This is a genomic window from Natronospirillum sp., from assembly GCF_022565775.1.
Taxonomy (GTDB): Bacteria; Pseudomonadota; Gammaproteobacteria; order Pseudomonadales; family Natronospirillaceae; genus Natronospirillum.
Genome location: NZ_JAIUMC010000015.1, coordinates 1 through 50,236, shown reverse-complemented (window position 1 = coordinate 50,236; position 50,236 = coordinate 1). Strand labels below are relative to the sequence as shown.

The 50,236-nt window shown below is 59.4% G+C and carries 46 protein-coding genes and 1 other RNA gene; 16 read left to right on the top strand and 31 right to left on the bottom strand.

Going from position 1 to position 50,236, the window contains the following annotated elements; all coding sequences use genetic code 11:
• Nucleotides 1-52 precede the first annotated feature (52 nt).
• From LAT62_RS05430 to LAT62_RS05410, 5 genes are all read right to left on the bottom strand, one after another.
• Nucleotides 53-520 (bottom strand): pilin, encoded by a 468-nt coding sequence (locus tag LAT62_RS05430; protein ID WP_293380123.1) that lies wholly within the window; start codon nt 518-520, stop codon nt 53-55.
• 55 nt (nt 521-575) lie between these two features.
• Nucleotides 576-1,430 carry a hypothetical protein gene (locus LAT62_RS05425; protein ID WP_293380120.1) on the bottom strand — a complete coding sequence of 285 codons (855 nt, stop codon included), beginning with the start codon at nt 1,428-1,430 and terminating at the stop codon, nt 576-578.
• A gap of 72 nt (nt 1,431-1,502) precedes the next feature.
• Entirely contained in the window at nt 1,503-1,943 is a 441-nt protein-coding gene (locus LAT62_RS05420; protein ID WP_293380117.1) for a pilin, read from the bottom strand.
• A 357-nt stretch (nt 1,944-2,300) separates the two neighbouring features.
• Complete coding sequence (locus LAT62_RS05415) at nt 2,301-3,722, bottom strand: sigma-54 dependent transcriptional regulator (protein ID WP_293380113.1); 1,422 nt, start codon at nt 3,720-3,722, stop codon at nt 2,301-2,303.
• Complete coding sequence (locus tag LAT62_RS05410; RefSeq protein WP_293380110.1) at nt 3,719-5,527, bottom strand: ATP-binding protein; 1,809 nt, start codon at nt 5,525-5,527, stop codon at nt 3,719-3,721. Before LAT62_RS05410 ends, LAT62_RS05415 begins: the two co-directional genes overlap by 4 nt.
• 141 nt (nt 5,528-5,668) lie before the next feature.
• Here LAT62_RS05410 and pilB point away from each other — a divergent pair, with 141 nt between their 5' ends.
• From pilB to yacG, 5 genes are read left to right on the top strand one after another with little or no spacing between them, the layout of a single operon-like run.
• On the top strand, nt 5,669-7,369 hold the full coding sequence (gene pilB, locus LAT62_RS05405; protein WP_293380107.1) for a type IV-A pilus assembly ATPase PilB: 1,701 nt from the start codon (nt 5,669-5,671) through the stop codon (nt 7,367-7,369).
• Nucleotide 7,370: 1 nt separating this feature from the next.
• Nucleotides 7,371-8,579, top strand: coding sequence for a type II secretion system F family protein (locus LAT62_RS05400; RefSeq protein WP_293380104.1), 1,209 nt, complete (start codon nt 7,371-7,373; stop codon nt 8,577-8,579).
• Nucleotides 8,579-9,457, top strand: coding sequence for an A24 family peptidase (locus LAT62_RS05395; protein WP_293380101.1), 879 nt, complete (start codon nt 8,579-8,581; stop codon nt 9,455-9,457). The genes LAT62_RS05400 and LAT62_RS05395 overlap by 1 nt, the downstream gene beginning before the upstream one ends.
• Nucleotides 9,457-10,059, top strand: a complete 603-nt coding sequence (gene coaE, locus LAT62_RS05390; RefSeq protein ID WP_293380098.1) for a dephospho-CoA kinase — start codon at nt 9,457-9,459, stop codon at nt 10,057-10,059. Before LAT62_RS05395 ends, coaE begins: the two co-directional genes overlap by 1 nt.
• The gene (gene yacG, locus LAT62_RS05385) at nt 10,052-10,270 is read left to right on the top strand and encodes a DNA gyrase inhibitor YacG (RefSeq protein ID WP_293380095.1); all 219 of its coding nucleotides are present in this window, start codon (nt 10,052-10,054) and stop codon (nt 10,268-10,270) included. The genes coaE and yacG overlap by 8 nt, the downstream gene beginning before the upstream one ends.
• A gap of 29 nt (nt 10,271-10,299) precedes the next feature.
• On the opposite strand, the gene mutT is transcribed toward yacG, so the two are convergent.
• The 22 genes from mutT to rsmI form a co-directional block, all read right to left on the bottom strand.
• On the bottom strand, nt 10,300-10,731 hold the full coding sequence (mutT, locus tag LAT62_RS05380; RefSeq protein ID WP_293380092.1) for an 8-oxo-dGTP diphosphatase MutT: 432 nt from the start codon (nt 10,729-10,731) through the stop codon (nt 10,300-10,302).
• A complete protein-coding gene (gene argJ / locus LAT62_RS05375) occupies nt 10,728-11,948 on the bottom strand; it encodes a bifunctional glutamate N-acetyltransferase/amino-acid acetyltransferase ArgJ (RefSeq protein WP_293380089.1) in 1,221 nt (406 codons plus the stop codon). The genes mutT and argJ overlap by 4 nt, the downstream gene beginning before the upstream one ends.
• Before the next feature lies 1 nt (nt 11,949).
• On the bottom strand, nt 11,950-14,664 hold the full coding sequence (secA, locus tag LAT62_RS05370) for a preprotein translocase subunit SecA (RefSeq protein ID WP_293380086.1): 2,715 nt from the start codon (nt 14,662-14,664) through the stop codon (nt 11,950-11,952).
• A gap of 155 nt (nt 14,665-14,819) precedes the next feature.
• Nucleotides 14,820-15,758 (bottom strand): M23 family metallopeptidase, encoded by a 939-nt coding sequence (locus LAT62_RS05365; protein WP_293380083.1) that lies wholly within the window; start codon nt 15,756-15,758, stop codon nt 14,820-14,822.
• Between the two features lie 62 nt (nt 15,759-15,820).
• Entirely contained in the window at nt 15,821-16,726 is a 906-nt protein-coding gene (lpxC, locus tag LAT62_RS05360; protein ID WP_293380080.1) for a UDP-3-O-acyl-N-acetylglucosamine deacetylase, read from the bottom strand.
• 94 nt (nt 16,727-16,820) lie between these two features.
• Nucleotides 16,821-17,975 carry a cell division protein FtsZ gene (gene ftsZ, locus LAT62_RS05355; RefSeq protein ID WP_293380132.1) on the bottom strand — a complete coding sequence of 385 codons (1,155 nt, stop codon included), beginning with the start codon at nt 17,973-17,975 and terminating at the stop codon, nt 16,821-16,823.
• 67 nt (nt 17,976-18,042) lie between these two features.
• Entirely contained in the window at nt 18,043-19,293 is a 1,251-nt protein-coding gene (ftsA, locus tag LAT62_RS05350) for a cell division protein FtsA (protein WP_293380077.1), read from the bottom strand.
• Nucleotides 19,290-20,054, bottom strand: coding sequence for a cell division protein FtsQ/DivIB (locus LAT62_RS05345; RefSeq protein WP_293380074.1), 765 nt, complete (start codon nt 20,052-20,054; stop codon nt 19,290-19,292). The genes ftsA and LAT62_RS05345 overlap by 4 nt, the downstream gene beginning before the upstream one ends.
• A complete protein-coding gene (locus LAT62_RS05340; protein WP_293380071.1) occupies nt 20,051-20,986 on the bottom strand; it encodes a D-alanine--D-alanine ligase in 936 nt (311 codons plus the stop codon). Before LAT62_RS05340 ends, LAT62_RS05345 begins: the two co-directional genes overlap by 4 nt.
• Nucleotides 20,983-22,425: a UDP-N-acetylmuramate--L-alanine ligase gene (gene murC, locus LAT62_RS05335; RefSeq protein ID WP_293380068.1), complete on the bottom strand. Its 1,443-nt coding sequence runs from the start codon at nt 22,423-22,425 to the stop codon at nt 20,983-20,985. The genes LAT62_RS05340 and murC overlap by 4 nt, the downstream gene beginning before the upstream one ends.
• Nucleotides 22,422-23,513 carry an undecaprenyldiphospho-muramoylpentapeptide beta-N-acetylglucosaminyltransferase gene (gene murG, locus LAT62_RS05330; protein ID WP_293380065.1) on the bottom strand — a complete coding sequence of 364 codons (1,092 nt, stop codon included), beginning with the start codon at nt 23,511-23,513 and terminating at the stop codon, nt 22,422-22,424. Before murG ends, murC begins: the two co-directional genes overlap by 4 nt.
• A complete protein-coding gene (gene ftsW, locus LAT62_RS05325) occupies nt 23,510-24,703 on the bottom strand; it encodes a putative lipid II flippase FtsW (RefSeq protein WP_293380062.1) in 1,194 nt (397 codons plus the stop codon). The genes murG and ftsW overlap by 4 nt, the downstream gene beginning before the upstream one ends.
• On the bottom strand, nt 24,700-26,070 hold the full coding sequence (murD, locus tag LAT62_RS05320) for a UDP-N-acetylmuramoyl-L-alanine--D-glutamate ligase (RefSeq protein WP_293380059.1): 1,371 nt from the start codon (nt 26,068-26,070) through the stop codon (nt 24,700-24,702). The genes ftsW and murD overlap by 4 nt, the downstream gene beginning before the upstream one ends.
• A 34-nt stretch (nt 26,071-26,104) precedes the next feature.
• Entirely contained in the window at nt 26,105-27,187 is a 1,083-nt protein-coding gene (gene mraY / locus LAT62_RS05315) for a phospho-N-acetylmuramoyl-pentapeptide-transferase (protein WP_293380056.1), read from the bottom strand.
• The gene (gene murF, locus LAT62_RS05310) at nt 27,187-28,551 is read right to left on the bottom strand and encodes a UDP-N-acetylmuramoyl-tripeptide--D-alanyl-D-alanine ligase (protein ID WP_293380053.1); all 1,365 of its coding nucleotides are present in this window, start codon (nt 28,549-28,551) and stop codon (nt 27,187-27,189) included. Before murF ends, mraY begins: the two co-directional genes overlap by 1 nt.
• Entirely contained in the window at nt 28,548-30,014 is a 1,467-nt protein-coding gene (locus LAT62_RS05305; RefSeq protein ID WP_293380050.1) for a UDP-N-acetylmuramoyl-L-alanyl-D-glutamate--2,6-diaminopimelate ligase, read from the bottom strand. The genes murF and LAT62_RS05305 overlap by 4 nt, the downstream gene beginning before the upstream one ends.
• The gene (locus tag LAT62_RS05300) at nt 30,007-31,680 is read right to left on the bottom strand and encodes a penicillin-binding protein 2 (RefSeq protein ID WP_293380047.1); all 1,674 of its coding nucleotides are present in this window, start codon (nt 31,678-31,680) and stop codon (nt 30,007-30,009) included. The genes LAT62_RS05305 and LAT62_RS05300 overlap by 8 nt, the downstream gene beginning before the upstream one ends.
• Complete coding sequence (gene ftsL, locus LAT62_RS05295) at nt 31,677-31,949, bottom strand: cell division protein FtsL (protein WP_293380044.1); 273 nt, start codon at nt 31,947-31,949, stop codon at nt 31,677-31,679. The genes LAT62_RS05300 and ftsL overlap by 4 nt, the downstream gene beginning before the upstream one ends.
• Nucleotides 31,946-32,914 (bottom strand): 16S rRNA (cytosine(1402)-N(4))-methyltransferase RsmH, encoded by a 969-nt coding sequence (gene rsmH / locus LAT62_RS05290; protein WP_293380041.1) that lies wholly within the window; start codon nt 32,912-32,914, stop codon nt 31,946-31,948. Before rsmH ends, ftsL begins: the two co-directional genes overlap by 4 nt.
• Nucleotides 32,911-33,360 carry a division/cell wall cluster transcriptional repressor MraZ gene (gene mraZ / locus LAT62_RS05285; RefSeq protein WP_293380129.1) on the bottom strand — a complete coding sequence of 150 codons (450 nt, stop codon included), beginning with the start codon at nt 33,358-33,360 and terminating at the stop codon, nt 32,911-32,913. Before mraZ ends, rsmH begins: the two co-directional genes overlap by 4 nt.
• 366 nt (nt 33,361-33,726) lie before the next feature.
• Nucleotides 33,727-34,080, bottom strand: an RNA gene (gene rnpB, locus LAT62_RS05280) — RNase P RNA component class A.
• Between the two features lie 51 nt (nt 34,081-34,131).
• On the bottom strand, nt 34,132-34,953 hold the full coding sequence (gene rsmI / locus LAT62_RS05275) for a 16S rRNA (cytidine(1402)-2'-O)-methyltransferase (RefSeq protein WP_367120532.1): 822 nt from the start codon (nt 34,951-34,953) through the stop codon (nt 34,132-34,134).
• A 98-nt stretch (nt 34,954-35,051) separates the two neighbouring features.
• On the opposite strand from rsmI, the gene LAT62_RS05270 reads away from it, so the two are divergent.
• The 9 genes from LAT62_RS05270 to LAT62_RS05230 all read left to right on the top strand — a co-directional run bounded on the left by LAT62_RS05270 (nt 35,052) and on the right by LAT62_RS05230 (nt 44,535).
• Entirely contained in the window at nt 35,052-36,992 is a 1,941-nt protein-coding gene (locus tag LAT62_RS05270; protein ID WP_293380038.1) for a penicillin-binding protein activator, read from the top strand.
• A complete protein-coding gene (locus LAT62_RS05265) occupies nt 36,989-37,330 on the top strand; it encodes a YraN family protein (RefSeq protein WP_293380035.1) in 342 nt (113 codons plus the stop codon). The genes LAT62_RS05270 and LAT62_RS05265 overlap by 4 nt, the downstream gene beginning before the upstream one ends.
• Nucleotides 37,330-37,932 carry an SIS domain-containing protein gene (locus LAT62_RS05260; RefSeq protein WP_293380032.1) on the top strand — a complete coding sequence of 201 codons (603 nt, stop codon included), beginning with the start codon at nt 37,330-37,332 and terminating at the stop codon, nt 37,930-37,932. Before LAT62_RS05265 ends, LAT62_RS05260 begins: the two co-directional genes overlap by 1 nt.
• Nucleotides 37,929-38,492, top strand: coding sequence for a BON domain-containing protein (locus tag LAT62_RS05255; protein WP_293380029.1), 564 nt, complete (start codon nt 37,929-37,931; stop codon nt 38,490-38,492). Before LAT62_RS05260 ends, LAT62_RS05255 begins: the two co-directional genes overlap by 4 nt.
• Before the next feature lie 69 nt (nt 38,493-38,561).
• Nucleotides 38,562-39,476: a universal stress protein gene (locus tag LAT62_RS05250; RefSeq protein WP_293380026.1), complete on the top strand. Its 915-nt coding sequence runs from the start codon at nt 38,562-38,564 to the stop codon at nt 39,474-39,476.
• Between the two features lie 71 nt (nt 39,477-39,547).
• Entirely contained in the window at nt 39,548-40,828 is a 1,281-nt protein-coding gene (gene aroA, locus LAT62_RS05245; protein ID WP_293380023.1) for a 3-phosphoshikimate 1-carboxyvinyltransferase, read from the top strand.
• Between the two features lie 56 nt (nt 40,829-40,884).
• The gene (gene ppa, locus LAT62_RS05240) at nt 40,885-41,412 is read left to right on the top strand and encodes an inorganic diphosphatase (RefSeq protein ID WP_293380020.1); all 528 of its coding nucleotides are present in this window, start codon (nt 40,885-40,887) and stop codon (nt 41,410-41,412) included.
• A gap of 48 nt (nt 41,413-41,460) precedes the next feature.
• Nucleotides 41,461-41,847, top strand: a complete 387-nt coding sequence (gcvH, locus tag LAT62_RS05235; RefSeq protein WP_293380017.1) for a glycine cleavage system protein GcvH — start codon at nt 41,461-41,463, stop codon at nt 41,845-41,847.
• Nucleotides 41,848-41,967: 120 nt separating this feature from the next.
• Complete coding sequence (locus tag LAT62_RS05230) at nt 41,968-44,535, top strand: EAL domain-containing protein (RefSeq protein ID WP_293380014.1); 2,568 nt, start codon at nt 41,968-41,970, stop codon at nt 44,533-44,535.
• On the opposite strand, the gene argE is transcribed toward LAT62_RS05230, so the two are convergent.
• The 3 genes from argE to LAT62_RS05215 form a co-directional block, all read right to left on the bottom strand.
• Nucleotides 44,520-45,680, bottom strand: a complete 1,161-nt coding sequence (gene argE / locus LAT62_RS05225) for an acetylornithine deacetylase (RefSeq protein WP_293380011.1) — start codon at nt 45,678-45,680, stop codon at nt 44,520-44,522. The two genes, LAT62_RS05230 and argE, sit on opposite strands and share 16 nt — an antisense overlap.
• A 63-nt stretch (nt 45,681-45,743) precedes the next feature.
• Nucleotides 45,744-46,235 (bottom strand): ribosomal protein S18-alanine N-acetyltransferase, encoded by a 492-nt coding sequence (rimI, locus tag LAT62_RS05220; RefSeq protein WP_293380008.1) that lies wholly within the window; start codon nt 46,233-46,235, stop codon nt 45,744-45,746.
• Nucleotides 46,232-47,029 (bottom strand): hypothetical protein, encoded by a 798-nt coding sequence (locus tag LAT62_RS05215; RefSeq protein ID WP_293380004.1) that lies wholly within the window; start codon nt 47,027-47,029, stop codon nt 46,232-46,234. Before LAT62_RS05215 ends, rimI begins: the two co-directional genes overlap by 4 nt.
• 144 nt (nt 47,030-47,173) lie before the next feature.
• On the opposite strand from LAT62_RS05215, the gene LAT62_RS05210 reads away from it, so the two are divergent.
• Both LAT62_RS05210 and LAT62_RS05205 read left to right on the top strand, forming a co-directional pair.
• Nucleotides 47,174-47,821, top strand: coding sequence for a hypothetical protein (locus LAT62_RS05210; protein WP_293380001.1), 648 nt, complete (start codon nt 47,174-47,176; stop codon nt 47,819-47,821).
• Between the two features lie 62 nt (nt 47,822-47,883).
• Nucleotides 47,884-49,122 (top strand): hypothetical protein, encoded by a 1,239-nt coding sequence (locus tag LAT62_RS05205; protein WP_293379999.1) that lies wholly within the window; start codon nt 47,884-47,886, stop codon nt 49,120-49,122.
• 2 nt (nt 49,123-49,124) lie between these two features.
• Here the strand turns inward: LAT62_RS05205 and LAT62_RS05200 are convergent, their stop codons facing one another.
• Nucleotides 49,125-49,991 (bottom strand): undecaprenyl-diphosphate phosphatase, encoded by an 867-nt coding sequence (locus LAT62_RS05200; protein WP_293379997.1) that lies wholly within the window; start codon nt 49,989-49,991, stop codon nt 49,125-49,127.
• Nucleotides 49,992-50,236: the final 245 nt, after the last annotated feature.

The window sequence follows — 50,236 nt, the reverse complement described above, 5'->3', positions numbered from 1 at the left end:
GCCAGTAACCGCAGACCGCACGCAGAAGTTGACGAATTAACCACTCGGGACACTAATTGACCCCGGCATCCGCCAGCGCGCCCGGGCAGTTGGTCACCAGGTTCTGCGGCACATTGGTGCCACAGGTCCAGATTTCCGTGTTCACATTGTAGCTATAGGACACAAACCGCCCTGACAGGCCAGGCGCTGCGCTCTGGCCATTGGCGCCAAATTCGTAGCGCACACTGTAGGTATCACCCCCCTCGAGCGCATCACTGAGATCCAGGGCGCCATTGACTTCAATGCTGCCATATTGGCCGGTGGTCTGGACGTCGAGGTCCGCAAACCCGAATACTTGATTTTCATAGGCATATTGCTGGACCGGACCACGAACCGCACCTAACAGACTATGCGATTCAATAAACTGCGTTCGAGCCAGATAGTTTTGATACTGAGGAATGGCTATCGCAGCCAGAATGCCAACAATCGTGGTTACGATCATCAACTCAATAAGCGTTAATCCCTGTTGTTGTTGCATCATTCGCTCGGCTGTTTCAGGTTGGCGTCATGAATAGAATGCACAGGGCATGCCGAAGTTAACGTCGAATTGGTTGAATAGCGTCGCACCTTCCCAATAAGTCACCAGCCAATCTCGTCATTGCAACAAACAGAAGTATCGCGGCAATCAATTCGATAGACTCCTCAAACAGGTGGTCTACAAGCAAATATCCAAGGTAATTCGCGGATGGTGGCGTCCAGATTGGGTGATTAAACAGCAGTTCGTTGGACTGAGACCAAGCCGGTAACTCCAACAGAGAAAACCGGTGGATGATATGCTCACCAAGTCTTTCCTGCCAACTTCCCAAACGGCGCAATGCCGAGCCGAAGCCTACAAGACCGTATACTCCGTATGCAGGTACTAGCCAAACAATCGTGCCAGCGCTCAGAATTCGTGCCTTCCAAAACAACCAGACTGGTACGGCCATACAAATTGCCAGCACTAGATAGAACGTCAATTCCCAAATCATTCGAACTTCAGTTGAGGTGAGGTTGCTTACATCCGTCAGCCACGGGATGAAAACGATAGAAGCCATAACATGCCGAAAATTCATGCTGTCTTCTACAAGCATTAGGGTAAGACCGAAACACAGTATGATCATAGCTATTTGTGTTGTCTGGTCGGCCACTGATCGCAATTGCCGGAATGTAAAAAACATTGCCACAGCAGAACAACCCAGCAATAACCACTGCACCATCTCTACCAGTTGACCTTCTCGAAACAGCCAGTACCACAATAACGGTAAACCAGAATTGGTGATCGCGATCACTTGATGCTGCAACTCGCCAAGGTTCAGAAAGTCCACTACAACGACTGCCACCCACATGGCCAGGAGACAAACTACTGCTATAAATAAGATGAATTTTCTGGCAGTTAGGGCTCGTGAATTCATTTTTATAAATCCCAAAAAAAAGCCCCCGAGTACTCGGGGGCTCCATTATACCGCTAGTCGTTCAAGTTAGTATTAACTTCCAGAGGCTGGCGGAGCTCCATCGCAGTTCGAAGCGAGCTCATTTGCCACTGTCGTATCACAGACCCAAATTCCCTGGCCCGCTGTATATGTGTAGGTTACGGTCTCAGTGTTGAGTCGAGGGTTGGCGCCTGCGAACGTGTATGTCAGCACATAGGTATCGTCAGTTGCCAGTGCTGTACCAACATCACCACCCGTCACATTGCCGTACGAACCGTTTGTCTGGAGTCCCAGGTCAGCAAAATTAAACGTTTGACCAGAATCCACTCGCTCTTGAACGGACACTCTCGCCGCCCCCAGCATTGAGTGAGATTCTGAGAATTGTGAACGCGCAATATAGTTCTGATACTGCGGAATGGCTACCGCAGCCAGGATACCGATGATCGCTACGACGATCATCAGTTCGATCAAACTGAAACCTTTCTGATTTTGCATGTTATGTCTCCATCGGATTAAGACTGCTTTCTTTTAAACCGGCACCGAACACTGGCAGGTGGCCCGGAACCGTGTAGGCGCAAAGCTACCCTAGTTTGGTTGCTATCGCCATACCCGAAGGGTCAACTTGGGGCTCCAGATTCCCGTTTTGTGAACTGGAGCACTGAAAGTCGCTCTATCGGTTGTGTCATAATTACATTGCCAGACTCGTGCCAACCGTCAGATTATTGCACAAAAATGCCAACGGGTGCTCATTTCGGCGGGTGTGCATCGAATGGACAGAGAAAAGCACGGCTTTACGGGGCAACGCTCAAGGGCAGATGTGACACTGAGCGTCACCTCACCTGACGCTGAACGTCACTCGTCGTCAAGATCAAGCTTTTTCAGGCGGTAGCGCAAGGCCCGAAAAGATATCCCCAGTTCCCGCGCCGTGGCGGTTCGGTTGCCGTCATTATCGCGCAGTGCCTGGCGAATCAATACGCGTTCGACGTCCTCTAGGCAGGCCTCCAGACCCAGTTCGCGGGCTGCCGCCAGTAAGTCGTCGTCACTGCCGACGGAAGATTGTCTGGCCCTGTCAGAGCCGGCCGCACCCATGACTGTGGACTGTCCCTGAACCGCAGGCAGCAACTGCAGGTCTTCTGGCTCGATGGCCCCTCCATCGGACAAGGTCAGCGCTCTTTCGAGTATATTTTCCAGTTCGCGCACATTGCCCGGAAAAGAATGTGCACTCAGCGCATCGGCCGCAGATTCTGTCAGCTCGGGTATTCGCATGTCCATATCAGAAGCCAATCGGTTCAGAATGTGTCGACTCAGCACCAGCACATCCTGAGGCCGCTCGCGCAACGGCGGCAGATGCACGCCAATGACATTCAACCGGTAGAACAGATCCTGGCGGAAACGTCCGGCGTCCACCCAGGCAGCAAGGTCGCGGTGCGTCGCACTGAGCAGCCGCACGTCGACACGCTGCTCTTTCGCGGCGCCGACCGGCCGGATGGATTTTTCCTGCAGTACGCGCAACAGCTTGACCTGCATATCCAGCGGCAGTTCGGCGACCTCATCCAGAAACAGGGTGCCGCCGTCTGCCGCACGAAACAGGCCCGGCTTGTCGCTGTAGGCGCCGGTGAAGCTGCCTTTGACATGGCCGAACAGTTCGCTTTCCATCAGTTCCCGCGGAATGGCGCCACAGTTGACCGCGACAAACGGCTGCTCGGCACGTGCGCTGAGGGCATGAATCTGGCGGGCAGCCAGCTCCTTGCCGGTGCCCGACTCACCGCTGATATACACCGGCGCCTGACTGCGTGCCACCTTGTTGATCAGGGCGCGCACCTCTTCCATGGCGGGAGAAGTCCCCAGAAGCGGCGGCGCCTCTGACTGACCAGGCAACACCGGCTCCTTGCCCAGACGCACGGCCGACCGGATCAGATCGCGCAGATGCTGCAGATCAAGCGGCTTGTTGAGAAAATCGAAGGCACCCGCCTTCAATGCCTCGATGGCCGTCTCCATATTGCCGTGGGCGGTAATCATGACGACGGGCAAGCGGGGAAACTGCGCCTGCAGGTAGCGCACCAGTTCTATGCCGTCACCGTCGGGCAGTTTCATGTCGGTCAGGCAGAGATCAAACGTCTGCTCACCCAAATGGCGCCGGGAGTCCTCCAGCGTGCCGGCCTCGACGGCTTGCAGGCCCATGCGCTGCAAGGTCATCACCAGTAGTTCACGAATATCCGGCTCGTCATCGATGATCAGCACTCGGGCTTTCGCAGCCTGGGGTTCCTGCGTCATGTACCGGCCTTGCCTGCCTCTTTGCTGCCCGGATCTGCCGGTTTGGCGCTTTCAGCGACTGGCTCTGTTTTGGTCGTTTTGCCAGCAACGGGCTGCTTGCTTACGGGTGCTGGCGCCTTGCGCCGATCCTCACCTCTGGCTTGGCGGGGCAGGCTTTCTTCCTGCGAGGCCTTGAGCGTCACCCGGAAGCAGGCGCCGCCATGCGCCGGCTCGCGGTATTGCAGGTCGCCCTGATTGGCCTGAGCCAGCTCACGGGACAGATACAGCCCAAGCCCGGTGCCCTCAGGCTGGGTGGTGAAGAAGGGTCGGAACAGCGACTTTCGCCGATCAGGCGATACACCCGGCCCGTTGTCCAGCACATCGACATAGACCTGCTCATCCTGCAAGCGCCCGAACGCAATGCGGATTCTCGGCTCTCCGCCGGAGCCGGCGTGGCGCACGGCATTCTGACACAGGTTGGTCAGTATCTGCTGCAGGTGGCTGGGGTCACACCAGGCCAGCGTGGTGTCGCGACCCGAGATGATCTGGATCGGGGCCTTGTTCACGCCCTGGCTCTCGTTGAACGAGCGCAGAAAGCGCGGCAGGAACTGGTTCAGTGTCAGCTTCTGTGGTTCATGGCGATCACGCTTGCCCAGTTGCATGACGTTTTCAATCAGACGATTGATGCGACCGGTGTGCTCCTGCACGATACTGACCAGCCGCTTGTCGTCGGTGGCCAGGTCGGTGGATTCGGCCAGCAGTGCGGCGGCATGGCCGATAGCGCCCAGCGGGTTGCGCACCTCATGCGCCAGGCTGGCGGTCAGTCGACCCCAGGCCACCAGCTTGAGCTGCTGGGCCTGTTCTGCTGTGGCGGCTGCGTCATCCATGAATATCAACGCGCTCTGGTCCAACCCCGAGCCGATGCGGCGATACTGCACCAGCAGCGGATGCTGGGCGGCATTGATCAAATGACGCCGCCGCGCCCCCGGGTCCTGCCGCACCCACTGGCGCACGGCACGCGCCAGCTCGGTGGAACAGGCTCTGAGTTCTCTCGGCCGGCCTTCGATCTGGAGCAAATGCCGCGCCGCACGGTTGATCAGGCGCACTCGGCCTTCTATGTCGAGGACGACAATACCGGTGTCCATCTGCTGAATTACATAATCGGTCAACTGCGCCATATTGGCCAGATCCAGGCCGCGCTGCGCGGCAAGGGCCTCATTGAGGCGGCTGCGCCGGCCCAACACATGAGCCAGAGCTGCCACCGCAAAGAGGGCCATGCCCATCAGGCCGGCCACCGGGAAATTGCCGTCGCCACTGAACACATTCCAGTGCACATAGACTTCCTGCACCAGAATGGCCAGGGTGCCGATGGAGGCAAAAAACAGTGCCATGCGCCCTTCCGAGATCAGGCTGGCGCCGATAATGCTGATCATCAATAGTAGAGCGACCCCGCCGTCTACCCCACCACTGGCATAAATCAGCACCACCATGGCCGCGACATCCAGCAAGACACCGGCGAGCAGTTGCAGTGACAATGACGGTTTACGCCGCACCAGCGGCCAGATGATCAGGGTGCCCAGCAACAGATAAAGCACGCCGACTTCATAGAACAGTCGCGCCAGATAGTTCGGCCACCAGTCCGGCAACAGACTCAAACCGGCAAGAAACACACAGGCACCCGCTACTATCAATCGATAAAGATTGAGCACCATCAGCAGCCGCCAACTGTAATTGCGGCTGCGCGACTCGGCGTCGGTTTCAACTATTTCGGTGATTGCGGGGCTGGCCTTGCGGGCGGCCGGCTTGGCGACGGGGCGTGCGGTCATGTGGCGTCCTGCTCTGCTATGTTATTACCATACTGTGAACTGTTTCAGGCCTTGAGCCATGTGCGAGGCACACACACCTAGTGCTGCGCAAAAGTCCTGTTACAATGGTTTTCCATATTAGCTGACAATAACAGATTTTCCATGACCACAGTACTGTCCGGTTTGGGCAAGCGACTGGTCGACCGGGGTATCATCACGGAAGACCGCCTGAAAGACGCTCAGCAGACTGCAGCGCGCGACAAGACGCCGCTGGTAGCCTACCTGGTGCAGAACAGTCTGGCTGATGCCCGCTCGCTGGCCACCATGTCCAGCGAGGAGTTCGGTATTCCCATGCTGGACCTGGCGGCCTTCGATCGCGAGTTGCTGCCCAAAGATCTTGTCGAGACCAAGCTGATCCAGCACCACCGCGCGCTGCCCCTGTTCAAGCGGGGCAACCGGCTCTATGTGGCCCTGTCGGACCCGACCAATCTGGCCGCGTTGGATGAAATGCGCTTTGCCACCGGGCTGACCACCGAGCCGGTGCTGGTAGAGGAAGACAAGCTGGCTGTCATGCTGGAAGAGGCCGCCGATGAGGGCCCGTCCGCCCTGGAAGGCCTGGACGACGGCGACTTCGAAGAACTGGATGTTGTCGACGAGGCGCAGGAGCAGGAAGAGCGCACCGACATTTCCGGCTCGGACGACGCCCCCATTGTGCGCTTCGTACAGCAGATGCTGCTCAGTGCCATCAAGAAAGGGGCTTCGGACCTGCATTTCGAGCCCTATGAGCGCTCCTACCGGGTGCGGATTCGCATCGATGGCGTATTGCAGACAGCGGCCAAGCCGCCGATTCAACTGGCCCCCAAGATTACCGCGCGCCTGAAGATTCTGGGCAATCTGGATATCTCCGAGCGCCGTGTGCCACAGGATGGCCGCATCAAGCTGCGCATTTCGCGCAACAAGGCCATCGACTTTCGCATGAACACCTTGCCCACCCTGTTCGGTGAAAAGGTGGTGTTGCGGATACTGGACCCGTCCAGTGCCAAGCTGGGCATTGATGCGCTGGGCTATGAACCCGACCAGAAACAGCACTACATGACGGCTCTGTCGAAACCCCAGGGCATGATTCTGGTCACCGGTCCGACCGGCTCCGGCAAGACCGTCTCGCTCTACACCGGCATCAATATCGTCAATCAGGAAGGGGTCAATATTTCCACGGCGGAAGACCCGGTCGAGATCAATCTGGAAGGGATCAATCAGGTCAATGTGAACGCCAAGGTCGGCCTGGATTTCGCGTCTGCCTTGCGCTCGTTTCTGCGCCAGGACCCGGATGTCATCATGGTCGGGGAGATACGCGACCTGGAAACCGCCGCCATCGCCATCAAGGCGGCCCAGACCGGGCACATGGTGATGTCAACCCTGCACACCAACAGCGCTGCTGAAACCCTGACGCGACTGCTCAACATGGGCGTACCGTCATTCAACCTGGCCACCACCATCAATGTCATCATTGCCCAGCGGCTGGCGCGGCGCCTGTGCAGCCAGTGCAAGAAGCCGGCCGAGATTCCGGAAGACACCTTGCGCCGGGAAGGCTTTGATGACGACCTGCTGGCCGAAGCGACGCTGTATCAACCGGTCGGCTGCAGCGCCTGCAACAAGGGCTACAAGGGCCGGGTGGGCGTTTACGAAGTGGTGCGTATTACGCCTGCCATCTCGCGTATTATCATGGAAGAGGGCAATTCAATCCAACTGGATGAACAGTTCCGCAAAGAGGGCTTCAATGACCTGCGACGCTCCGGCCTGCTGAAGGCCGCGCAGGGTGTGACCTCGCTGGAAGAAATCAACCGTGTAACATCGGAACACTGATATGGCGACGAAAACCATCTCCTTCGAATACCAGGGCTCGGACAGCAAGGGCAAGCCGATCAAAGGCGTGATCAATCAGCAGAATGCAGCTTTGGCCCGTGCGGAACTGCGCAAGCAGGGCGTCAAGGTCAAGAAGATTGCCAAGCAGCGCCAGCCTTTGAGCCTGGGCAACAATCGCATCGGCTCGGAGGACATTGCCCAGTTCACGCGCCAGATGGCCACCATGATGCGCGCCGGTGTGCCGCTGATCAAATCCTTCGATATCGTGGCCAACGGGCTGGAAAAGCCGAAAATGCGCCAACTGGTACTGGACATCAAGGAGCGGGTGTCCAGCGGGGGCACGCTGGCCGATGCGCTGCGTGCCAATGACTACTACTTCGATGATCTCTACTGCAACCTGGTCGAATCGGGCGAACAGTCCGGTGCGCTGGAAACCATGCTGTCGCGCATTGCACTGTACAAGGAAAAGTCGGAATCACTGAAGAAGAAAATCCGCAAGGCGCTGACCTACCCGATCGTCGTGCTGGTGTTTGCTGTGGTGGTCACCATCGTGCTGTTGTGGCGGGTGGTCCCGGTTTTCGCCGACATGTTTCAGGGGTTCGGCGCTGACCTGCCTGTGCTGACCCAGATGGTGGTCAACCTTTCCGACTGGCTGGCGGCCAACATCCTGTATCTGTTTGTGGGCATTGTCGGTTCCCTGGTGGCCTTCTTTCAGGCCATGCGGCGCTCCCGAAGTTTCCGGCAAAGCGTGCAGAAACTGATGGTGCGCCTTCCGATCATCGGCAAACTGACGCGCACAGCGGCGATTGCACGCTATGCACGAACGCTGTCGACCACCTTCGCCGCCGGTGTACCGCTGGTAGACGCGCTGCGCTCTGCTGCCGGCGCGTCGGGCAATATCGTATTTTCGAATGCCATTGACCGGGTTAGGGCGGACGTCGAGTCGGGCACCGAGCTGAACCAGTCGATGAACAATCAGGATCTGTTCCCACCCATGCTGGTGCAGATGGTGACCATCGGCGAGGAAGCCGGCTCACTGGATGACATGCTGGGCCGTGCGGCCAATATTTATGAAGAAGAGGTCGACAGCCTGGTGGATGGCCTGACGGCGATGATCGAGCCGTTCATCATGGCGTTTCTGGCCATTGTGGTTGGCGGGCTGCTGATTTCCATGTACCTGCCCATCTTCATGATGGGGTCGGTCATCTGATGGCGGATTTTGCCGCCATCCTGACCGCCTTCCCTGCGCTCCACCTCGTTTCGGCTACCCTGCTGGGTTTGCTGGTGGGCAGTTTTCTGAATGTGGTCATCCTGCGCCTGCCGGTGATGCTGGAGCGCCAATGGCAGTCAGAAGCCAGTGCCGTCCTCGGCCAGGAGGGCCCGGAGCCCGCTACTGAGCCCTTCAATCTGGCCGTGCCTCGCTCGCGCTGCCCGCAGTGCGGCCACACCATTCGCTGGTATGAAAACATCCCCTGCCTGAGTTGGCTGTGGCTGCGCGGCCGCTGCAGCCAGTGTGGCACCGGCATCAGCCCGCGCTACCCCATGGTTGAGGCACTGACTGGCGCCTTCAGTCTGGCCGTGGCGCTGACCCTTCAACCGGGGCTGGAAACCCTGGTCTGGCTGGCCTTTTTCTGGGCCCTGATCGCCCTGACCTTCATTGATCTGGATACCCAGTTGTTGCCCGACCAGATAACCCTGCCGTTGCTGTGGGCAGGACTGCTGGCCAGCCTGCTGGGCCTGACCGGCACCGGCCTGCAGGACAGCGTGATCGGCGCCATGGCCGGCTACCTGTCGCTCTGGTCGGTCTATCATGGCTTTCGCCTGCTCACCGGCAAGGAAGGCATGGGCTATGGCGATTTCAAACTCTTTGCTGTCTTCGGCGCCTGGTTCGGCTGGTCGGCCCTGCCGATGATCATTCTGCTGGCGTCACTGGTCGGCGCGCTGGCCGGTGGTCTGATGATTCTGCTCGCCGGACGGGACCGCCAGATCCCGATCGCCTTTGGTCCCTATCTGTGCGCTGCGGCCTGCGTCTACTATTTCTGGGGTGAGCAACTGGTCAGCGCCTACCTGAACTGGGCCATGGCCTGATGATAGCGGGTATCACCGGCGGGATAGGGTCTGGCAAATCCGCCGTCAGCCACTATCTGCACGAACATTTCAGCATACCGGTCACGGATGCCGACCGCATCGCTCGGCTGGTGGTGGAACCCGGCGAGCCGGCCTATGAGGCTATCGTGCGGCGCTTTCCGCAAGCCCGGCAGGCGGATGGCAATCTGGACCGCGCCTGGTTGCGCGAGCATGTGCTGCCCGATGACGCAGCGCGTGCCTGGCTTGAAGGTGTCACCCACCCAGCCATCCGGGAACGCATTCGTGAACGACTGATGAGTCATCAGGGGAAGGCCGAATACCAGGTGCTGGACTCACCCCTGTTGCTGGAAACCGGACAGGACAGCCTGTGCGACCTGGTGGTGGTGGTTGATGCAACAGAAGCCCAGCAGATAGAGCGGACGGTGATTCGTGATGGTCATTCCGAAGCGCTGGTACGCAGCATCATGGCCAAGCAGTGGTCCCGCGAGCAGCGCTTGCAGGCGGCCGACCTGATTGTCGATAATACCGGTTCCGCCGAGGCACTGACCGCGGCGATTGAAACCCTGCATCTGAAACTACAGGAGCGCGCCAGGCATGTCTGATCAAACAGAGCACACCGCAAACGACGCGCTGTCAGTGCCCTGCCCGACCTGCGGCAAGGCCGTCAAATGGACCAAGGCTGAACTCTACCGGCCGTTTTGCAGCAAGCGCTGCCATCTGATTGACCTGGGGGATTGGGTCACCGAAGGCCATCGGATTCCGGGTGAACCGGCCATCGACGAATTGATGTCAGAGGATCTGGAGCGGGACTAGTGTCCTGTCTGGTTAATTCGACACTGCTCTCAGGCGCATTCGGCGCGCAGTGACTCTATGATGCCGGCATTGGCGGCCGGAAACTGCTCAGGGTCCAGCTCTGTTACCAGCATCCAGCACACTTCCTGACCTTCCAGGCCAACAGCCTCGCCGGAAAAAGCGCCGACGCGGGCCACTTCAAGACGCACCTGACGATCACCATAATCGTGCTCGATCACCTGCCAGGGCGTGACGTCGACCGGAACATCCAGAGTCAGTCCCACTTCTTCGGCAAACTCCCGCATCAGGGCCTCGGCGAGCGACTCTCCTGTTTCGATCTTGCCACCGGGGAATTCCCAGCGCCCGCCCTGGTGCTGGTGTTCTGGTCGGCGCGCTACCAGCACTCGATTTTCGGCTGTCTCGACGACGCCAACGGCGACTCTGATCAACGGTACTGGACTGATGGCCTGCTCTGCTGTCATGTTCGGTAATCCGCGTTGATGCTGACATACTCATGGCTCAGATCGGTGGTCCACACGGTTTCCGTGGCATCGCCCCGATCCAGGTCAATATGGATGGTAAACCTTTCCTGGGCAAAAATCGCTGCGCCCTGCTCTTCCCTGTATTTCGGATGGCGCTCACCGCCAGCCACCAGGGGCACATCTTCCAGATGAATACTGACCTTGTCCAATATCAGATCTTCGATCGGGGCGCGACCGATAGCCGCCAGAATTCGGCCCCAATTGGCGTCGCTGGCACTAAGAGCCGTCTTGAACAGGGGAGAATGGGCGATGGTATAGGCCACATCCAGAGCTTCCTGACTGGTGGCTGCATGGTGCACGCTGAGCGCCACGACCTTGGTCGCACCTTCGCCGTCCCGCACAACCTGCAGCGCCAGTTCCAGCATGACTTCCTGCACGGCCGCCCGGAAACGAGACCAGTCTTTCGTACCCGGTTGCAGATGCACGCCGGACGCACCTGTCGCCGCCAGGACGCAGGCATCATTGGTGGAGGTATCGCCATCCACCGTGATGCGATTGAAACTCTGGTCGTTGGTGTCCTGCAGCAGGGTCTGCAGGTCTTTCGCATCCAGTTTGGCATCGGTACAGACAAACGCCAGCATGGTCGCCATGTTCGGGCAGATCATGCCGGACCCTTTGCTGATGCCGGTCACGGTGATTTCCTGATCGCCCAGATGCACCACCACCGAGTGTCCCTTGGGCCGGGTATCCGTGGTCAGAATGGCATTGGCCACCTGATACCAGTCGGCCTGCCCACGTTGCGCGGCCAGATCCGGTAACGCCAGTTCAATGCGAGCCATGGGCAGGTATTCACCAATGACGCCGGTAGAAAAAGGCAGCACGGCCTCGACAGGAACTCCCGCTGCCTTGGCCAGGGTCTGACAACAGGCCAGTGCGTCGGCATGACCCTGCTGGCCGGTCCCGGCATTGGCATTGCCGGTATTGATCAGCAGCATCCGGGGGGACGCCACCGCTGTGCCCAGGTGGTCACGCGCGATATGCACAGGCGCCGCACAGAATTTGTTGCGCGTGAATACCGCGGCAGCCTGACTGCCGGCAGCCAGTTCGATCAGCGCCAGGTCTGTCTTGCCCGCCGTCTTGATTCCGGCAGACCCAACCGCCAGCGACACACCACCCACCGGGCGCAGGTCTGTGGCGATGCCCTTGCCGACCGCCATCTCAGCTCAGCCTGCCATGACAGTGCTTGTACTTCTTGCCTGAACCACAGGGGCAGGGCTCGTTGCGGCCCACCTTGGGCACCGCATCGGCGCTGGCCGGTACATCCTTGCCCTGAGCCTCCAACTGATCACGCAATTCTGCCTGACGGCGCTGCAGTTCCTTCATGGCGCGCTCCTGCTCGGCCCGCTTGCGTTCCATCTCTTCCACTTCTTCGCGACTGCGTACCTGCACGTGCGACAGTACACGAATGGTTTCGCGTTTGACGGAGCCCAGCATTTCCTCGAACAGGGCAAAGGCTTCCTTCTTGTATTCCTGCTTCGGATTCTTCTGCGCGTAGCCTCGAAGATGGATGCCCTGACGCAGCTGATCCATTTGATGCAAATGGTCTTTCCAGTGCTGATCCAGCACCTGCAGCATCACCTGCTTCTCGAAGCGGCGCAGTGCATCCGCACCGGCGACATCTTCCTTCTTCTTGTAGAGTTGCTCAACCTCGGACAGGACTCGATCGCGCAGGCCCTGCTCACCCAAGTGGTCATCGTCTTCCAGCCACTGGTGCAGATCGAGATTGGCAGAAAAAGAAGACCGCAGGTGTTCTTTCAGCCCGTCCACATCCCACTGTTCATGCAGGCTGCCCGGGGGTATGAAATCATCGATGAGTTCGTTGACCACGTCGGCACGGACATTGTCGATAATCTCGGTGAGATCTTCCGAGTCCATGAACTCGTCGCGCTGGCCATACACCACGGTACGCTGGTCATTGGCCACATTGTCATATTCGAGCAACTGCTTGCGCACGTCGAAGTTGCGGTTCTCCACCTTGCGCTGAGCTTTCTCGATGGCGTTGGAGACCATCTTGGCTTCCAGTGCCTCACCCTCTTTCATGCCCAGATTCTGCATCATGGATTTCATGCGGTCAGACATGAAAATACGCATGAACGGGTCTTCCAGAGACAGGTAGAAACGCGACGACCCCGGGTCACCCTGACGGCCGGCACGACCACGCAGCTGATTGTCGATACGCCGCGACTCGTGTCGTTCCGTACCGATGATGTGCAGTCCACCGGCCTCGATGACCGCGGCGTTGCGCTTCTCCCAGTCCGCCTTGATGGCCTCTATGCGGGCTTCATCAGGCTCCTCGAGTTGCTTTGTTTCGGCCTCCCAATTGCCACCCAGGACGATGTCGGTACCACGGCCCGCCATGTTGGTGGCGATGGTGATGGCGCCGGGGCGTCCGGCATCGGCAATGATCTGCGCTTCGTTGGCGTGATTCTTGGCATTCAGCACATTGTGCTTCATGCCGGCCTTGTCCAGTGCAGCAGAAATGCGCTCTGACGCCTCGACGGAGGCTGTACCGACCAGAACCGGCCGCTGGTTCTTTACCGATTCGGTGATGTCGGCAATAACAGCGTCGAATTTCTCCTGCTCGGTCAGATAGACCAGATCGTTGTTGTCCACCCGGGATATCGGTTTGTTGGTCGGGATGACCACAACGTCCAGACCATAGATCTGGCGCAGCTCGAAGGCCTCGGTGTCCGCCGTACCGGTCATGCCGGCCAGCTTGTCATAGAGGCGGAAATAGTTCTGGAAGGTCGTGGAGGCCAGCGTCTGGTTCTCGCGCTGGATAGGCAGGTTTTCCTTCGCCTCTATGGCCTGATGCAGGCCTTCACTCCAGCGACGTCCGGGCATGGTGCGCCCTGTGTGCTCGTCAATGATCAGTACTGTATTGTCCTTGACCAGATAGTCGACATCCCGCTGAAACAGATTGTGTGCACGCAACGCCGCATTGGCATGATGCAACAGACCGAGATTGTTCGGCGCATAAAGCGATTCGCCCTCGGTCAGCAACTCGGAATCAATCAGCAGTTTCTCCAGACTGTCATGACCCTGCTCGGTCAGCTCGACCAGCCGGTCTTTCTCGTCGACGGTAAAGTCACCCGGTTCGGTGATCTCGCCCTCTTCATCGACCTTCTGACGCGTCAGGCGGGGGACCAGTTGGTTCAGTGTCGTATAGAGCTCCGAACTGTCTCCGGCCGGGCCTGAAATGACCAGTGGTGTACGTGCCTCGTCAATCAGGATGGAATCGACCTCATCGACAATGGCAAACACCTGACCGCGCTGATACTTGTCTTCCTTGCGGAAGGCCATGTTGTCGCGCAGGTAATCGAAGCCCATTTCGTTATTCGTGCCGTAGGTCACATCGGCCTGATAAGCGGCCCGCTTCTCTTCCGGGTCCTGCTGGCTGTAGACAATACCGACACTCAGGCCCAGAAATTCGTACAAGGGGCGCATCCAGTTGGCATCACGGGCCGCCAGATAGTCATTGACCGTGACAATATGCACGCCTTCTTCGTCCAGGGCATTCAGGTAGACCGGCAGGGTGGCAACCAGCGTCTTGCCCTCGCCCGTCTTCATCTCGGCAACCTTGCCCTGATGCAGCACGATGCCGCCGATCAACTGCACATCGAAGTGGCGCATGCCCATTACCCGACGGCTGGCTTCCCGGCAGACGGCAAAGGCTTCGGGCAGAATCTCGTCCAGCGTGGCGCCTTCCTGCAGCCGCTGTTTCAACGCCGGCGTGCGGGCCTGCAGGTCTGCATCGCTCAGCGCCTGCAAACCTTCTTCCAGTGCATTGATTTTGACTACCAGCTTGCGCAGCCGTTTGACTTCGCGTTCGTTCTTGCTCCCGACGATGAGCTTGGCGACTTGGGTAAACATTGGACACTTCTGTTACTGAAATTTGAATGGTCGCTACTATACCAGATTAATCAAGCATTTATGACATCATCAGAGGGCACAGAAGCACAGATTGGCGAGCAGAATGACAACTGGGTCAAAAGAGAGAAAAGCAGCAGGGATCGATGGCGCGCAGGTCAGTTGCGAGTACGGGAGATGTAATCAATCGGGTCGCGTGTGCGGCCGTTCTGGTGAACTTCAAAGTGAACGTGCGGTGCCGTGGAGCGACCGGTATTGCCCAGCGCCGCTATGACCTGCCCTTTTTCGACAATCTCACCGACTTCAACAAAGTTTTCCTTGTTGTGGGCATAGCGGGTGATATAGCCGCCACCATGGTTGATATCCACCATGTTGCCATAGCCACCGTTGTCGCCGGAAAAGACCACAACACCGGAAGCGACTGATACCACATCCATGCCCTCCGGACCGGCAAAATCAAGGCCCGCGTGCCAGGTATTCTGACCGGTAAAAGGATCGGTGCGATACCCGTAACGAGAGCTCATCCAGGCACCGCTGCCCACAGGCCGCCCCGCGACAAAGGTTTGATCATCAAGAGAGCGATTGTTGAGCAACGCATCCAACACGGTCAGTTGCTGACGACGGCTGTTCAGATGAATTTCCAGGCGCTCGAGCTCTTCGGCAAATGTGGGTGGGCGCAGATAGCGGGGATCAACCACACCCGGAGCAGGCACCTCGGGACCACCCATGCCCGGAGGCAAAGAAAAATCGAATTCACTGTCTTCCAGACCGGAGACTTCAATGAGCCGCTCACCAAGCGCATCCAGACGGGTCGAGCGGGCTTGCAGTTCAGACAGACGCACCGTCAGCGCGGCCAGCTCTTCTTCCGACTGGAGGCTCAGTTGGGCCAGGGCTTCCCGCTGCGACTGGATTTCCTGATCCCATTGCTGCAAGGCGCGGTCACCAATGGTTCGACTGGGATCAGGGGTTCCGCCCACATAGCCGAGGTAATACAGTCCGGCTCCGGCCGCTAACAGCAAATACGGCATCAGCCTGCCCAGCCACGAGGGCAGGTACAGTGATTTTCCGTGGCGCTGTGTGACCAGAATGATCTGCATGTTTTCTTATTGTCTCCGCAAAGCTAATGACGACAGCAGCCGAAAGCCGGCCACCCGCGCTGTCAGGCGAGCACAGGGCGATATGAAATCGGCGCAGCTTCCGAGCTGTCAAAGGTCATGTATTCCCATGTTTCCGGGTGACAGATCAACTCCCGCAACAACAGGTTGTTCAGACCGTGTCCCGATTTTTCAGCCACAAAATGGCCGATCAGGCTGTGACCCAGCAGATAGAGATCGCCTACTGCGTCCAGAATCTTGTGTTTTACAAACTCGTCGTCATACCGCAAGCCATCTTCATTCAGAATGCGGTAATCATCCATCGCGATGGCATTGTTGAAGTTCGCACCCAGCGCCAGGTTGTTAGCCCGCAGGTATTCGAAGTCACGCATGAAACCGAAGGTCCGGGCCCGGCTGATTTCCTTGACGAAAGTCGAGGACGAAAATTCCAGGCTGGCATATTGTTTGTTCGTATCGAATGCCGGATGATCAAAATCAATCCTGAAACTGATCTTGAAACCATCATGCGGCTCGAAACGTGCCACGCGATCGCCGTCACGCACTTCTACCGGACGCAATATCCGAATGTATTTCTTGGGGGCATCCTGCTCGGCTATGCCGGCAGACTGCAAAAGGAAAACGAAGGGCCCTGCACTGCCATCCATGATGGGCACTTCAGCCGCACTGACCTCGACATAAGCATTGTCGATGCCGAGGCCAGCGAAGGCTGACAACAGGTGTTCCACGGTATCCACACGCACATCACCCTCCATGAGGGTGGTGGACAGCGTCGTTTCGCCCACATTCTTGGCAAAGGCGTGGATGTCGACCACGGGGTCCAGGTCAGTCCGACGGAATACAATCCCTGTATCCACGGGAGCAGGACGGAGGGTCAGAAAGACCTTTTCGCCCGAGTGTAGACCGACTCCTGTCGCCTTGATGACATTTCTGAGGGTGCGCTGTTTCACCATGTGTTCCGGAAATCCTGCATAATAGGGTGTAAAAATAGCCTGCAAAGCCCGCTGATATTAACAGAACAGGCCTTTTCAGCCCAATTAACAATTGTTAATCAGCCTGACGCCGTAAGAACGCCGGAACGTCAAGAAGATCATCCATATTATCACTTCTTGCGCCAGAATTCTGACTTCTAGTCTCAGTGTCACGACGTCTCATGACCGTGGGACGATCCAGTTTCTGGTAGTTGGTTTCCGGAGCCTTGCGTGTATTGTCGACAGCTACCGTGGGGCGCTCTGCTCTGTCCGCCTCACCGATCCCTGTAGCAACAACAGTCACCCGGATCTCATCACTGAGCTCAGGGTCAATAGCAGTACCTATCACTATAGTAGCATCATCTGCGGCAAATTCCTCTATGATGTCACCCACAGCCTGGTACTCGCGCAAGCCCAGATTGACCCCGGCGGTGATATTGACCAGCACCCCGCGGGCACCTTCAAGGTCGACATCTTCCAGCAGCGGAGAGCGGATTGCTTCTTCGGCAGCTTTGACCGCACGGCCTTCCCCTCTGGCTACGCCGGCGCCCATCATGGCCATGCCCATTTCGGACATGACAGTTCTGACGTCGGCAAAGTCAACATTGATCTTGCCCTGACGAACGATCAGATCGGAAACGCCCTGCACGGCATTGAGCAGCACGTTGTCGGCTTCGGCAAAAGCGTCGAGCAAGCTGATATCGTCATCCATCGCCGACAGCAGCTTCTCGTTGGGAATGGAGATCAGCGAGTCCACATACTGGCGCAAAGCCTCCACTCCGGCTTCGGCCACTTTCAGTCGCCGCTTGCCTTCAAAGCGGAACGGCTTGGTCACCACGCCGACCGTGAGAATACCCAGCTCCTTGGAGACTTCGGCCACTATCGGCGCTGCTCCGGTACCGGTGCCACCACCCATACCAGCGGTTACAAAGACCATATCAGCGCCCGTCAGCGCTTCGGTCAGTTTATCCCGGTCTTCCAGCGCGGACTGCCGTCCCACCTCCGGGTTTGCACCGGCACCCAGGCCGCGGGTAATACCGCCTCCCAACTGCAGTACGGTTGCACCATCCACGGCATCCAGGGCCTGGGCATCGGTATTGGCACAAATGAACTGCACCCCCGGCACCTGATTGGTCGCCAGCATGTGCTGAATGGCATTGCAGCCACCACCACCGACGCCAACCACCTTGATTACCGCCTGATTGGGCGCCGATTCGATCAGGGTGAACATGTCACCTGAAGTCATTGTCTTGTCAAATTCAGTCATTTTCCTGCTCCTGTTGTAGTGCTCGTGTCCATCAGAAATTGCGTTTGATCATGTCCTTGAATCGTGCCCATGCGCCGGGTCCTGCCGGCTTGGGTGCACGCTTCTTCCTGCCGGGACTGCTTCCCTGAGTCTCAAGCTGCTGCAGTCCGTGCAGCAGCAAGCCTACGCCGGTGGCGTAGATCGGGCTCTTTACCACATCGGACAAACCGGTTACCCCCGCCGGGTAAGCCAGTCGTACCGGCATGTGGAAAACCTCCTCAGCCAACTCCACGGCGCCTTCCATACGCGCCGTACCGCCCGTCAGGACGATGCCTGCCGGAATCAGTTCTTCATATCCGCTGCGCCGCAACTCGGCCTGAATCAGCGAAAACAATTCTTCGTAGCGGGGCTCCACCACCTCCGCCAGGGCCTGCCGCGACAGCTCACGCGGCGGCCGGTCGCCCACACTGGGCACCTTGATCGACTCATGGGCCCCGGCCAACTGCGCCAGCGCACAGGCATACTTCACCTTGATTTCTTCGGCATGCTGGGTCGGGGTGGCAAAGGCCATCGCAATGTCATTGGTTACCTGGTCGCCGGCAATCGGTATCACGGCGGTATGCTTGATGGCGCCCTCGGTGAAGATGGCGATATCTGTCGTGCCGCCACCGATATCCACCATGCAGACACCCAGTTCCTTCTCGTCGTCGGTCAGCACCGCATAGCTGGATGCCAGTTGCTCCAGGATGATCTGTTCGACTTCGAGCCCACAGCGCCGCACACACTTCTCTATGTTCTGCACCGCCGTCTCGGCTGCGGTCACCAGATGCACCTTGGCTTCCAGGCGCACACCGGACATGCCGAAGGGCTCCTTGATGCCTTCCTGGTTATCGATCAGGTATTCCTGCGGCAGAATATGCAGGATTTTCTGGTCAGCCGGGATGGCGACAGCCTGTGCCGCGTCAATGACCCGCTCCACATCTGCGGACTGCACTTCCTTGTCGCGAATGGCCACTATGCCGTGGCTGTTGAGACTGCGGATATGGCTGCCTGCGATGCCTACATGCACCGAGTGGATATCACAGCCGGACATCAGCTCGGCCTCTTCCACCGCCCGCTGAATGCTCTGCACCGTGGACTCGATATTGACTACCACGCCCTTTTTCATCCCATGGGCAGGGTGCGAGCCGAGGCCCACCACCTCAAGCCCGCTGTCTGCCGTTACCATGCCGACAATCGCCACCACCTTGGAGGTGCCGATATCCAGGCTGACAATCAGCTCTCCTTTATGCGCTGAACTCATGCTGCATCTCCTGATTTCCATGCCACGGCTACACCGTACTGGTAGCGCGCATCCAGCACGGCGATCTGATCCACCTGCTGGCCGTCATTGGTTGCTGCCAACACCCGCGCCACCCGGCGCGCGCGTTGGAGAATGTTGCGCTGACCCAGGCGCACCTGTATCCCGTTGTCCAGGGTCAGCTCCCAGGACCCCCGAGAGGCCAGCGTCAGCGCTTCAATTCGATAGCCCATGCCACTGAACATCTGACTGAAGCGCAGATAGTTCGCCATGACATCCTCCGCACGTCCGTCCGGGCCTGCCAGTCGGGGCAGATCGAAGCTCAGCTCACTGGGGCCGAACACCTCTCCCCGACTGTTGATAAAGGCGCCCTCGTTCCAGAACGCCAGCGGCGTCTGCTCGACCACGGATACTCTGACGCGGTCCGGCCACTGGCGCTCGAGGGTGACCTGGTACAGCCAGGGGAACTCGCGCAACGACTGCTCGATGTCCGGCAGTGACAGCTGCCAATAACTGTTATCCAGCGTCGCCAGATAGGACATGATCTCCTCCTCGTCCTGAAACAGCAGATCTCCTTCCAGGTCCCACTGCACTGTTTCCGGGGTCAGCCAGCGCACACCGAATACCAGGGCCACCGACAGCCCGACCACACTGACCATGACCGCCAGCGGGCGCAGAAACGACCAGTTGATCGCCGGCAATCGCACTTTCGGCAGGCGTGGCCTCGGCCACTGTTTTCTGCGTGTTGCGCCGCGCCGGGTCATGCCGTCACCTCCACCGTCTGCAGCAAACGCACGATCAGCGTCGGAAAGTCCATGCCAACTGCCTGTGCCGCCTTGGGCACCAGGCTGTGACTGGTCAGGCCGGGGATGGTATTGGCCTCCAGCAGCCAGAAGGTGCCGTCCTGGTCGCGCATGGCATCCACCCGGCCCCAGCCGCTGCAACCCAGGCAACTGAACGCTTCCAGCGACAGCTTCTTCAGCGCTTGCTCGTCAGCCTCGCTGAGCCCGGACGGCAGGTAATAGCGCGTGTCGTCTCTTTCGTATTTGGCCGCATAGTCATAGAAGCCATCGGCTGCTTCCATGCGGATCACCGGCAGCGCCTGCTCGCCGACTATCCCGACGGTATATTCCGGCCCGTCGATAAACCGTTCGGCAATCACCTCGCTGTCATAGCGGGCCGCATCTGCGAAACCGACGGCCAGATCGGCTGCGTTGTCGACAATGCTGATGCCCAGGGTTGACCCCTCCAGCACCGGCTTCACGACGGCCTTGCCGCCCAGTCTGATCAGCACGCCTTCCCAGTCGGTCTCCGGTGTCAGCACCACACTGTCGGCGGTCGGCAAGCCTGCACCGACCCAAACCCGCTTGGTCAGCAACTTGTTCATCGCAATGGCCGAGGCCGCCACACCACTGCCGCTGTAGGGGTAGCCAAAAGCTTCCAGCACGGCCTGAATATGACCGTCTTCGCCACCACGGCCGTGCAGGGCGATGAACACCCGCTGCGGCGCCCAGGCCCGCAGAGCCTCGATATAGTCGTCGGCTGTGTCTATGCCGCGCACGTCTGCCTGTACAGTCTGCAACGCTGCCAGCACCGCCTCACCGGACTGCAGGGACACCGGTCGTTCGGCCGAGGTGCCGCCATACAGCACCGCGATGCGGCCCAGCGCACTGACTTCTGCAGCAGTCACCGTCATACCTTGAACCCCAGTTCCTGCTCGGCCAGTTGAATGGCCAGCGCACCAATATCACCAGCGCCCTGGGCTATCACCAAGTCGCCGTCTTGCACCAGATTGGGCAATACCGTCAAAACCTCATTGCGATCTTCGACGAATACCGGCTCCACCTGGCCGCGCTGTCGAATACTGCGCGCCAGCGATCGACCGTCGGCACCCGGAATCGGCTCTTCACCGGCGGGATAGACCTCAAGCAGCACCAGCGCATCGACTTCTGACAACACACGCACGAAGTCTTCATAGAGATCCCGCGTCCGCGTAAAGCGATGGGGTTGGAACACCAGCACCAGCCTGCGGTCCGGCCAGGCGTGCCGAGCTGCTTCAATGGTGACCTGCAGCTCACGCGGGTGATGACCATAGTCATCCACCAGCATGATCTCGCCCTTGGGTGTCTTGAATTCACCTCTGATCTGGAAGCGACGCCCCACACCGGCAAATTTCTCCAGTGCCGCCACAATGGACTCATCGGGCACACCTTCGTCGGTCGCCATGGCCACCGTGGCTGTGGCATTGAGCACGTTGTGCAGACCCGGCATGCGCACCGCCATATCCAGGTCAGGCAATTGTCCCGGCCGGCTGATCCTGAAGCGGGTGCTGTAGGCATTCGCCTCGACATTCGAGATGCGGTAGTCAGCATCCTCGGAGAAGCCATAAGTAAGAATCGGACGACTGATGCGCGGCAGAATGGCCCGCACATGCTCATCATCGATACAGAGAATCGCCAAGCCGTAGAACGGCAGGTTGTGCAGAAACTGCACAAACGCATCTTTGACGTTCTCGAATTCCCCGTGATAGGTGTCCATATGGTCGGCGTCGATGTTGGTCACCACCGCCACCATGGGCTGCAGGTGCAGGAAGGACGCATCACTCTCGTCGGCCTCGGCTACCAGATAGCGTGAGGTGCCCAGGCGGGCATTGGTGCCGGCACTGGTCAGCTTGCCGCCAATCACGAAGGTCGGGTCCAGTCCGCCCTCTGCCAGTACCGAAGCCGCCAGACTGGTGGTGGTGGTCTTGCCATGGGTGCCGGCTACGGCAATGCCGTGACGGTAGCGCATCAACTCAGCCAGCATTTCGGCGCGCGGCACCACGGGTATCCGCTTTTTACGCGCGGCATCCACTTCAGGGTTGCCCTGCTGAATGGCCGAAGAGGTGACCACTACATGTACACCCTCTACATGGTCAGCGTCATGCCCGATATTGATGGTCACGCCCATCTTCATCAGGCGGCGCGTCACCGCACTGTGCTTGACATCCGAACCTGAGACTTCATAGCCCTGGTTGGCCAGCACTTCGGCGATGCCGCACATGCCAACGCCACCAATGCCGACAAAATGAATGCGGCGGATGCGGCGCATCTCCGGCACATCGTGCACGGTGATATTGGCTTCACGGTAGGTCATTGACGGATCTCCATACAGTCTTCCAGTACCGCCACCACAGCCCCGGTGGCGTCTGGTTGCCCGGCCGCGCGTGCAGCTCGCGCCCAGGTTTGCAAAACAGTCGGCCGCAGCGAATCCTGCAAGGCCGCACACAAGGTGTCGCGCGTCAGTTCGGACTGGGGCAGCAGCCGGGCGGCATGAACCCGCACCAGGCGCTCCGCATTCCTTGTCTGGTGGTCATCAATGGCGAACGGAAACGGAATCAACAGGCTGCCGACACCCACGGCCGACAACTCGGATACTGTCAGGGCGCCGGCTCTGGCCACCACCAGATCAGCCCAGCACAGGGCTTCAGCCATATCGTCAATGAACGGCTGAATCTCGGCAGTGACCTCTGCTTTCCGATAGGCCTGTCGCGTGGTCTCCTCATGGCGCCGGCCACATTGGTGCCGGACTTCCGGGCGCTGAGCTTCCGGCAGGTCGGCCAGAGCTTCCGGCACCAGTTGATTGATCGCCAGTGCCCCCTGACTGCCGCCCAGGATCAGCAGGCGCAATGGCTTGTGGTCGCCCGTGCCCCGCTCATCGGGGGGAGCGACGGCTACCAACTGGCTGCGAATCGGATTGCCCACGACTTGCGGCTCGAAGCGGTCGGGCAATGCGCCGGCAAAGGCACACAAACGCCGCTTCGCCACACGTGCCAGCCAGCGATTAGTGGTGCCCGCCACGGCGTTCTGTTCATGAATGACCAGCGGAATCCGCAGCATCCTGGCGGCCAGACCGCCCGGGCCGGCGGCAAAGCCCCCCATGCCCAGGACTACCGCCGGGCGCAGTCGGCGCAGCAGGCGCCAGGCCTGCAGCAGGGCATAGCACAACCGGAAGGGTGCCAGCAGCTTGGTGACCGGGCCGCGTCCGCGCACCCCGGCCACTGATAGATGGTGCAATGTCAGGCCCGCCGCCGGCACCACATCATTCTCGATGCCGCGCGCGGTGCCCAGCCAACTGACCCGATAGCCTTTCTGCTGCAGCGCTTCTGCCACCGCCAGACCCGGGAACACATGGCCTCCAGTGCCACCGGCCATGATCAACACCTGTGTGCCTGATTCGTTCATGCGTCCACCCCCTTGACCAGAGGTTCGGCAGAGGTCTCACTGTGCAATTCCAGCGACACCCGACTGACCAGGCCGACCATGGCGAAACACGTCAGCAGACTCGATCCGCCGTAACTGATAAACGGCAGAGTGAGGCCCTTGGTGGGCAGCAGACCGGTGTTCACACCAATATTGATAAAGATCTGCAGCGCAAAAATGATCACGACCCCATAACAGAGGTAAGCAGAGAAGGGATGCCCTGAGCGGTCGGCACGCCAGCCGATCCAGAGCATTCGACCTACCAGGGCGGACAACACCAGCAGCAGCAGGACCATGCCGAACAGACCAAACTCTTCGGCAATAATGGCGGTAATGAAATCGGTATGAGCCTCGGGCAGATAAAACAGCTTCTGCAAGCTGTTGCCGAGCCCGACCCCGAACCATTCGCCCCGACCAAAGGCGATCAGGGCCTGGGTCAACTGATAGCCGGATCCATAAACATTGCCTTCCGCCCAGGGATCCATGAAGGACAGCAGTCGCTGTACCCGGTAGGTCTGGGTGACCGCCATCAGACCGGCCGACATGATGGCCACGGCAATGGTGACGAAGAACTGGCCAGGCCGCACGCCACCCATGAACATCATGCCCATGATGGTGGCCATCAGAATGATGACAGCGCCAAAATCCGGCTGCGCGAGCAACAGGCTGGTGACCAGTGCCACCACCATCAGCGGCTTGAGGAAGCCGGCCCAACTGGTGCGGACTTCGTCCTGCCGGCGCACCAGATAGCCGGCGACATAGATCACCATGGCTACCTTCATGGCTTCACTGGGCTGTATGGTGATGACGCCCAGATGAATCCAGCGCCAGGAGCCATTGATCTCCCGTCCAATACCCGGAATAAGCACCAGTACCAGAGACACCAGACCGAACAGCAACAGCAGGCCGCTGATCCGATACCAAAATGCCAGCGGCAGATGCACCATCAGGGCGAAGGTCACCGCCCCCATGGCCAGATAGACGCCATGGCGGATCATCAGCGCGAAGCTGTCGCCATGAACCTGGGCTGCAAAATCCATCGAGGCGCTGGTAATCATCATCCAGCCAAACAGGGCCAGACCGAAGGTCAGAATCACCAGTGGCTGGTCGATGCGCGACCAGAGACTGCGATCGCCATCCAGATGCTTGCGCAATGACAGACTCAGGTTCATGAGGCCACCTCCCCGCCCGTCGGGGCCAGCGCCTGCACCTGGCTCACGAACGCCTGTCCGCGCGCCTCGAAACTGGCGAACTGGTCGAAACTGGCACAGGCTGGAGACAGCAGCACCCAATCGCCGGGCACAGCCCGCCGGTGTGCCGCAGTCAACGCCGCGTCGAGTGTGTCGTGGCGACCAATATCAGCCACCCCGTGGCACTCGGCGGCGAGAGCAATCTGTTCGCCATCCCGTCCGAAAGTCTGCAGCGCTACCTGCAGTCGGGCACAGGCTTCACCTAGCGAGTCAAAATCCGCCTGCTTGCCGTCACCGCCGGCCAGCAGATGCAGTTGCCCGGGGCATTCATCATGCAGGCCCTCGAGAGCGGCCAGCGTGGCACCGACATTGGTGCCTTTTGAGTCGTTGATGTAGGTCACCCCACCCACTTCACCTGCCCAGGCACAGCGGTGAGGCAACCCTTCAAATTCGGCCACGGCCTCAGTCATGGCCTTCAGTGGCCAACCCAGTAGCAGCCCGGCTGACAGGGCCGCCAGAATATTGAGCTGGCTGTGCCGGCCTTTCAGATACAGTCGATCCCAGGTATGCACCCGTTCCAGACCCTGGTAAAGGTGCAGCCCGGTCGCATCCCGCTCCAGACTGAGCACGCCGATATCACGACGCGTCAGGGAATAGATGCGGTGCGGCATCTGCTGGGACACCAGAGGGACGGTCAGCGGGTCATCGGCGTGCACCACAATCCCCTGACAGCCCTGGAAAATTCGGTGTTTGGCGGCGCGATAGGCCATCATGTCCGGATAGCGGTCAAGATGATCGGGGCTGATGTTCAGCACCATGGCCACATCAGCATTCAGCGCATGCGTCATTTCCAGTTGAAAACTCGACAATTCAAGGACCGCCAGGTCATGGGGCTCCTGCAGCAGGTCCAATGCCGGGCGCCCGATATTGCCACCCGCCAGCGCTCGCTTGCCTGCCTTTCTGCCCATGGCTTCGAGCAGACGCACGACCGTGCTCTTGCCATTAGAGCCAGTCACAGCAATTACCTTGGCGTCACTGTGCTGCCGATACAGGTCGATATCACTGACCAGCAGGGCGCCGCTGTTCAGTGCATGCTGGATATGCGGCTCTGACAGGGGCAGGCCGGGGCTAACGTAGAGCTCGTCTGCCTGCTCCAGCCAGTCGTCGCGCCAGCCACCGAAATGCAGGCGCTCGGGCGGGCACAAGGCACGGACCGCTTCGGCATAGGGCGGCGCTTCACGCGTGTCCAGCACGCGATAGGCCCTGCCCTGACCGGATAGCCAGGCGGCAATGCTGTGCCCGGTTTTACCCAGGCCCAGTATCAGTCGCTCTGTGTCAGTACCAATCATTTGCACCATTACCGTCTCGAATTGCCTCTCATCATCAACGCAGCTTCAGGGTGGACAGGCCGATCAGCACCAGAATCACGGTGATGATCCAAAAGCGCACAATGACGCGTGGTTCCGGCCAGCCCTTGAGTTCGTAGTGGTGATGCAGCGGCGCCATGCGGAATACCCGGCGCCCGGTCAACTTGTAACTGGCTACCTGAACAATCACTGACAGGGTCTCCGCCACGAAAACACCACCCATGATGAACAGCACGATTTCCTGGCGCGTGATCACCGCGATGACACCCAGTGCCGCGCCCAGGGCCAGGGCACCGACATCGCCCATGAACACCTGTGCCGGATAGGTGTTGAACCACAGGAAACCGAGTCCTGCGCCGACCAGGGCACCGCAGAAAATCAGCAGTTCGCCGGCCCCCGCCACGTAAGGAATCTGCAGGTATTCTGCAAACACCACATTGCCGCTGGCATAGGCGAATATACCCAGGGCACCACCCACCAGAATGGTGGGCACGATGGCCAGGCCATCGAGCCCGTCAGTCAGATTGACTGCGTTGCTCGAGCCCACAATGACGAAATAGGTCAGCACCACGAACCCAAAACCAAGCGGTATCATGATGTCCTTGAAAAAGGGCACAATCAGCGACGTTTCAATCGGCGTCTCGGCAAATCGGTACAGCAGCACTGCAGCAATCAGCCCGACCATGGACTGCCACAGATACTTCCAGCGCGCGGGCAGACCGCGCGCATTGCGCAGCACTACCTTCTTGTAGTCGTCCACCAGCCCGATCAGACCGAAGGCAGCGGTGACGCCGACCACGATCCAGACATAGAAGTTGGTCAGGTCTGACCACAGCAATGCCGCGCCCAGTACACAGACCAGAATCAGGGCGCCACCCATAGTGGGTGTACCAGCCTTGCTCAGATGGGATCTAGGCCCATCATCCCTTACGGACTGGCCGATCTGGTGTCGCTGCAGCATATTGATCACCCGAGCCCCGAACAACAGCGAGAGCCCGAGGGCCGTCAACACACTGAGAATGGTGCGCATGGTGAGATACCGCACCACCGACAGGGGCGAAAAGAATTCAGCCAACTGGGTCGCCAACCACAGAAACATCAGCGCGAGCCTCCCTTGTTCAATCTTTCGATCAGGGCTTCCATCACGGCTTCCATGGCGGATGAACGCGACCCCTTCACCAGTACCGAGCCTTTGCTTTCCTGGCCCACCAGTGCTGTAAGAGCAGAGATCACTTCCGCTCGCGTATTGAAATGCCGACCACTCTCGCCAAACGCCAGGCTGGCCGGCTCTGCTGTTTTGCCGACAGTCCAGAGGTGGTCTATGCGCTGCTGCGCGTAGGTGCCGATGCCACGCATCGCCTCTTCGGTGTGCTGGCCCAGTTCGCCCAACTCACCCAGAACCAGAATTCTCGGTGTTTGCGCTGTGGTCAGAACATCGATGGCGGCGCGTGCCGATTCAGGATTGGCGTTGTAGGCATCATCAATCAGCCGCCAGCCCTTGATCACTTTCGGAGCCAGACGACCAGGTACCGGACTGATGCCGGCGATCGCATCCAGCCAGAGGTGGTCTGGCAGTTTGAGCGCAACCATGACCGCAACTGCAGCCGCCAGGTTGGATACATTGTGCGCGCCCGCCAGAGGCAGGGTGACGGTATGTTCGAAATCCGGCCCGCTAAGCTGTACCAGAGTCCGATCAGGCTCGGCCTTGACACATTGCGCCGTTACATCAGCCTGTGGACCGCTGCCGAAACTGATCACGCGGCCGGGGGCTGCCCTGCACCACTGGTCATAGGCCGGGTCGTCCTGATTGAGTACCGCTACACCGTCCTTGTCCAGACCCTGCAGGATCTCGCCCTTGGCCGCGCGGATATGCTCGACAGAACCGAATTCGGCGAGATGGGCCGAGCCGGCATTGATGATGAGGGCCACATCGGGGCGCGACAGGCCGGTGGTGTAGGCGATTTCACCGACATGATTGGCGCCCAGCTCTACCACGGCATAATCGTGCTCCGGTGCCAGCCTGAGCAGTGTCTTGGGAACGCCGATATCATTGTTCAGGTTGCCCCTGGTCGCCATCGTATTGCCACAGGCACCGAGCAACGCAGAGAGAATTTCCTTGGTGGTAGTCTTGCCTGAACTGCCGGTGAGCGCCACCACGGATGCGCTTGAGAGTTGCCGATTGTGGGCGCCCAGGCGGCCCAGAGCCAGGCGCGTGTCAGGCACTATCCACTGGGGCAGCGGCAAGGTATCGGGGTGATCGACCACCAGCAGCGAGGCACCATGTTCATGGGCCGTCTGATTGAAGTCGTGACCATCGAAATTGGCACCACGCAGAGCCAGATAGGCGTCACCGGGCTGCAATGTGCGGGTATCAGTGCTGACATCACGCACCTGAGCCGGACCGGTTACCGCGGAACCCGGATAGAGCGAAACCAGTTCGGTGCTGTCGAGGAAACGCATCATGCAACGCCTCCCATCGCCTGCTGAACGGCGCCAAAATCCGAATAGGGGCGTCTCACGCCCTGGTCTTCCTGGTAATTCTCGTGCCCCTTGCCGGCCACTACGATGACGTCTCCGGCCTTGGTCGCGGCGATGGCCGCATGAATAGCGGCCGTCCGGTCAGCGATGACTTCAAAGGGCACATCTGTGGTCAATCCGGGCCGCATGTCACCAACAATACTGGCAAAGGATTCAGACCGGTTGTTGTCGCTGGTGAGCCATAGCCGATCTGCCTCGGCTGCCGCGGCAGCCGCCATTTGCGGGCGCTTGCCGCGGTCGCGATCACCACCACAGCCAAAGACACAGTGCAGCTCGCCCTCGGTGTGATGACGGGAGGCGCGCAGCGCTTTTTCCAGCGCATCCGGGGTATGGGCATAATCGATAATCACTACCGCCCCGTTGGGCAAGGGAACAGGTTGCATGCGGCCGGAGACTGGCTGCACGTCGGCCAGGGCGGCCTGGATCATCTTGCCGGTCAGGCCCAGCATGCCCAGCGCGCCGATGGTCACCGCCAGATTGGCCACATTGAAGTCGCCGATCAGACGCGTATCCGTCTGCAGCGGCCCCCAGGGCGTCACCCAATGCACCAGCAACCCTTCCGGACGCCGGCGAATATGGTTGGGTACCACACTGGCGGTGCCGCCGATTCGACCCGACACGCGCAACGAATCCTTGCGCCCCTGCGCCAGACGTAATCCCCAGCGATCATCAGTACAGATAACCGCTCGCTGGCTGCGTGCCGGATCAAACAACTTCTGCTTGGCGGCGAAATACTGCTCCATATCACCGTGGTAATCCAGATGGTCACGCGACAAGTGAGTGAAAAGAGCGACCCGAAAGCGCAGCCCGTCAACACGCCCCTGGTCGAGCGCATGACTGGAGACTTCCATTACCGCCCAGTCAGCCTGTTGATCAGACCAGTCGGCCAACAGCCTGTGGTTGGTCAGCACGTCCGGCGTGGTATTCAGGCCCCCTTCGAGGTCGGGCCAGAGCCCGACACCCAGAGTCCCGATCAACCCACAGCGGCCTTTGGTACTGAGCGCCTGAGCCACGTAGTGACTGATCGACGTCTTGCCATTGGTGCCGGTCACACCCACCAGCGACAGGGCACGTTCGTTGACGGCATACAGCGCCTCGGCCAATTGACCCAGACGCTGGCGCAGATCGGTTACCCAGAGCACACGCTCATTGCCTGAGTCCGGCGTAACCGGAAGCTGGGCCTGGCTCGCATGTTGGGCGTCTGCCTGCTCGGCAATCACCAGCACCCGTGGCTGCCCCAGCACCTGCTGAATAAAGTCCCGCCCGTCCACGGCGGCGCCGGGAAGTGCAACGAATACATCACCGGGCCTCACCAGTCGGCTGTCCAGAACCGCCTCACCGCCTGTCTGTTGCAGATGCTCCAGGGCCGTGCGCAACCAGTCAGTCATGCGCACCTCCTCGCTGCCCGGCGGTCAGCAATTGATCGGGGGTAGTGCCGATATGGGCCAGCGCAGCCTGCATGACTTCCGAGAACACAGGTCCGGCCACCGCACCACCGAAGTACTCCTCACCCCGCGGATTGTTGATCACTACGGAGACCACAAGCTCCGGGTTATCGGCGGGCGCATAACCGACGAACACGCCCCGGTAGGCATCCTCGTCATAGCCAGCCAGCCCTACCGTATGTGCAGTGCCGGTCTTGCCCGCCGCGGAGAACAGCGGCATGCGGGCTCGAGTTCCGGTGCCACCGTCCTGCATGGCGGCTTCCAGCATACGGCGCACATCCGTCATCACCGACTGCGGCATCACCCGGGTGGGCGGCGATTGAATACTTTGCTGCAGCAACCGTGGCGGCACCATGACGCCATCATTGGCAATGGCCGAATAGGCCTGTGCCAATTGCAGCGGCGTTGCCGTCATGCCGTAGCCGTAGGACTGCGTCGCCACCTGCACATCAGCCCAGCGCGAATAGTTGGGCAGACTGCCGGTAGCCTCACCCGGAAAGCCGACACCAATGGGTTGGCCGAACCCGAAACGATACAGGCTTGACCAGAGTCGCTCGCCCCCGAGGGCCAGAGCAATCTGGGTCATGCCCACATTCGACGAGTGCGCCATGATCCCGGTGACGTCCAACTCTCCGTAGTCGCGGAAATCGCGCACGACATGATCGCGCCCGACCGTCATTCGCCCCGGGGAGGTATCGAACCGATCACTGGCGGTCACCACGCCCTCGTTCAGCGCCCCGGCAATGGCCATGGTTTTCATGACACTGCCGGGCTCGACGGCATCGGTGATGGCCCGGTTGCGCAGGAATTCCGGTCGAATGGAACTGCGGTCATTCGGGTTGTAGGAGGGCTGATTGGCCATCGCCAGAATATCGCCCGTCCGCGGGTCCATGACCACGACCGAGGCCCAATCGGCCTGATGGCGCTGCCAGGCGCTTTTCAGGGCGCGATATACCTTGTACTGCAGGTCAAGATCGATGGTCAGTTGCAGATCCTGCCCTGGCTGAGGGGGCCGCACGGCCTCCACATGGCGCACTACCTGACCATTCAGATTCTGCAGCACGAGATTGCTGCCGGAGCGTCCGGACAGCATGTCGTTGTAGGCCAGTTCGATGCCTTCCTGGCCATGATCGTCAATGTTGGTGAAGCCAAGGATATGAGCGGTCACCTCGCCGGCCGGATAATAACGACGGTATTCCTGGCGGCCATAGACCCCGGGAATACCCAAGTCGAGGATCGCATTCGCCTGGTCAGGTGGTAGCTGACGGCGTACATAGAAGAAGGCCCGATGGATGCGATGCCGCTGCTCCAGGGTTTCCACACTGACACCCGCGGCCTCGGCCAGGCGCGGCAAATCCGCCGGATTCAACCGACGCGGGTCACCCCAAAGAGAAATGACCGGTGTGCTGACGGCCAGCGGTGTGCCATGACGGTCCAGAATCATACCTCGATGCGCACCGACCTCCACTTCACGGGCAGAGCGCATCTGCCCCTGATTGATCAGAAACTGGCGTTCCGCGACCTGCAGATAAACCACTCGCCCCAGCAGGGACGAGAAGAGCAGCAGAAGCGCGAAAACCACCATGTAGAGTCGCCACCGGGCTGTCATCGGGGCACCTCCGGCATTAGCTCAATCTGCTCCGTTGTCGGCGCGTCAAGGCCCAGCTCTCCAGCCCGCCGCTCCAGTATCATCGGCGCTGCCAGAGCACCCTGCTCCAGAGTCAGGCGCCCCCACTCCACCATCAGGTCGTCGTACTGGCGAGTCAGCATGTTCACTTCGGCATGCATCTCCCGAGTCTGATGGCTGCTGTAGACCACACCCAACCCACTCATCCAGACAGCGATCACCAACAATACCCAACCGGGACGAACGGTCATAGACGCTCCCCCGGCTGATCCTGCAGCCTTTCTGCCACGCGCAATACAGCGCTGCGCGACCGCGGGTTGCTGCGCACCTCGTCTTCGGTCGCCTTTTTGCCCTTAACCAGCACCTTGAGACGACGCCTGATGGCGGATTCCGGCAACGGCAACCCCTTGGGCACTGGTTCGCCTTGCGCTTCAAGGCGCATGAAGCGCTTCACCAGACGATCTTCCAGCGAATGAAAACTGATGACGACGAGTCGACCACCCGGCGAAAGGCGCTCTACAGCCGCCCGCAAGCCGGCCTGCAGGTCGTCCAGCTCACCATTGATATGTATGCGGATGGCCTGAAACACTCGGGTTGCCGGATGTTTATGCTTTTCCCAGCGCGGATTGGCCACCTTCACCACCTCGGCCAGGTCCAGGGTACGAGCGAAGGGTTCCTGCTGACGGCGTTCCACGATCGCCCGCGCCATGCGGCGGGAGAATCTCTCTTCACCGTATTGAAAGAAGACATCAGCCAGTTCGGATTCAGGCGCGGCATTGACCCACTCGGCAGCACTGATGCCCCGCGCCGGGTCCATGCGCATATCCAGCGGACCATCCTGCATGAAACTGAAACCGCGCGTTGCGTCATCCAGTTGCGGTGAAGACACGCCCAAATCCAGCAGCAGGCCGTCCAACCGGTCCATGCCCGCTTCGGCGCACAGTGATTCGAGGGCCGCAAAGGAGCCCTGAGCAATGGAAAAACGGGAATCCTCAGCCGCCAGAGCCTGACCTTCGGCGATAGCCTGCGGATCCTTGTCGATACCCAGCAGTTGCGCTCCCTCTCCGAGCTGCGCCAGCAATGCCCGGGAGTGCCCGCCGCGCCCGAAGGTGCCATCAATAAAGCAACCGGATGCCTGTGCCGCTCCGGGGTCGAGACCACCCCACCACTGGACTGCCTCGTCAAGCATTACGGAGACGTGCTGAGCTGCAGTCATAGCGACAACTCCTGCATGGCTTCCGGAATATCCATGGCGTCGTCTTGCAGATAGGCGTCACGACGCTCCTGCCAGTACTGCTCATCCCAGACTTCAAACTTGTTGCCCTGGCCGAGCAGCACCACTTTCTTGTCCAGCCGCGCATGGTCACGCAGAGGACCGGGCACCAGAATGCGGCCATTGCCGTCCATCTCGATGTCTGTCGCATGGCCAATCAGCAGGCGCTGAATTCGTCTTACGGCTCGGTTGTAGCTCGGCAATGCCTCGATTTTCTGCTGTATGACTTCCCACTCGTTCAGCGGGTAGAGCAGAAGGCAAAGCTCTTCAGTGTCAATAGTGAGTACCAACTCACCTTGGCAGGCCTGAGTGATCGCATCCCGAAATCTGGAGGGGATGGCCATTCTGCCTTTGCTGTCCATACTGAGCGCGTGTACACCGCGCAGCATGTTGCCTGCCTTAGACGCTTCCAAAATCCTGATCCATTCACAGTGTTGAGGGAGATGACACCACTATTAGCCACAAAAACCCACAATCTCCCACAGGTTGCGCCCACTATAGGCACCACCCCCACCATTTGCAACCATGTGTAAGGGCGTCATTTCAAATAAAAATGCTTATGGGACAGGGAGTTACGGACTGTTAGCGAGTGCTAACACAGGGCAACATTGAATGAAAGTGATAAAAGTGAGTCACATGCAATGTAAACTTAAAGTTGAGCATTAACTTCAAGATTTTTTCACACTAAAAATTGCATGCCAAAGAAGCAAACAGAATAACTTTGAGCCGCTGATAAGCAGCCCGGAAAGGACAAGATGGCAAGCCAGCCGATAAGCCGGGTTCTGTCGGGGACAATCATTCATCTAGGCGGGCTGTCACCAGCACGCTCAAGCGACCTACCCGGTTCCAGCGCGGGCCACGCCTGAAGGAACCCTATTTGGTCTTGCTCCGAGTGGGGTTTACCGTGCCATGGACTGTTACCAGCCATGCGGTGCGCTCTTACCGCACCCTTTCACCCTTACCGGTCGCCGAAGCGACTTAGGCGGTCTGCTCTCTGCTGCACTTTCCGTCGGCTCGCGCCGCCCTGCGGTTAACAGGCACTCTGCCCTGTGGAGCCCGGACTTTCCTCCCCCCGGTGTTACCCGAGCGGCGATTGCCTGGCTGACTTGCCGGAGCGCACCTTACGGCAAACCCATCGCCCAGGCAATAACAACTGTGTTTCACCGTGTATCGTCGCGCAGCGCCAGCAGGCGCTGATAGAGCAGGTTCTTGCTCACCCCGAGCAGCCGCGCCGCTTCTCCGGCAGCCTGTTTGGGCGGCAGCAGCCCGGCCAGCGTCAACAGCAGATCATCAGGGTCGACGCGGTCACTGGGCTGGTCCTGTGGCTCGGCGCCACCAATGAGCAGCACCATCTCACCGCGGCATTGGTCCGAATCCGCCTGTACCTGCTGCAACACTGACTGGGCACTGCCCCGCAACACGGTTTCAAATTGCTTGGTCAGTTCGCGCGCCAGCACCAGCGGGCGCTGCGGGGCCAGTTCGGCGAGCAGCGCCAGCGTATCGATAATACGCCGCGGAGCCTCATAAATAACGGAGGTGCCGGTATAGGCCAGTAAGCGCTCCAGAAAGGTCCGTCTGGCCCCGGCCTTGACCGGTGCAAACCCGCAGAACTGGAAGCGATCCGTCGGCAGCCCGGCAACACTCAACGCTGCAACAGCAGCGTTGGCACCGGGCACCGGGACGACCCGATGGCCACTTTCAACCAGTGCCGCCACCAGCGGATAACCGGGGTCGGAAATAAGGGGCGTACCGGCATCACTGATCAGGGCCAGTGTTTCACCCGCAGCAAGCCATTCCGTGATCCGGTCAATGCGTTGTCGTTCATTGTGCTCATGCAAAGACACCAGGGGGCGATCAATGCCATAATGTTGCAACAGTTTCTGACTGTGCCGGGTATCCTCAGCGAGAATACGCGACGCACCCTGCAACACCGCAAGCGCCCGGTGGCTGATGTCGCCCAGATGACCAATGGGTGTCGCCACGACGTACAGGGCGCCTGTGTAAAGCGCGGGTACAGGGCGTTGGGAGGATGCCTCAGGCATATACAATTGACCTGCTTGGTGAATATAGGAATTCCGTCATGACCATGTCGCTGCGTCTGGTGGCCCTGATGACGCTGCTTGTTCTGGCAGCCTGCAGCACGCCACCGGTATCAGATGAACCGGACGATACCGCGGATGAGCGCACAGCGCCAGAAGGGCTGGGTGATCTGTCCATCGACACTGATCGCCCCATCGACGAGCTGGCTGATGAGTTACCCGCAGATCTGCGCGAGTCGTCGCTGATCAGGCTGAATCGGGATCCGGAAACCACTGAGGGCTATACGCTCGAACTGGCCAAGATCTTCTACCTGCGCGGCGAACCGGAAAACACCCAGCGCCTGCTCAGCCTGCTCGAATTCGATCAGCTGCCGGAAGCCAAGCAACGCGACTTTGTGCTTTTGTCGGCAAAAATGGAGCAGTCGCTGTTTAACCCCCAGGGCTCGCTGGCCTGGCTGACCGGAGACCAGGTGCACCTGTTTGATCGTCTGACATTGCCCCAGCAGATTGAGCTGAGTCTGCTGCGGGCCCAGAATTACTCTCTGACCGGCAGCCCGATTGCCGCGGCCCGGGAGCGTATCTTCATTCACCCGCTGTTGAACGAAGAGCAGCAGGACAGCAATGTCCAGGCCATCTGGATGGACCTGCAGCAGGCCGAACCCGAGGCCCTGTCTGCGCTGGCAGGCGTCCAGGCGGCACCGGACTATACGGCCTGGCTCGAATTGGCCGAACTCTACCAGCAGCATCGCAATAACCCCATGCGCCTGGTGGGCCAGATCGAAGTCTGGCAGGAGGCCAACCCCAACCATCCGGCCGCCCGCAATCTACCGGAAAGCCTGGCGCGGCTGACCGAGAGCGTCAGCAGCCAGCCGGAACAGATTGCCTTGATTCTGCCGACAGAAGGCTCCCTCAGTGGTCCGGGGCAGGCTGTGGCGGACGGTTTTCTTGCCGGCTACTTCACGGCTCTGAACCAGGGGCAGGATGTGCCCGAACTGGCCTTCTATGATGAAAACGGGGGCGATATCAGACAGATCCTGATTGAGGCTGTGGAGGCTGGTGCAGACTTCGTGATCGGCCCGCTGGGGCGCGATCAGGTCATTCGAGTGGAGTCGGTTGATGACCTGCCGATTTCCGTGCTTGCCCTGAACCGCACCGAACGCTCGGTGATCAGCAATGATCGAGTCACCCAGTTTGCCCTGGCGCCAGAAGATGAAGCCCGCCAGGTGGCACGCCACGCCTGGCAGAACGGCCATCGTGTTGCCGCGGCGATTCGACCCACCGGCAGTTGGGGTGATCGGGTAGCCGAAGCCTTCCGCGACGAATGGACTCTGCTTGGCGGTGAACTGGTGCGCACCGAGGCCATTCCGGCACAGGATGATGGTCGGCGTTACCTGGCTCAGGTGCGCTCCTTGCTGGATATCAACCAGAGTGAACAGCGGGCGACCAATATCCGCGCTGTCGTGGGCACGTCGGTAGAGTCCGAGCCGCGTCGACGCAAGGATCTGGATTTCATCTTCATGGCAGTAGAGCCCGACCAGGCCCGACAGCTTCGTCCGCTGCTGGACTTCCAGTACGCCGAAGATATCCCGATACTCGCGACCTCTTCGATTGTCTCTACCACCAAAAGTGGCCGAGATCAGGATCTGACCGGTATCCACGTGGTGGAAATACCCTGGCGGCTCGAGAACTCAGCCGTGCAGGCTGAACTGGAGGCGCTGGGCATGGACCAGTATGACACCCATGCCCGTCTTTATGCGATGGGACTGGATGCCTGGCATCTGGTACCGCAACTGGCCTATCTGGACAGCGACCCACAGGCTCGCTACCGAGGACACACCGGCGTGCTGCGCCTTAATGAGCACGGCCAGATCGAGCGCGAACTTATGTGGGCCGAGTTCATCAACGGCCGTCTCGCACCCCTGCCCGGCAATACGCCGGCACTGAGCGACGAAGCGCTGCATTCAGAACCGGTACTGCAATGAATCAGGCTGTAGGCACGGCTGCAGAGACGCGAGCCGCACGGTACCTGGAGACGCAGGGCATGCGACTGGTGGCGCAGCAGGTTCGGATGCGCATGGGTGAACTGGACCTGGTCATGCGCGAAGGCCCGGCCTGGGTCTTTGTGGAGGTCAAGGCTAGGCGCAGCCAGACGTTTGGCGGTGGACTCGCCGCTGTTACCCGAAGCAAGCAACTCAAGTTGCGCCGAACAGCTGAGGGCTACCTGCAGCGTCAGCAGGCCAGTCAGCAGCCTTGCCGCTTCGATGTGGTGGAGGTTAATCTGGGCACTGATGAAATCACCTGGATAAGGAACGCATTCTGATGCAGGATGATCTGGCCCTGCTGACCCAGCGCACGGTAGACACCATTGAACACCTGCAGGAAACGGCTGACCAGAGCCTGCAGCGGATGCTGGTGGCCAATCGACTGCTGTGCGATACCTTTCTCAATGAAGGCAAGGTGCTGGTCTGCGGCAGTGGTCCAAGTGCGGCGACAGCCCAGTTGCTGTGCAGCTACCTGCTGCATCGCTATGATCTGGATCGGCCCGCACTGCCCGCGATCAATCTGAGCAATAATTCCGCTTTGATTTCCCAGATTGGCGTAGAATCCAGTATCAATGATATTTTCGCCAAGCCCATCCAGGCTTTGGCACAATCACAGGATCTGCTGGTCGTGTTCAATCATGGTACACGGGCCGGAAGTCTGGTTCAGGCCATCCAGGCGGCGCACAATCGAGGTCTGAGGGTGCTGGCGTTTTCCTGCCGGATTGGCGAGGATGTCGTTTCACTGCTGACGCCGGAAGATCTGGAGATTGCTACTCCAGGCAGTGGTTCAAGCGCCGTGGAGGCTCATACCATGCTGGTCCATCGCTTGTGTGAGCTGGTTGATCGCAGCATTTTTGGTTCGGAGGACGTGTCATCGTGAGAGTTCTGTTACTGCCAATTGGTCTTGCTCTGCTGTTGCTGACAGCAGGCTGTTCACTCTTTGGCGGCAGTGAAGGCCAGCGCGGTGACGATTCCAGTCTGTCGGTAGGCGCTGCCATTGATGACAGTGACCTGGAGCTGCGAATCCGCGAGCGCCTGGTCGATGCAGACGAACGGTTCTCCGACGCGCGGATCAAGGTGGTATCTCATAACGCCCGCATCCTGATCACCGGGCGAGTTCCGGCCCAGAGCATGATTGACGAGGCTACTGAGGTCGTGCGTCAGTTCCGTCGGGCCCGCCTGCTGCACAATGAACTGAGGGTCGGCAGCCGTCCAACGGCCGAAATGCGCTCCACGGATCAGTGGATCAGTGTCCGGGTCAAGGGGCGTCTGACCCTGACGGCGGATTTCCCCTCACGCCGTGTGGTCATTACCACTCAGGAAGGCACGGTCTACCTGATGGGACTGGTCACGCGTGAACAGGGTCAGATTGCCGAGCAGAACGCCGCCGCGGTGGACGGCGTGCAGCGCGTCGTGTCGATTTTCGACTATATTGATTGAACCGGGGTCCACAGCCACCGGTTTACGCGCTATGCTGAGTAATAACTATTACAAGCAGGAGCCGGTGCCATGAACCCCATCCTAGTTTATCTGGATCCTTCCGAAGACAACCTGCCCGTGGTGCACAAGGCCGAATACCTGGCGCGCCGCTGGCAGGCTCCACTGGTATTGTTTTCGGTGGTGTTCAATGCGGCACTGGCACGCAGCCTGTCCGGGGACGACAGCAGCAAGGCAGAAAGCCAGCAGGCTGGCTTTCTGCGCGAACAGGAAGCCAAACTCGAGTCCTTTGCGCATTCCCTGCGCGAGCGCGGGCTGGACGTCAGCACCCGGGTCGCCTGGTGCAAGCATGCCTGGACGGCGATTGAGAGGGTGGTCAGCGAACAGACATTCGACCTCATCCTGAAAGGCACGCATCACCAGAATGTGGTTCAGCGCACCTTTTTCAGTTCCACGGATTGGGATCTGATGCGCTGCAGCCGGTTGCCGGTGCTGCTGGTCAAGGACGCTCCCTGGCCAGAGAAGGGCATGCGCCTGACAGCCTGCGTCGATCCGATAGAACAGGGGTCGGCTCCGCGCATGCTGGACAAGGCCATACTGCTGCAATCCAGGGTTTGGCAGGATGCGCTGTCCACTGAACTGGAAGTGCTCAACGTCTATGACCCGACGCCTTTCATCGTGTATATGGACCCCCCCGTACCTGATACCACCCCGATTACGGAAGCGCTGGCCGATCAGCATCAGGAGGCACTGGATGCCCTGCTGGACGAAACAGGCCTTCCGCGCACCATGGGTCGGCTTGAAGCCGGCACGCCCTCCTCCACCATTCCCGAGCTGGTCAGCCAGACCGGCAGCCACGTGGTCATCTTGGGTGCCCAGACCCGGGAAGGCATCAATCGCTGGTTGATCGGGCATACGGCAGAAAAAATTCTCGACCGCATCAGCTGTGATGTTCTGGTGATCAAGACAGACCAATCTGGAAGCTGATTGCTTCCCTCGGTCAGGCCGCTACAATAGCCCGACCTGATTACTCACACAGCACAAGCCGACTGCTATTCATGGAACGCCTTACCCTGCAACCACTGTCTTCAATTGACGGTGAAGTCACCATTCCAGGCTCGAAAAGTCTGTCCAATCGAATCCTTTTGCTGGCAGCTCTGGCCGAAGGCACCACCGAGATTACCAATCTGTTGCACAGTGATGACACTGACCGCATGCTGGAAGCGCTGACTGCGCTTGGCGTGCGAATCGACGTCAATGCCGATCGCTCTCGGTGTCGCGTCGAGGGCAACGGGGGGCCACTCAGTGCTGCCAACCCGGTGACCCTGTTTCTTGGCAACGCCGGCACCGCAATGCGCCCGTTGGCGGCGGCCCTTTGTCTGGGCGACGGTGAGTTCACACTGGAAGGTGTGCCGCGCATGTATGAACGACCTATTGGTGATCTGGTCGACGCCTTGCGACCTCTGGGTGCCGATATCGACTACCTGGGTACTGAAGGCTACCCGCCTCTGTGTATCAGGGGCAGCGGACTGAAGGGCGGCAGAGTCAGCATTCGCGGCAATATCTCCAGCCAGTTTCTGACCGCGCTGCTGATGGCGGCGCCGCTGGCCGACGGAGATCTGACCATCGAGGTCGAGGGTGAATTGGTGTCCAGGCCCTATATCGACATCACACTCGATGTAATGCGCCGGTTCGGCGTCGAGGTCGACAATCAGAGCTACCAGGCCTTTCACGTGAAAGGCAATCAACGCTATCAGTCACCCGGCTCGATCATGGTGGAAGGGGATGCCTCTTCTGCCTCCTATTTTCTCGCCGCAGCCGCCATAGCCGGCGGGCGCGTGCGGGTGCATGGTACCGGTACGGCATCCGTGCAGGGCGATGTGCGCTTTGCCGAAGTTCTGGAGCAGATGGGGGCTCGGGTCACCTGGAGCGATACCTGGATAGAGGTGGAGCGCGGCACGTTGAAAGGCGTGGATGTGGACCTCAACCACATTCCAGATGCCGCCATGACCATTGCCACCACGGCTCTGTTTGCCGAGGGCCCGACCGTTATCCGCAATATCTACAACTGGCGGGTCAAGGAAACCGACCGCCTGAGCGCCATGGCCACGGAACTGCGCAAATTGGGCGCCGTCGTCGAAGAGGGTGAAGACTGGATTTCGGTTACCCCGGCCGGAGCGCTCCACCCGGCAGACATAGAAACCTATGACGATCACCGAATCGCCATGTGCTTCTCACTGGCAGCATTTGGCAATGCACCTGTCACCATTCTGGACCCGAACTGCACGGCCAAGACGTTTCCCGACTATTTCGACCGATTCCGGGCTTTGACAGCCTGAGTGGCCTGGCGCAAAGTTCAGGCACACAGTTTCATCAACATCTGGAGGACAACAGCATGAGTTACAACAGCATTCCGGCAGGCAAGAATCTGCCCGACGACTTTTTTGTCGCCATCGAAATTCCCGCCAATGCCGATCCCATCAAGTACGAGATCGACAAGGATTTTGACGCGCTGATGGTCGACCGGTTCATGGCCACTCCCATGTTCTACCCTGCCAATTACGGTTATATCCCGCAGACCCTGGCACCGGATGGTGATGCGCTGGATGTGCTTGTGGTGACGCCTTATCCGGTGGCGCCCGGCTCGGTGATACGGGCTCGCCCGGTGGGCATTCTGGACATGACCGACGAAGCCGGTTCGGACGCCAAGCTGGTCGCTGTACCACATCGCAAGCTGACCAGCCTGTACGACCACGTAGAGGATATTGAAGATCTGCCACCGCTGCTCATTGAGCAGATCAAGCACTTCTTTGAAAACTACAAAACGCTGGAAAAAGGCAAATGGGTCAAGGTCGATGGCTGGCGTGGTGCCGATGCGGCTCGCGAGGCTGTGATGGCCAGTGCCAAGGCCTATAATGGGTAATCAGTTGGACTGTTACGCACCTGTTGCACGCACAGAGGAGAGCAGCGCATGAGCAATACGCCAGGAGATCTGCGTTATACCCCCACCCATGAGTGGATACTTGTTGACGGGGATGTCATTACGGTCGGCATCACCGACTTTGCCCAGGAACAGCTGGGTGATGTGGTGTTTGTCGAACTGCCGGAGGTCGACGCAGCAGTGACCGCAGGCGACAGCATCGCCGTGGTCGAGTCGGTGAAGTCCGCTTCCGATATCTATGCCCCGGCGACCGGAACCATTCTGGCCATCAACGAGGCGCTGGAAGAGGCGCCTGAGCTGGTGAACAGCGATCCATTCGAGGATGGCTGGTTCTATCGCATGCGCGTTACAGATACCGGCGAGCTCGATGACCTGATGGATGCAGACTCTTACATCGATCACTGCGCCGACACCTGACACCACTCTGTGCCACCTGCACCCAGGTGCGCCTCTCGGCACGCGGCTCCAGGCGGGCTGCGTGACCGAGAAAAGATGACTACACTGGTAGAGGTGCCATACTGAGGCAGCTCAGCAATAATGATTCCTCTGCAGTTCACCAGTCCGGAGCATCCGGTACACGCCGCTCACACCGGCCAGTATTCCCCTGCCCTGGTGATCATCTCGATTCTGATCGCCATTTTTGCAGCTTTCGCCAGCTTCAGCCATGTCGAGCTGATTCGCAACTCGCGTTCCTTGCTCGCCCGAATGAGCTGGCTGACCAGCGGCGGAATGGCGATGGGCGTGGGCATCTGGACCATGCACTTTACCGGCATGGTGGCCTTCCAGATGCCGGTCGACATCACTTACGACCTTAACCTCACGCTCACCTCAGTAGTACCAGCCTTTGTGGCCGGACTGGTGACCCTGGTCATCATCCATCAGCCCGACCCGGGATATCGGCGCATTGTAACCGGTGGTGTGCTGATGGGAGCGGGTATCGGCATCATGCACTATACCGGCATGGGGGCCATGGTGACGGTGGCTGACATTGCCTACAACCCATGGCAATTTGCCCTGTCGATTGCTACCGCCGTTCTGCTGGCAACCTTTGCCCTTGCCGTACCCAGAATTTTGCGTTCAGTCAGGCTGGACCCGGTCACTCTTAAGCTGTCCATGGCGGTACTCATGGGGTTGGCGGTATCCGGCATGCATTATGTCGCCATGAGTGCCACCGTGTTTCTGCCCAGTGAGCGACCACCTGCACTGCATGGTCCGGCCCTTGACCAGACACTGCTTGCGTCTGTCGCCGTGTTTGCCAGCCTGATCATTCTTGCCTCCTCGACACTGGCTACCGCCATGCGACAAAGGATGCTGCTGGCGGAACTGGAGCGCGAACGCAGCGAAGCCAGTTCACGGCATCTGGAGAATCGTTTCCGCAAGATCGTCACCCGCCTCCCGGGCATGGTTTATCAGTTTCGCCTGACACCTGACGGCGCCATGTCGTTCCCCTATACCAGCGAAGCCATTCGCCAGATCTATGGTGTGGAACCCGAAGCGGTGCAACAGGACGCTGACATTCTGACGCGGGTTATTCACCCGGAGGATCTGGAGGAAGTCATGGTCTCCATTCAGCGCTCAGCAGAGACCATGACGCCCTGGCAACACGAATACCGGGTCTGCAAGCCGGATGGTGAAGAACGCTGGCTGCAGGGCAATGCACAGCCGGAAGAAGATGCTGACGGCTCGGTATTGTGGAGCGGATTTATCATGGATGTGTCGGAACGCCGCCAATCCGAAGACATCATCCATCAACTGGCCTTCTATGACACCCTGACCGGGCTGCCTAATCGCCGACTGTTCAACGACCGTCTCGAACAGGCCTGCGCGGCCAGTGAACGCGATTTGCAGCCAGGGGCCCTGATCTTCATTGACCTGGACGACTTCAAGTCGCTCAATGACACCATGGGCCACACCGTGGGCGACAAACTCCTGCGCGAGGTGGCGGATCGACTGAAATCCTGTCTGCGGGCGCATGACACGGTAGCCCGCCTGGGAGGCGATGAATTTGTCGTGATTGTCAGCGATCTTGATCCATCGGACCAGAGAGCTGCGTTGGAGGCAGAGCAGATCGCGGAGAAACTGCTTGCCGTGATGAGCGAACCGGTCGATCTCAATGGGACCCTCTACCAGTGCGCGGGAAGCCTGGGTATTTGCATGTACAAGGGTGAAAACGATTCGGTCGAGGAACTGTTGCGACGCGCTGACGTGGCCATGTATCAGGCAAAATCATCTGGCCGCAACGAGATCCGCTTTTTCGACCCGAACATCCATGCGGCACTTGAAGAACGTTTCAAACTGGAGCGGGAACTGCGCGCCGCGCTCAAGGCCGAGCAGCTTGAATTGCACTATCAGGCACAGATCAACCGCAACGGGGAACCCAATGGGGCCGAAGCGCTGGTCCGGTGGCAACACCCGGAACGCGGCCTGCTGGGACCAGGCGGGTTCATCGGGCTGGCGGAGGAGACGGGCCTGATCATACCGGTAGGAGAGTGGGTGCTGAGTGCCGCCTGCGCACAACTAGAAATCTGGGCCAGAGACGAAGCCTTCAGTGATTTGCATATGGCGGTCAATATCAGTGCCCGCCAGTTTCACCAGGCCGCCTTTGTGCAGTCGGTTATGGCGACGATCAACCGGTACGACTTTCCGCCTGATCGTCTCAAGCTGGAACTGACAGAGTCGATGGTGCTTAGTGACCTTCAGGACTCCGCCAGCAAGATGCTGCAGTTGCGAGAGCACGGCCTGAGCTTCGCGATGGACGATTTCGGCACCGGCTACTCTTCGCTGGCCTATTTGACCCGCCTGCCCTTCGATGAGGTCAAGATCGACCAGTCATTCATCCGCCATGCACGACTGGATATCGACGGGCCGGACAGCACCATTGTCGACGCCATAATCGGCCTGACGCATAACCTGGGTATGTGTGTCGTTGCAGAAGGGGTAGAGACGGCTGAACATCAGCAGTTTCTGCTCAGCCACCAGTGCGATTCATTTCAGGGTTACCTGTTCAACCGGCCTGAGCCCATCAGCACCTTTCAACAGACCGTACAGAAATTGCGTGAAGCCAGACAGCCGGCACCGGTTGCCGGCAATCAGCGGCTGCAATGAACCAGCAATCGATCCAGAAACTGCCCGCACCGCTCCAACTGATCAACGGCCACAAATTCATTCGGCTTGTGCGCCTGATCAATGGACCCAGGACCCAGAACCACAGTAGGCACGCCCAGGGTCTGAGAAAACAGGCCCGCCTCCGTGCCGTAGGCTACCTTTCGATAGTCGGGCGCATTGGCCAGCTCACAGGCCAGCCGGACCACCTCTGCCTCCGGCGAAGTGTCGAGCCCCGGAAATGCCGATAACTGTGACAATTTCACACCACATTCTTCGTAGCGGGCCTTCATCTCAGCATCCAGTGTCGCCAGATAATCAGCCACTTCGGCGGCTATGGCATCGATATCTTCACTCGGCAGAACCCGGAATTCAAAGTCGACGGTGCAGCGTTCAGGCACGATATTCAGTGCCGCACCACCGCGCATCACGCCGACGTGCGCGGTCGATACCGGCACATCGTACAGCTCACCACTCGGCCCCTCAGCCAGCTTCTGTGCCAGAGCATCCAGATGCTGCACCAGGCGGGCAGCGTAACTGATGGCGTTAACCCCGTGCGGTGCCTGGGAAGAATGGCAGGCCAAGCCGGTAAAGTCGGCGCGATAACTTTGCTTCGCCTTGTGGGCCACCACAACCTCCATGGAGGACGGCTCGCCAACGAAACAGGCGCGAGGTTTTACGGGCCGGTCCCGCAGTACCTGCAACAGCCTTGGCACACCCTGACAGCCCACTTCTTCGTCATAGGAGAAGGCAAGATGAATGGGTGCCTTCAGGTCCGCACGCACCATGTCCGGCACGCGCGACAGGCAACAGGCCAGAAAGCCCTTCATGTCGACAGTGCCCCGGCCATAGAGTCGGCCTTCTTTGCGAACCATTTCATAGGGATTGGTATGCCAGTCCTGACCGTCCACCGGAACGGTATCCGTATGCCCGGACAGGACATAGCCCGGCACACCGGCCGGGCCGATGGTGGCAAAAAAGTTGGCCTTCTGACCACTCTCGTCATAAACGCGCTCGCCATGGACACCATAGTCGCTCAGCCACTGTTCAACCCAGTCTATCAGCGGCAGGTTGGAGTTGCGGCTGGTGGTATCGTAACTGACCAGTCTGGCCAGCAGGTCTTCTATGGTGGGATCACGCGTGGTCATGGGTTACCTCTTGCTCCGAGCAGTCTTTCTGCGTGTTCTGGGTGACCCTTTACTCTAGCACAGTCAAAGCAGGGTGCGGGCCATAATCAGTGCATGTTCGCGACCCCGCATGGGTGGTGAACCCTCGGTGATGCTGTCTGATCTGCAAGCCGCGCGGGCCGGATAATAGTTTTCACGCACACCCGCCACATTGAAATCCATACTGGCGTAGAGTGCCTGGGCGGGCAGGTTGGATTGCCGAACCTCCAGAAACGCCTGATCAGCGCCATGTGCACGTCCGGCTTCCAGGGCAGCCGTGATCATGTGCCGGGCCACGCCCTGCCGTTGCCTGGATTGGTCCACGGCGATATTGAGCACTGACAATTCATCCGCGACCAGCAGGCAGATGCAGAAGGCATAGGGTCTGTCCGCCTCGTCAACGGCAACCCGAGCCCAATGATTCTTCTGCAGTCCGCGCCGAAATATGTCCAGCGGCCAGGGGTGGTTGGATACCCTGCGGTCGATGTCATGACACAAGGTCAGATCATCTTCACGAAGCGGCCGCAGATGGATCATTCAGCGCCCACCAGCCAGGTTCTGAGATCTTTCCAGAGACGGCGTTTTTCTGCCGGCAAGTGCAGCATTTCCGCAATGGCCGGACCGCTGCAGCAGGAGATATTGTCCTGTTGCCAAATGGGTGTGCCCAGGTCGTCCGGGACCAGGCCGAGCAGTTCCGGAGTCTGCTCGCCCAGCATCAACACACGACGTATCGGTGATTGCTGCTGCACGGCCTGCCATTTCTGCTGCAGGTAGAAGCGTGCTTCTTCCGCGTCATGCTTGATCGAACGATTGACGAACAAGGGCCAGTCGATGCGATATGCCAACGTCGGCTTGCGCTCTCCGCACAGGGTCTGTGCCAGAGCCGCCAGCAATCTATCTGCCTGACGCTGTTGCTCAGCAGGCATGGCGGCTGGGCGGGTATCAACTATCAGCCAGCCGTCATGGGCCCACCAGCGTTGCTTGAACTCGACGCCCTGCCCGGTCTGCACAGTGCCTTCATTGGCGATACCGGCTCCATGCTCTTCCTGCACCGGCTCAGTAACCGCGGGTACGCTTTGCGCGCTGGTTGCAGCAGGTGCGTCAGCGGCCTGTTGCGCAGCACTCTCCAACAGGGTGGCCGCGTTGGTGACCTGCTCAGTCCCCGGGGCCTGCTGCGGGTCGGGGTGCGTCTTATGCTCTGCGCGTGCAATAACCATTTCTGCCGGCCAGTCCAGCCTCACACCACGCGCCGGGCGCACCCGGCAATACCAGGAGGTAACACCCATGGTCTCCAGGTATTGGGTGCGCAGCATTTCCCGCTCAGCATTCATAGGTTGACATCATCTGAAAGTATTCCGCATAGACGCATTAGTTTACAGCATCAAAGTTACACTGACACGATACCGCGGTACTGGACAGAGCAGACAAACAGACCCTACACTGCTTCGGCAGATCAACTGTCGGAATATGGTCCCGTGCCCAAGCCTACCAACGGCCAACTGGTCGTGCTGTTTATCGTTACGCTGTTACTGGCTGGCACCCTGGCGCTGTTGTGGCCAAGAGGTCATAAGGCCTGCCCCGAGTTCACATTGGCAAGCGAGCATCTGCCGGAAGTCAGCCAGGCCTTCCGTTTGCCCTATGCTACTGCCGAGGGTGTCGTCTTACTGTACCGACCGTCAGATGATAACGTGTTTTCCCATCGGTCGCTGTCGTTGCTGCGAATACTGCACGATACATTGGGTCAGGACCTTGTTTCCGACGACCTCAACGAGCCTCAGTCATCATTCCACGTAGAGTCTTTGAGCAATGCGTACGTTCTTTTTCCTGAACATCGGCCACCCAGGATGGAAGCGTTGATTCCCAATCCGATTCCGAACAGTGCCGGCATGCTTAATGCCATTGGCAACCGGGCAGCCGGTGATGCCGACCTGGAATGGCGACTGTTTTCAGCTGACTGGACCTATGGTGCCCTGATTATTCATACCGAGGGTACGGCGTCAGCTGCGACGGGCAGCAGCCCATTGGCCAGAACGCTCAGGGAAGCACTCGACAGCCCGGAAACAGCTGACCACTTCGAGTTCTATCTTCTTGCACCGGAGTCGTTACTCACATGTCCGGATTGACACCAATTAACCAGGGGTGCGAAACACAGAGGCCCTGTTCGAACTGGATCAGAGCCGGCTGCGTGTTAGGTCTCTTGGTCGCTCAGTGCGCGCTGGCAACCTCTCCGGGAGTTGATCTTTTTCTGCTTGATGACTATTCCATGGACCCGGAAGCCATGGGGTACCGCACAGTGCCGCCCCCGCCTCAGATAACCTCTGTTGTTTCCAACCGCTGGGAGGGCGAGCGTGGTGACGCGGTCACTGATTTGTCCAGTCGACTGCGCAGCAGATACCTGCATCCGGCGACAGAGTCGCTGGTCTTTCGTGTCGATGCCGAGGCCCGGGTCCTGTACCCGACACGCTTTGACGCTATCACCGATGACCGACTCCGCTTTGAAGGTCGGATTCATGAGGCAGCCCTGCGTCATGATCGCGGCAGGTTCGAAACTGATGCTGGTTGGCAGGCCCTGCGCTGGGGTGCCATCCCGGGTGCCGGAGTGCTCGATGTGATCAGTCCGCAGGCGCTGTCCGCTGATGCTGACATTCAGCGCCAGAAGGCACCACAGCTGAGCCTGCGCACTGCAGTGGAATTTGCGGACCAGTCACTGTCGTTCTTTATCACGCCTACACCCGGCTTTGCCCCTGAATTGGCAGACGATCCGGTACTCACCCCTGCCACAGACGATCTGTCGCCGGAGTTCGGCGCACAACTGCAGTGGCAGGGTGTTCGGGGCACCTTCTTTGCCAACGCGGCAATGCTGGTTCCTGACACAGCAACACGCTCTGAAGCACAGGCAACGGAAGCCGACCTGACCCCCTATAGCCTGTTGGGCATGGGGGCAACTCTCCCTGTAGGGCCTACCGAGTGGAAAGCTGAACTGGCCTACAAGTCAGGGTTACGGCCGGCCAACCCGGCGACCATTGCGGAGCCGGCACCAGTCGCCCTTGGCGGCACAAGAGACCGCCTGGATGGTGCCGTTGGCGTGGACTTCAACAGCCCAGTTTATGGCCGCTGGTCTGGGTACCTTACCCTATATTGGTGGCTTGACGACTCTGACCTGTCGGAGTCACAAATCTGGGGCAGTGACATGGCAGTGTCCTGGCAGGAAAGCTGGCTGGACCAGCGCCTGGAGACCACGCTGACCGGCTACAGCTCTCTGACGGAACCAGTGCTGGCGGGCATAGTCAGCGGAATGTGGCGCTTTTCACCACGTATGGAGCTGGAAACCGCACTCACCCACTACCTGGCCGATGACGGCACACCCTTTGCGGATCTCGACGGTGAGACCCAATTCTCCACCGAATGGCGATACCTGTTCTGAATTCAATAGCCGACCTGTAGAAAGCCGAACCCGACAGCGATGGCCAGGCCCCAGAGATAGAATGAGAATATTCTCAGGCGGGCCTTGTAGAGCATCACCAGAACAATCTTCAGCGCCACAATGCCAACCAGTGCAGAGACCACAAAGCCAACGCCCATCACAGTCCAGTTGAGCGCCTGCAGACCGCCATCCAGCAACACCTCCAGCGATTGCACCGCAGATGCAGCAAGGATGGTTGGAATGGCCAGAAAGAAGCTGTATTCAGCAGCCCATTTGCGCTTGAGGCCGGCAAACAAGGCGAATGTGATGGTCATGCCGCTGCGCGACAATCCCGGAATCAGGGCCAGACCCTGGGCCAGCCCTATAATGCCGGCCACGCGCAGATTGATCCTGCGCAAGCCGAGGGGCCGACGCGCCAGGGTGTCTGTCCACCAAAGCAGAATACCGGTCAGCGTCAACGTACCCGCCACCATCACCGGCGAGGCAAAGACCAGATTGAACATGCCGCGGAAAGAGAAGCCGATAACGGCGGTCACCAGCAACGAGAAGGCGCACAGAAAAGCCAGCCTGAGAAACAGCAATTCCCGCCGAATGCGCCCGCCATCGGAGAGCCAGTGGCCGGTATCCCGCAGCACGCCACCGATGACCTTGAACAGGCTTTTGCGAAACACAACAACAATGGATACCAGGGTGCCGACATGAACGACCAGGTCGAACAGGACCATCTCGGCACTTTCAGGCGGAGGCAGATCAAAGCCCTGTTGTATGAGCCAATGCTGACTGAGTACAAGATGAGCCGTCGAGCTCACTGGCAGGAACATGAAAATGCCCTGCACCACACCCAGTACAATGGCTACCCAGATCGCCATGGTTCCTCCATGAATAAAGATTGTGCGTCAAAAGCGCCTCTTTATACAGGCTGCGGCACAGGATTGGAAGTGGAGTACATGCCGAGAAGCGCGGCCAAGGCGCGCGCCTACAGTGGAGGCAAAACACCCTGTAGGCCAACGACGTGAGTCGTGCTCGGCGGCGCAGCCGCCCAATGGAGGGGCCTGCGGCCCCGAGCGCGGCCAAGGCCGGCGCCTACAGGGTGGCTCAATTGTAGGCCGTGGGC

Excerpts from the sequence above, each read along its gene's own strand:
- LAT62_RS05430 (WP_293380123.1), bottom strand. The coding sequence starts at position 520 with ATGATGCAACAACAACAGGGATTAACGCTTATTGAGTTGATGATCGTA.
- LAT62_RS05425 (WP_293380120.1), bottom strand. The coding sequence starts at position 1,430 with ATGAATTCACGAGCCCTAACTGCCAGAAAATTCATCTTATTTATAGCA.
- LAT62_RS05420 (WP_293380117.1), bottom strand. The coding sequence starts at position 1,943 with ATGCAAAATCAGAAAGGTTTCAGTTTGATCGAACTGATGATCGTCGTA.
- LAT62_RS05415 (WP_293380113.1), bottom strand. The coding sequence starts at position 3,722 with ATGACGCAGGAACCCCAGGCTGCGAAAGCCCGAGTGCTGATCATCGAT.
- LAT62_RS05410 (WP_293380110.1), bottom strand. The coding sequence starts at position 5,527 with ATGACCGCACGCCCCGTCGCCAAGCCGGCCGCCCGCAAGGCCAGCCCC.
- pilB (WP_293380107.1), top strand. The coding sequence starts at position 5,669 with ATGACCACAGTACTGTCCGGTTTGGGCAAGCGACTGGTCGACCGGGGT.
- LAT62_RS05400 (WP_293380104.1), top strand. The coding sequence starts at position 7,371 with ATGGCGACGAAAACCATCTCCTTCGAATACCAGGGCTCGGACAGCAAG.
- LAT62_RS05395 (WP_293380101.1), top strand. The coding sequence starts at position 8,579 with ATGGCGGATTTTGCCGCCATCCTGACCGCCTTCCCTGCGCTCCACCTC.
- coaE (WP_293380098.1), top strand. The coding sequence starts at position 9,457 with ATGATAGCGGGTATCACCGGCGGGATAGGGTCTGGCAAATCCGCCGTC.
- yacG (WP_293380095.1), top strand. The coding sequence starts at position 10,052 with ATGTCTGATCAAACAGAGCACACCGCAAACGACGCGCTGTCAGTGCCC.
- mutT (WP_293380092.1), bottom strand. The coding sequence starts at position 10,731 with ATGACAGCAGAGCAGGCCATCAGTCCAGTACCGTTGATCAGAGTCGCC.
- argJ (WP_293380089.1), bottom strand. The coding sequence starts at position 11,948 with ATGGCGGTCGGCAAGGGCATCGCCACAGACCTGCGCCCGGTGGGTGGT.
- secA (WP_293380086.1), bottom strand. The coding sequence starts at position 14,664 with ATGTTTACCCAAGTCGCCAAGCTCATCGTCGGGAGCAAGAACGAACGC.
- LAT62_RS05365 (WP_293380083.1), bottom strand. The coding sequence starts at position 15,758 with ATGCAGATCATTCTGGTCACACAGCGCCACGGAAAATCACTGTACCTG.
- lpxC (WP_293380080.1), bottom strand. The coding sequence starts at position 16,726 with ATGGTGAAACAGCGCACCCTCAGAAATGTCATCAAGGCGACAGGAGTC.
- ftsZ (WP_293380132.1), bottom strand. The coding sequence starts at position 17,975 with ATGTTCACCCTGATCGAATCGGCGCCCAATCAGGCGGTAATCAAGGTG.
- ftsA (WP_293380077.1), bottom strand. The coding sequence starts at position 19,293 with ATGAGTTCAGCGCATAAAGGAGAGCTGATTGTCAGCCTGGATATCGGC.
- LAT62_RS05345 (WP_293380074.1), bottom strand. The coding sequence starts at position 20,054 with ATGACCCGGCGCGGCGCAACACGCAGAAAACAGTGGCCGAGGCCACGC.
- LAT62_RS05340 (WP_293380071.1), bottom strand. The coding sequence starts at position 20,986 with ATGACGGTGACTGCTGCAGAAGTCAGTGCGCTGGGCCGCATCGCGGTG.
- murC (WP_293380068.1), bottom strand. The coding sequence starts at position 22,425 with ATGACCTACCGTGAAGCCAATATCACCGTGCACGATGTGCCGGAGATG.
- murG (WP_293380065.1), bottom strand. The coding sequence starts at position 23,513 with ATGAACGAATCAGGCACACAGGTGTTGATCATGGCCGGTGGCACTGGA.
- ftsW (WP_293380062.1), bottom strand. The coding sequence starts at position 24,703 with ATGAACCTGAGTCTGTCATTGCGCAAGCATCTGGATGGCGATCGCAGT.
- murD (WP_293380059.1), bottom strand. The coding sequence starts at position 26,070 with ATGATTGGTACTGACACAGAGCGACTGATACTGGGCCTGGGTAAAACC.
- mraY (WP_293380056.1), bottom strand. The coding sequence starts at position 27,187 with ATGTTTCTGTGGTTGGCGACCCAGTTGGCTGAATTCTTTTCGCCCCTG.
- murF (WP_293380053.1), bottom strand. The coding sequence starts at position 28,551 with ATGATGCGTTTCCTCGACAGCACCGAACTGGTTTCGCTCTATCCGGGT.
- LAT62_RS05305 (WP_293380050.1), bottom strand. The coding sequence starts at position 30,014 with ATGACTGACTGGTTGCGCACGGCCCTGGAGCATCTGCAACAGACAGGC.
- LAT62_RS05300 (WP_293380047.1), bottom strand. The coding sequence starts at position 31,680 with ATGACAGCCCGGTGGCGACTCTACATGGTGGTTTTCGCGCTTCTGCTG.
- ftsL (WP_293380044.1), bottom strand. The coding sequence starts at position 31,949 with ATGACCGTTCGTCCCGGTTGGGTATTGTTGGTGATCGCTGTCTGGATG.
- rsmH (WP_293380041.1), bottom strand. The coding sequence starts at position 32,914 with ATGACTGCAGCTCAGCACGTCTCCGTAATGCTTGACGAGGCAGTCCAG.
- mraZ (WP_293380129.1), bottom strand. The coding sequence starts at position 33,360 with ATGCTGCGCGGTGTACACGCGCTCAGTATGGACAGCAAAGGCAGAATG.
- LAT62_RS05270 (WP_293380038.1), top strand. The coding sequence starts at position 35,052 with ATGACCATGTCGCTGCGTCTGGTGGCCCTGATGACGCTGCTTGTTCTG.
- LAT62_RS05265 (WP_293380035.1), top strand. The coding sequence starts at position 36,989 with ATGAATCAGGCTGTAGGCACGGCTGCAGAGACGCGAGCCGCACGGTAC.
- LAT62_RS05260 (WP_293380032.1), top strand. The coding sequence starts at position 37,330 with ATGCAGGATGATCTGGCCCTGCTGACCCAGCGCACGGTAGACACCATT.
- LAT62_RS05250 (WP_293380026.1), top strand. The coding sequence starts at position 38,562 with ATGAACCCCATCCTAGTTTATCTGGATCCTTCCGAAGACAACCTGCCC.
- aroA (WP_293380023.1), top strand. The coding sequence starts at position 39,548 with ATGGAACGCCTTACCCTGCAACCACTGTCTTCAATTGACGGTGAAGTC.
- ppa (WP_293380020.1), top strand. The coding sequence starts at position 40,885 with ATGAGTTACAACAGCATTCCGGCAGGCAAGAATCTGCCCGACGACTTT.
- gcvH (WP_293380017.1), top strand. The coding sequence starts at position 41,461 with ATGAGCAATACGCCAGGAGATCTGCGTTATACCCCCACCCATGAGTGG.
- LAT62_RS05230 (WP_293380014.1), top strand. The coding sequence starts at position 41,968 with ATGATTCCTCTGCAGTTCACCAGTCCGGAGCATCCGGTACACGCCGCT.
- argE (WP_293380011.1), bottom strand. The coding sequence starts at position 45,680 with ATGACCACGCGTGATCCCACCATAGAAGACCTGCTGGCCAGACTGGTC.
- rimI (WP_293380008.1), bottom strand. The coding sequence starts at position 46,235 with ATGATCCATCTGCGGCCGCTTCGTGAAGATGATCTGACCTTGTGTCAT.
- LAT62_RS05215 (WP_293380004.1), bottom strand. The coding sequence starts at position 47,029 with ATGAATGCTGAGCGGGAAATGCTGCGCACCCAATACCTGGAGACCATG.
- LAT62_RS05200 (WP_293379997.1), bottom strand. The coding sequence starts at position 49,991 with ATGGCGATCTGGGTAGCCATTGTACTGGGTGTGGTGCAGGGCATTTTC.